The 57,671-nt window shown below is 50.5% G+C and carries 57 protein-coding genes and 1 pseudogene (2 of these 58 running past the window's edge); 24 read left to right on the top strand and 34 right to left on the bottom strand.

Annotated features, from left to right (window positions below; translation table 11 throughout):
- Window positions 1-235, bottom strand: partial view of a dTMP kinase gene (locus tag FEK43_RS01030; RefSeq protein ID WP_135407868.1) — the 5' portion only. Its footprint begins 479 nt before the window's first position; 235 of the gene's 714 nt are visible here — the first part of the coding sequence; it begins with the start codon at window positions 233-235; the stop codon falls past the left edge of the window.
- 173 nt (window positions 236-408) lie between these two features.
- On the opposite strand from FEK43_RS01030, the gene FEK43_RS01035 reads away from it, so the two are divergent.
- Window positions 409-1,101 carry a dTMP kinase gene (locus FEK43_RS01035; protein ID WP_130208019.1) on the top strand — a complete coding sequence of 231 codons (693 nt, stop codon included), beginning with the start codon at window positions 409-411 and terminating at the stop codon, window positions 1,099-1,101.
- 47 nt (window positions 1,102-1,148) lie between these two features.
- Here FEK43_RS01035 and pitB read toward each other — a convergent pair whose 3' ends face one another.
- Both pitB and gss read right to left on the bottom strand, forming a co-directional pair.
- Window positions 1,149-2,648, bottom strand: coding sequence for an inorganic phosphate transporter PitB (gene pitB / locus FEK43_RS01040; protein ID WP_130208021.1), 1,500 nt, complete (start codon window positions 2,646-2,648; stop codon window positions 1,149-1,151).
- A gap of 302 nt (window positions 2,649-2,950) precedes the next feature.
- Window positions 2,951-4,810 (bottom strand): bifunctional glutathionylspermidine amidase/synthase, encoded by a 1,860-nt coding sequence (gss, locus tag FEK43_RS01045; protein ID WP_130208023.1) that lies wholly within the window; start codon window positions 4,808-4,810, stop codon window positions 2,951-2,953.
- 204 nt (window positions 4,811-5,014) lie between these two features.
- Here gss and yghU point away from each other — a divergent pair, with 204 nt between their 5' ends.
- Window positions 5,015-5,881, top strand: a complete 867-nt coding sequence (yghU, locus tag FEK43_RS01050) for a glutathione-dependent disulfide-bond oxidoreductase (RefSeq protein ID WP_126665286.1) — start codon at window positions 5,015-5,017, stop codon at window positions 5,879-5,881.
- 131 nt (window positions 5,882-6,012) lie between these two features.
- Here the strand turns inward: yghU and hybG are convergent, their stop codons facing one another.
- The 10 genes from hybG to yghX all read right to left on the bottom strand — a co-directional run bounded on the left by hybG (window position 6,013) and on the right by yghX (window position 14,040).
- Window positions 6,013-6,261, bottom strand: coding sequence for a hydrogenase maturation factor HybG (hybG, locus tag FEK43_RS01055; protein ID WP_000334896.1), 249 nt, complete (start codon window positions 6,259-6,261; stop codon window positions 6,013-6,015).
- A 12-nt stretch (window positions 6,262-6,273) separates the two neighbouring features.
- Window positions 6,274-6,615, bottom strand: a complete 342-nt coding sequence (gene hypA, locus FEK43_RS01060; protein WP_000544957.1) for a hydrogenase maturation nickel metallochaperone HypA — start codon at window positions 6,613-6,615, stop codon at window positions 6,274-6,276.
- A complete protein-coding gene (hybE, locus tag FEK43_RS01065; RefSeq protein ID WP_000796938.1) occupies window positions 6,608-7,096 on the bottom strand; it encodes a hydrogenase-2 assembly chaperone in 489 nt (162 codons plus the stop codon). The genes hypA and hybE overlap by 8 nt, the downstream gene beginning before the upstream one ends.
- Complete coding sequence (locus tag FEK43_RS01070) at window positions 7,089-7,583, bottom strand: HyaD/HybD family hydrogenase maturation endopeptidase (protein WP_001221941.1); 495 nt, start codon at window positions 7,581-7,583, stop codon at window positions 7,089-7,091. The genes hybE and FEK43_RS01070 overlap by 8 nt, the downstream gene beginning before the upstream one ends.
- Window positions 7,583-9,286, bottom strand: a complete 1,704-nt coding sequence (hybC, locus tag FEK43_RS01075; protein ID WP_000083065.1) for a hydrogenase 2 large subunit — start codon at window positions 9,284-9,286, stop codon at window positions 7,583-7,585. The genes FEK43_RS01070 and hybC overlap by 1 nt, the downstream gene beginning before the upstream one ends.
- Entirely contained in the window at window positions 9,283-10,461 is a 1,179-nt protein-coding gene (hybB, locus tag FEK43_RS01080; protein ID WP_000017694.1) for a Ni/Fe-hydrogenase cytochrome b subunit, read from the bottom strand. The genes hybC and hybB overlap by 4 nt, the downstream gene beginning before the upstream one ends.
- Complete coding sequence (hybA, locus tag FEK43_RS01085) at window positions 10,451-11,437, bottom strand: hydrogenase 2 operon protein HybA (RefSeq protein ID WP_001081870.1); 987 nt, start codon at window positions 11,435-11,437, stop codon at window positions 10,451-10,453. The genes hybB and hybA overlap by 11 nt, the downstream gene beginning before the upstream one ends.
- Before the next feature lie 2 nt (window positions 11,438-11,439).
- Window positions 11,440-12,558, bottom strand: coding sequence for a hydrogenase 2 small subunit (hybO, locus tag FEK43_RS01090; RefSeq protein WP_130208025.1), 1,119 nt, complete (start codon window positions 12,556-12,558; stop codon window positions 11,440-11,442).
- A gap of 188 nt (window positions 12,559-12,746) precedes the next feature.
- Entirely contained in the window at window positions 12,747-13,034 is a 288-nt protein-coding gene (gene yghW, locus FEK43_RS01095) for a DUF2623 family protein YghW (protein WP_001059136.1), read from the bottom strand.
- Window positions 13,035-13,152: 118 nt separating this feature from the next.
- On the bottom strand, window positions 13,153-14,040 hold the full coding sequence (gene yghX, locus FEK43_RS01100; RefSeq protein ID WP_130208029.1) for a YghX family hydrolase: 888 nt from the start codon (window positions 14,038-14,040) through the stop codon (window positions 13,153-13,155).
- Between the two features lie 156 nt (window positions 14,041-14,196).
- On the opposite strand from yghX, the gene gpr reads away from it, so the two are divergent.
- Window positions 14,197-15,237 carry an L-glyceraldehyde 3-phosphate reductase gene (gpr, locus tag FEK43_RS01105; protein ID WP_135407870.1) on the top strand — a complete coding sequence of 347 codons (1,041 nt, stop codon included), beginning with the start codon at window positions 14,197-14,199 and terminating at the stop codon, window positions 15,235-15,237.
- Window positions 15,238-15,276: 39 nt separating this feature from the next.
- Here gpr and FEK43_RS01110 read toward each other — a convergent pair whose 3' ends face one another.
- Window positions 15,277-15,771 (bottom strand): TIGR00645 family protein, encoded by a 495-nt coding sequence (locus FEK43_RS01110; RefSeq protein ID WP_000439331.1) that lies wholly within the window; start codon window positions 15,769-15,771, stop codon window positions 15,277-15,279.
- Between the two features lie 190 nt (window positions 15,772-15,961).
- On the opposite strand from FEK43_RS01110, the gene yghA reads away from it, so the two are divergent.
- Entirely contained in the window at window positions 15,962-16,846 is an 885-nt protein-coding gene (gene yghA / locus FEK43_RS01115) for an NADP(+)-dependent aldehyde reductase (RefSeq protein WP_135407872.1), read from the top strand.
- Between the two features lie 158 nt (window positions 16,847-17,004).
- Here the strand turns inward: yghA and exbD are convergent, their stop codons facing one another.
- Window positions 17,005-17,430: a TonB system transport protein ExbD gene (gene exbD, locus FEK43_RS01120; RefSeq protein ID WP_130208035.1), complete on the bottom strand. Its 426-nt coding sequence runs from the start codon at window positions 17,428-17,430 to the stop codon at window positions 17,005-17,007.
- A 6-nt stretch (window positions 17,431-17,436) separates the two neighbouring features.
- A complete protein-coding gene (exbB, locus tag FEK43_RS01125; RefSeq protein WP_130208037.1) occupies window positions 17,437-18,171 on the bottom strand; it encodes a tol-pal system-associated acyl-CoA thioesterase in 735 nt (244 codons plus the stop codon).
- Window positions 18,172-18,422: 251 nt separating this feature from the next.
- Here exbB and metC point away from each other — a divergent pair, with 251 nt between their 5' ends.
- Window positions 18,423-19,610, top strand: coding sequence for a cystathionine beta-lyase (gene metC / locus FEK43_RS01130; RefSeq protein ID WP_130208039.1), 1,188 nt, complete (start codon window positions 18,423-18,425; stop codon window positions 19,608-19,610).
- Between the two features lie 138 nt (window positions 19,611-19,748).
- Complete coding sequence (gene yghB / locus FEK43_RS01135) at window positions 19,749-20,408, top strand: DedA family general envelope maintenance protein YghB (RefSeq protein WP_064529651.1); 660 nt, start codon at window positions 19,749-19,751, stop codon at window positions 20,406-20,408.
- Window positions 20,409-20,447: 39 nt separating this feature from the next.
- Here the strand turns inward: yghB and yqhC are convergent, their stop codons facing one another.
- A complete protein-coding gene (yqhC, locus tag FEK43_RS01140; protein WP_138158408.1) occupies window positions 20,448-21,347 on the bottom strand; it encodes a DNA-binding transcriptional regulator YqhC in 900 nt (299 codons plus the stop codon).
- 193 nt (window positions 21,348-21,540) lie between these two features.
- Between yqhC and yqhD the strand changes: the two genes are divergently transcribed.
- The 5 genes from yqhD to yqhH all read left to right on the top strand — a co-directional run bounded on the left by yqhD (window position 21,541) and on the right by yqhH (window position 25,364).
- Window positions 21,541-22,704 carry an alcohol dehydrogenase gene (gene yqhD, locus FEK43_RS01145; RefSeq protein ID WP_130208043.1) on the top strand — a complete coding sequence of 388 codons (1,164 nt, stop codon included), beginning with the start codon at window positions 21,541-21,543 and terminating at the stop codon, window positions 22,702-22,704.
- A 103-nt stretch (window positions 22,705-22,807) separates the two neighbouring features.
- Window positions 22,808-23,635 carry a 2,5-didehydrogluconate reductase DkgA gene (gene dkgA, locus FEK43_RS01150; protein WP_130208045.1) on the top strand — a complete coding sequence of 276 codons (828 nt, stop codon included), beginning with the start codon at window positions 22,808-22,810 and terminating at the stop codon, window positions 23,633-23,635.
- Between the two features lie 199 nt (window positions 23,636-23,834).
- Entirely contained in the window at window positions 23,835-24,761 is a 927-nt protein-coding gene (locus FEK43_RS01155) for a YbjP/YqhG family protein (RefSeq protein WP_135407875.1), read from the top strand.
- A 35-nt stretch (window positions 24,762-24,796) separates the two neighbouring features.
- On the top strand, window positions 24,797-25,045 hold the full coding sequence (locus tag FEK43_RS01160; protein ID WP_130210311.1) for an LPP leucine zipper domain-containing protein: 249 nt from the start codon (window positions 24,797-24,799) through the stop codon (window positions 25,043-25,045).
- Window positions 25,046-25,106: 61 nt separating this feature from the next.
- Complete coding sequence (gene yqhH / locus FEK43_RS01165) at window positions 25,107-25,364, top strand: lipoprotein YqhH (RefSeq protein ID WP_130210313.1); 258 nt, start codon at window positions 25,107-25,109, stop codon at window positions 25,362-25,364.
- A gap of 41 nt (window positions 25,365-25,405) precedes the next feature.
- Here the strand turns inward: yqhH and FEK43_RS01170 are convergent, their stop codons facing one another.
- Window positions 25,406-27,625, bottom strand: a complete 2,220-nt coding sequence (locus tag FEK43_RS01170) for a YgiQ family radical SAM protein (RefSeq protein WP_000095187.1) — start codon at window positions 27,623-27,625, stop codon at window positions 25,406-25,408.
- 249 nt (window positions 27,626-27,874) lie between these two features.
- Between FEK43_RS01170 and FEK43_RS01175 the strand changes: the two genes are divergently transcribed.
- The 7 genes from FEK43_RS01175 (at window position 27,875) to FEK43_RS01205 (ending at window position 35,402) form a co-directional block, all read left to right on the top strand.
- Window positions 27,875-28,624, top strand: coding sequence for a FadR/GntR family transcriptional regulator (locus FEK43_RS01175; protein ID WP_130210319.1), 750 nt, complete (start codon window positions 27,875-27,877; stop codon window positions 28,622-28,624).
- 376 nt (window positions 28,625-29,000) lie between these two features.
- Window positions 29,001-30,473, top strand: a complete 1,473-nt coding sequence (locus FEK43_RS01180; RefSeq protein WP_131162519.1) for a mannitol dehydrogenase family protein — start codon at window positions 29,001-29,003, stop codon at window positions 30,471-30,473.
- Window positions 30,470-31,486, top strand: a complete 1,017-nt coding sequence (locus FEK43_RS01185) for a zinc-binding alcohol dehydrogenase family protein (protein ID WP_135407877.1) — start codon at window positions 30,470-30,472, stop codon at window positions 31,484-31,486. The genes FEK43_RS01180 and FEK43_RS01185 overlap by 4 nt, the downstream gene beginning before the upstream one ends.
- 10 nt (window positions 31,487-31,496) lie before the next feature.
- Complete coding sequence (locus FEK43_RS01190) at window positions 31,497-32,507, top strand: Ldh family oxidoreductase (protein WP_135407879.1); 1,011 nt, start codon at window positions 31,497-31,499, stop codon at window positions 32,505-32,507.
- Between the two features lie 72 nt (window positions 32,508-32,579).
- Window positions 32,580-33,563, top strand: coding sequence for a TRAP transporter substrate-binding protein (locus FEK43_RS01195; protein ID WP_130210327.1), 984 nt, complete (start codon window positions 32,580-32,582; stop codon window positions 33,561-33,563).
- 41 nt (window positions 33,564-33,604) lie between these two features.
- The gene (locus FEK43_RS01200; protein WP_130210329.1) at window positions 33,605-34,087 is read left to right on the top strand and encodes a TRAP transporter small permease; all 483 of its coding nucleotides are present in this window, start codon (window positions 33,605-33,607) and stop codon (window positions 34,085-34,087) included.
- Window positions 34,088-34,097: 10 nt separating this feature from the next.
- On the top strand, window positions 34,098-35,402 hold the full coding sequence (locus FEK43_RS01205) for a TRAP transporter large permease subunit (protein WP_130210331.1): 1,305 nt from the start codon (window positions 34,098-34,100) through the stop codon (window positions 35,400-35,402).
- 91 nt (window positions 35,403-35,493) lie between these two features.
- On the opposite strand, the gene ftsP is transcribed toward FEK43_RS01205, so the two are convergent.
- From ftsP to ygiW, 6 genes and pseudogenes are all read right to left on the bottom strand, one after another.
- Window positions 35,494-36,906, bottom strand: a complete 1,413-nt coding sequence (gene ftsP / locus FEK43_RS01210; protein WP_130210333.1) for a cell division protein FtsP — start codon at window positions 36,904-36,906, stop codon at window positions 35,494-35,496.
- A gap of 72 nt (window positions 36,907-36,978) precedes the next feature.
- Complete coding sequence (gene plsC / locus FEK43_RS01215; protein WP_000965725.1) at window positions 36,979-37,716, bottom strand: 1-acylglycerol-3-phosphate O-acyltransferase; 738 nt, start codon at window positions 37,714-37,716, stop codon at window positions 36,979-36,981.
- A 234-nt stretch (window positions 37,717-37,950) separates the two neighbouring features.
- A complete protein-coding gene (parC, locus tag FEK43_RS01220) occupies window positions 37,951-40,200 on the bottom strand; it encodes a DNA topoisomerase IV subunit A (protein WP_130261289.1) in 2,250 nt (749 codons plus the stop codon).
- A gap of 137 nt (window positions 40,201-40,337) precedes the next feature.
- Window positions 40,338-41,312, bottom strand: a pseudogene (locus FEK43_RS01225) (ABC transporter substrate-binding protein); the annotation flags it as partial.
- A gap of 27 nt (window positions 41,313-41,339) precedes the next feature.
- Window positions 41,340-41,822: a GyrI-like domain-containing protein gene (locus tag FEK43_RS01230; protein WP_130210337.1), complete on the bottom strand. Its 483-nt coding sequence runs from the start codon at window positions 41,820-41,822 to the stop codon at window positions 41,340-41,342.
- A 51-nt stretch (window positions 41,823-41,873) separates the two neighbouring features.
- The gene (gene ygiW, locus FEK43_RS01235) at window positions 41,874-42,266 is read right to left on the bottom strand and encodes an OB fold stress tolerance protein YgiW (RefSeq protein ID WP_096251400.1); all 393 of its coding nucleotides are present in this window, start codon (window positions 42,264-42,266) and stop codon (window positions 41,874-41,876) included.
- Window positions 42,267-42,417: 151 nt separating this feature from the next.
- Here ygiW and qseB point away from each other — a divergent pair, with 151 nt between their 5' ends.
- The 4 genes from qseB (at window position 42,418) to FEK43_RS01255 (ending at window position 45,459) form a co-directional block, all read left to right on the top strand.
- Window positions 42,418-43,077, top strand: coding sequence for a quorum sensing response regulator transcription factor QseB (gene qseB, locus FEK43_RS01240; RefSeq protein ID WP_130261290.1), 660 nt, complete (start codon window positions 42,418-42,420; stop codon window positions 43,075-43,077).
- Window positions 43,074-44,423 carry a quorum sensing histidine kinase QseC gene (qseC, locus tag FEK43_RS01245; RefSeq protein WP_135407881.1) on the top strand — a complete coding sequence of 450 codons (1,350 nt, stop codon included), beginning with the start codon at window positions 43,074-43,076 and terminating at the stop codon, window positions 44,421-44,423. The genes qseB and qseC overlap by 4 nt, the downstream gene beginning before the upstream one ends.
- A gap of 109 nt (window positions 44,424-44,532) precedes the next feature.
- Complete coding sequence (mdaB, locus tag FEK43_RS01250; RefSeq protein WP_000065441.1) at window positions 44,533-45,114, top strand: NADPH:quinone oxidoreductase MdaB; 582 nt, start codon at window positions 44,533-44,535, stop codon at window positions 45,112-45,114.
- 30 nt (window positions 45,115-45,144) lie between these two features.
- A complete protein-coding gene (locus tag FEK43_RS01255) occupies window positions 45,145-45,459 on the top strand; it encodes a putative quinol monooxygenase (RefSeq protein ID WP_000633737.1) in 315 nt (104 codons plus the stop codon).
- A gap of 44 nt (window positions 45,460-45,503) precedes the next feature.
- On the opposite strand, the gene FEK43_RS01260 is transcribed toward FEK43_RS01255, so the two are convergent.
- From FEK43_RS01260 to FEK43_RS01280, 5 genes are read right to left on the bottom strand one after another with little or no spacing between them, the layout of a single operon-like run.
- Window positions 45,504-46,391, bottom strand: a complete 888-nt coding sequence (locus tag FEK43_RS01260) for a MurR/RpiR family transcriptional regulator (RefSeq protein ID WP_000614953.1) — start codon at window positions 46,389-46,391, stop codon at window positions 45,504-45,506.
- Entirely contained in the window at window positions 46,388-47,335 is a 948-nt protein-coding gene (locus FEK43_RS01265; RefSeq protein WP_135407883.1) for an iron-siderophore ABC transporter substrate-binding protein, read from the bottom strand. The genes FEK43_RS01260 and FEK43_RS01265 overlap by 4 nt, the downstream gene beginning before the upstream one ends.
- Before the next feature lie 10 nt (window positions 47,336-47,345).
- The gene (locus tag FEK43_RS01270) at window positions 47,346-48,383 is read right to left on the bottom strand and encodes an iron ABC transporter permease (protein WP_135407940.1); all 1,038 of its coding nucleotides are present in this window, start codon (window positions 48,381-48,383) and stop codon (window positions 47,346-47,348) included.
- A gap of 8 nt (window positions 48,384-48,391) precedes the next feature.
- Window positions 48,392-49,375, bottom strand: coding sequence for an iron ABC transporter permease (locus tag FEK43_RS01275; protein ID WP_135407885.1), 984 nt, complete (start codon window positions 49,373-49,375; stop codon window positions 48,392-48,394).
- Window positions 49,372-50,181 (bottom strand): ABC transporter ATP-binding protein, encoded by an 810-nt coding sequence (locus tag FEK43_RS01280; RefSeq protein WP_135407887.1) that lies wholly within the window; start codon window positions 50,179-50,181, stop codon window positions 49,372-49,374. Before FEK43_RS01280 ends, FEK43_RS01275 begins: the two co-directional genes overlap by 4 nt.
- Window positions 50,182-50,554: 373 nt before the next feature.
- Here FEK43_RS01280 and FEK43_RS01285 point away from each other — a divergent pair, with 373 nt between their 5' ends.
- Window positions 50,555-52,696 (top strand): TonB-dependent siderophore receptor, encoded by a 2,142-nt coding sequence (locus FEK43_RS01285; RefSeq protein WP_135407889.1) that lies wholly within the window; start codon window positions 50,555-50,557, stop codon window positions 52,694-52,696.
- Between the two features lie 63 nt (window positions 52,697-52,759).
- Here the strand turns inward: FEK43_RS01285 and parE are convergent, their stop codons facing one another.
- From parE to nudF, 5 genes are read right to left on the bottom strand one after another with little or no spacing between them, the layout of a single operon-like run.
- Window positions 52,760-54,652: a DNA topoisomerase IV subunit B gene (parE, locus tag FEK43_RS01290; RefSeq protein ID WP_130210353.1), complete on the bottom strand. Its 1,893-nt coding sequence runs from the start codon at window positions 54,650-54,652 to the stop codon at window positions 52,760-52,762.
- A gap of 28 nt (window positions 54,653-54,680) precedes the next feature.
- Window positions 54,681-55,262: an esterase YqiA gene (gene yqiA, locus FEK43_RS01295; RefSeq protein WP_000105733.1), complete on the bottom strand. Its 582-nt coding sequence runs from the start codon at window positions 55,260-55,262 to the stop codon at window positions 54,681-54,683.
- Window positions 55,262-56,089 (bottom strand): 3',5'-cyclic-AMP phosphodiesterase, encoded by an 828-nt coding sequence (gene cpdA, locus FEK43_RS01300; RefSeq protein ID WP_130218206.1) that lies wholly within the window; start codon window positions 56,087-56,089, stop codon window positions 55,262-55,264. Before cpdA ends, yqiA begins: the two co-directional genes overlap by 1 nt.
- Window positions 56,090-56,113: 24 nt before the next feature.
- Complete coding sequence (locus FEK43_RS01305; protein ID WP_000833390.1) at window positions 56,114-56,536, bottom strand: DUF1249 family protein; 423 nt, start codon at window positions 56,534-56,536, stop codon at window positions 56,114-56,116.
- Complete coding sequence (nudF, locus tag FEK43_RS01310; RefSeq protein WP_021564655.1) at window positions 56,537-57,166, bottom strand: ADP-ribose diphosphatase; 630 nt, start codon at window positions 57,164-57,166, stop codon at window positions 56,537-56,539.
- Between the two features lie 204 nt (window positions 57,167-57,370).
- Here nudF and tolC point away from each other — a divergent pair, with 204 nt between their 5' ends.
- Window positions 57,371-57,671: the 5' end (the start) of an outer membrane channel protein TolC gene (gene tolC / locus FEK43_RS01315; RefSeq protein ID WP_130210361.1), read on the top strand. The gene runs 1,181 nt beyond the window's last position; only the first 301 of its 1,482 coding nucleotides appear in the window; its start codon is at window positions 57,371-57,373; its stop codon lies off the right edge, out of view.

Genomic DNA, 57,671 nt, shown 5'->3' on the forward strand with positions numbered 1-57,671 from the left:
CTGCCTTACCCCGCAGATAACGCCCAAAAGGGGCGCCAATTATAGGGAACTGTGAAATCCATTCGCCAATTCGTCCGGAAGACTGCCCAAGATAAATTTGTTCTGTTGGCATTATTGCTGCCAGTTCATTCACCAGGCTTGCCGTGAGGGTCGATTTACCTGAACCATCACATCCCACAATGGCAATAACACGCACTGGCATGGAATTAAATATTGACATATTACGTTGATTCACGAAAAACCCGGCAGCAAATAATGTATTGAATATTACGTGGTCCGTGCTCAGAATATCCGTTCAACCTTATTGTGACAATGGTTAATTGTGACATTGACCTGAATTACGCTTTCATTAAAACATATTAACCAGATAAATATTTGGGATGGATATTTAAATTTAAGGATATATTCATGCAGTCTATAACACCTCCATTAATAGCCGTTATTGGTAGTGATGGTTCAGGCAAGTCAACGGTTTGTGAACATCTCATTACCGTTGTCGAAAAATATGGTGCCGCAGAAAGAGTTCATTTAGGAAAGCAAGCCGGAAATGTCGGTCGTGCAGTGGTAAAACTGCCCTTAATGGGAAAATCGCTTAATAAATCAATTGAACGCAATAAAGTGAAAACAGCGAAAAAATTGCCTGGGCCAGTTCCGGCGCTGGTAATTACAGCGTTTGTCGCCCGCCGCTTACTGCGCTTTCGTCATATGCTTGCCTGTCGTCGTCGCGGGTTAATTGTTTTAACCGACCGTTATCCACAGGACCAGATTCCTGGCGCTTACGATGGTACGGTGTTCCCGCCTAACGTTGAAGGTGGTCGTTTTGTGTCATGGCTGGCAAGTCAGGAACGTAAAGCATTTCACTGGATGGCGAGCCATAAGCCTGATCTGGTCATCAAACTCAATGTCTCCCTGGACGTGGCCTGCGCGCGTAAGCCTGACCACAAACGAGAATCTCTGGCGAAGAAAATTGCCATAACGCCAAAGTTAACCTTTGGAGGCGCGCAACTGGTTGATATCGATGCCAATCAACCGCTGGAACAAGTGCTGGTTGATGCGGAAAAAGCGATAATGGATTTTATGACAGCGCGAGGTTATCGCTAGTCAGAAGTGATAATGCCCGATCGCAGGACCGGGCATTAACAGGAAGGTTAGATAAGCTGCAATGCAATCCAGTACAGACTACCAGACAGAAAAATTGCCGCCGGTAAGGTAAACACCCACGCCATCAGGATACTGGTTACCGTTTTACGCTGTAACCCACCGCCATCTACCACCATCGTCCCCGCCACCGCAGAAGAGAGTACGTGAGTTGTGGAAACAGGCATCCCAATATAACTGGCAAGACCGATAGATACCGCCGCCGTCATCTGCGCCGCCATCCCTTGCGCATAAGTCATGCCGCGCTTACCAATTTTCTCACCGATGGTCATCGCTACACGGCGCCAGCCAATCATGGTGCCAATACCGAGTGCTAAAGCCACCGCCATGATTATCCACACTGGAGCATATTCAATGGTGCTTAACATATCGCTGCGCAGTTTTTTCAGCAGGCTCTGGTCTTCTTTGCTAACGCCTGGCAGTTTCGCCAGCTTCGCAGAGGTATCAGAGATACAAAGCATAATACGGCGCAGCTGACTGCGTTGACTTACGTTTAACGGCTCGTAGCTTTCCATATTGCCCGGCAGCATCGTTTTAACGCGCGCAATCGCATCAAAGGTATTTGCCGGATGACAATGGAACTCCGTCACTTGCGTGCCATCAGTCGATGCCGCAGGCAATGGAGGTTCCATTGCAATCAACTTCTGCGGTAGTTCAGGATGCTGTTGCAGATAGTGTTCGAAATTGATGACGGCATCGCGGGTACGGGTAATTTCATAGCCGGACGCGTTCATATTGACGACGAAACCTGCAGGGGCAATCCCCACCAGTACCAGCATCACCAGGCCGATCCCTTTCTGCCCGTCGTTCGCGCCGTGCGAAAACGCCACGCCCGCAGCGGAAACAATCAGCGCAATACGCGTCCAGAATGGCGGCTTACGTTTGCCTTTTTTCTTTTTGCGATCTTCAGGAATGCGGTGAATACGGTCACGCTTTTTTGTCCCGCTCCAGAAACGGCGCAGCAGGAAAATCAGACCACCCGCAATGACCAGGCCGACGATGGGGGAGACAATTAACGAGGAGAAAATCTTGGTCACTTCACGCAGGTTTAACGCATCCATCACCGACGAGCCGGTCAATAGCGCGTTGGTTAAGCCGATGCCGATAATCGCGCCAATCAATGTGTGCGAACTGGAGGCCGGTAAACCAAAGAACCACGTTCCCAGGTTCCAGATAATCGCCGCCAGCAGCATGGAAAAGACCATCGCCAGACCGTGGGTTGACCCCATATTCAGCAACAAATCAGTTGGCAACATATGGACGATGGCATAGGCGACGCTAAGTCCGCCAAGCAATACGCCAAAAAAGTTAAAAAATGCCGCCATTACCACGGCAAGCTGTGGCTGCATGGCACGAGTATAAATAACGGTTGCCACCGCATTCGCCGTGTCATGAAAACCATTGATTGCTTCGTAGAACAACACAAATGCCAGAGCAAGTAATAACAAAAGCCCCGTGTATATATCAAGGCCAACAAATAAATTTAGCATATATTAGATTACGCCATTTTGAATTTACGAACGGACGCATTATCAGTGACTTTAACGGCGCGGGCAAAGTGAAATATCATCTTTTAACGATAAAAAGAGTGTTATTTCTTTAGTATCAGATAATAAGTTGCCATTCAAAGTTTTAAGAAATAATTAATGTCGAATCATTTCAATCATTAATACATTCATATTGTGAATTTATTAACTTAATGTATTTCAATATTCAATATTTTGAGCATTCCATGAACGATTTTCCGTGCTGACTATTTTTGATAATCAGCACGGGTTTGCGAAAAAGTCTATTACTCTTTCAGCACAATTAACGGCTCAATATCACTCTCTTTTTTGATGACCAGAGATTCATCGCCGCGCAAACACGTCCCACCGTAGTTGCCGCCCACGGTGAAAGTACATACCTGAATGTATTTACCGTCCACTTTTGGCAGACACCACAGTTGCTGGTAGATATTTTTCTGCTCGGCAAATTTACCGCTGGTTTGGTCGAGCACCTCTTCATGATGGCTGACCAGGTCGATATTGCTACCACAGCGACCGGCAATCGGTTTCACGGCGTAACCGGTTTTCACCAGTTCATCATTAACAGTGAAATCGGTATCCAGCAGATAACGATGATGCGGGAACAGCGACCAGAGAATTGGCAGAATCGCTTTGTTGCCAGGGATCACCGTCCAAAGCGGTTCAAAAACCAGCACTTCCGGGCGTAGCAGAACGTCAATCAGGCGCACTTCATTTTGCGGATGACCAGTGCGAATCGGGACCGCAGCAAATTCACGGTCGCTGACTTCGCGAATCTGATCAAACGCCGTTTCCCACGCCCAGGTCTTCCATACGCAGTTAACCAGTCGCCCTTCCCCATCAATCAGTTGTCCGGCAGCATCCCAGCCCAGTTCATCTAGCCCGCGCAAGATACGCGTTTCAAAGCCCGCCTGTTGCAGCGCCTGCTCCATAAACTGAGCGTGATAGTTCTCTTCAATATCTTTGTCCTGCATGATATGGACAAACGGACGCGCGCGACTGTGTTTCCACGCGCCAGCCAGTTCGGTAATCAGACCTTCCGCCGGATTGAAGCCGTTGCCTTTATAGCCCTGCTCCGCCCAACGTTCGAGGATCAAGCCCGCTTCAGTATGACAGGAGGCGGAGTCGGCGTTGTATTCATAGACCTTCAGGCCACGCTCATCCATACAAAAATCCATACGACCGGTGATCATATGGTGGCGACGACGCTGCCAGGAGAGGCGCAAACGCGGCCAGAGGATTTTCGGAATATCGAACAGCGCCAGCAGGTTGTCATCTTTCAGCACTTTATCGGTGGCGTGAAGATACATCAGATGCAGCTCGTTGGTGGCTTTAACCAGCTCCTGTTCGGCGCTCTCCGTAATGGTGTAGTAATGATACGGATCCTGATTGATCACCTGACCGTTCGCCTGCACGTAGGCGTTTTGCAGCGGATCTTTTTCATCCAGCCATTTACCGTCAAACTGGCCTTTGTCTTCCAGGCGCGCTCCGCTGATCTTCAACAAATCGCCTGCAATTTCCGGCTGTGGCAAGCTGTATTCGGTATCTTCCGTCTGAATCATCCAGCCCAGAATAGTGGTGTCATCAAAGGTGTCTTTGAGGGTATAGCAGCCGTTTTCTACCACCATCTCCAGCTCGCGCGTCCACTGTTGCCCTTGCGGCAACGGGGAATGAATCACGTTCTGTTCGGCAATACGGACTTTGTTGCCATGTAATTGCGTAATGATGGCGACATGGCCGGTATCTTTAAATTCACCGCCTTTATCCCAGATAAGAAGCGCGCCCGCGACCGGCGCACGCGGCGAACCGTTAGGAAATGCCTGCAATGGCAGAATGTTGTCATTAACCACTTCACGCAAGAAGCGCAGCGAGAAAATCTCCCACGCCATGCCCACGTCAGTGAAGACCACACCGTAGTTCAGAAAGAGAAAACGGCGAGCAAACTCAACGCATTGCCATTTGTGGCCCATATATTCGTCGTCGATATAGCTACGGAATACGGCGTCATCTTCGTATTCCTGCGGATCGAGAGAACTGTAATCTGAAGAGTAGATTGCTACACCACCGGGGGCGTAGCCCAATAACGTCCCGAACGGGGCATCCTGGCTGGTCGTTCCTTTGCTCATCACTTTACCTTTAACAATACAACCTAAGCAGTTGGCGTAATTGTTGTGCTCTGATTACCTGCTCAGCGACATTAACCGGACAGAGGTTAGACTTATCATACACCTCAACGCAGCGGCTGGCGCAAAGGGTTAAAAAATTCACATTCTGTACAGCAAGTGACCTGCTACACTGCTTCAACACTACCACTCAGAAGGCAACTCACTATGGCAGACAATACTTATCAGCCCGCGAAAGTCTGGACGTGGGATAAATCCGCTGGCGGCGCGTTCGCCAATATCAATCGCCCGGTTTCTGGTCCGACACATGAAAAAACGCTGCCCGTTGGCAAACACCCATTGCAACTCTATTCGCTGGGAACGCCGAACGGTCAGAAAGTAACGATTATGCTTGAGGAGCTGCTGGCGCTGGGCGTCACCGGCGCAGAGTACGACGCGTGGCTGATTCGCATTGGCGATGGCGATCAATTCTCCAGCGGTTTTGTCGAAGTGAACCCGAACTCGAAAATTCCCGCTCTGCGCGATCATACGCATAACCCGCCAATCCGCGTGTTTGAGTCAGGATCGATTCTGCTTTATCTGGCCGAGAAATTTGGCTACTTCCTGCCGCAGGATCTGGCAAAGCGTACCGAAACGATGAACTGGCTGTTCTGGTTACAGGGCGCTGCGCCGTTCCTCGGCGGTGGTTTTGGTCACTTTTATCATTACGCGCCAGTGAAAATTGAGTACGCCATTAACCGCTTTACCATGGAAGCCAAGCGTCTTCTCGACGTGCTGGATAAGCAGCTGGCGCAGCACAAGTTTGTTGCGGGAGACGAGTACACCATTGCGGATATGGCGATTTGGCCGTGGTTTGGCAACGTGGTGTTAGGTGGCGTGTATGATGCCGCAGAGTTTCTTGATGCGGGCAGTTATAAGCATGTGCAACGCTGGGCGAAAGAAGTGGGCGAACGTCCGGCAGTGAAACGTGGGCGTATTGTTAACCGCACCAACGGGCCGCTGAACGAGCAGTTGCATGAGCGCCATGACGCCAGTGATTTCGAGACAAATACGGAAGATAAGCGTCAGGGGTAATGGTTGGTGCATATCGCAGCAAGCCATGTAGGCCGGACAAGGCGTTCACGCCGCATCCGGCAATCAAGCACAATGCCTGATGCGACGCTCGCGCGTCTTATCAGGCCTACGAAAGCATCCGGTTTTAATCATCACGCGCTGGTAATGTCGTAATCCATTTGGCGCAGTGCGTCTAATGTGGCTTTGGCTTCGTCTTCGTCGATGATGCTCATGGCAAATCCGACGTGCACCAGTACCCACTGGCCCAGCAGATCGGCAGGGTTACCTTCGCAAATCAGGGCGATATTCACGTCGCGCTTGATACCACATACTTCAACCTGCGCAAGCTGGTGAATATCTTCACCGACAGCCAGCACCTGGCCTGGAACGCCAATACACATTGTTAACTCCGGTTATTCAACTTCAATACTTTTGACGATCAGCGAATCGCCGGTATCGACACGCAACCGCTCGCCGTGACAGAGCGGACACTGCGCATCGTGCTGATGAATCTCCACCACCTGGCTGCAATCCCAGCACCAAGCCTGGGCGGGTTTATAGACGATATGTAAATCGCACCCTTGCGCCACCGTTCCCTGGCAGACAATTTCAAAACTAAAACGGACGGCGCTCTCCTCAACGCAGGAGAGCGCGCCAATTTCCAGCCACACGGCGGTGACGCGCTTAACATCGTGCTGCTCCGCCTGCCGTTGGATAATCTCAACGGCGCTCTGGCAAAGCGACAACTCATGCATTTTCGCCACTCCTGCGACCAAACAGCAGGGCGCGACGCCCTGCATGTGGTACATCCGGATTAGTGACTGGCAGCGAAAGGATCATTCGCGCGCAGTCATCCGTCAGGCGTTGGCCCTCTTCAATCGACATGCTGTGCGAAAGCGGCGACATCAGCGAGCAGGAGAGGTATTGCGACACACCGTCCAGTTCGCCAACGGTAAAGGTCATAGTGCCATACGGCAGTTGCAGACCGATTTTTTCACTCACTTTGCGCAGCGGCCAAAGTTGATCCGGGCCGGGGAAGATAACTGCACTCAGCATCCACGGGGTGATCACACACCCCGTCCACTGACCTTCGAACAGCGTAAAGTCGGAAACATACACCGGCATTGAAGGATGCAGAAAAGAGAGATCGTGCATCGAACGCCGGGCAATTTCTTCAAATGCTGCCTGTACTTGCGCCTTCGGGGAGGTCTGGAAACCTGCTATCTCTTCAGCCATGAGTTGCCTCCCGTGGGATAGCTTCCACGCCTGATTCGCGCAGCGCAGCCAGAACCTGCTCAAGCGCAGGTTCAATCATTGCTTCAACCGTCGGCGTTAAGCCGATGTGCGGCTCCAGTGATTCCGGGATCACGCCGACCAGGGTCAGCTTTTTCGGAAACTCACCGGTGAAGCGCAGGGCCGACAAGACGTCGGCCAGGCCAAGCTGATGCGGAGAGATTTTGTTGGTAAACAACGCCGGAACTTCTTCATCCCGCAGGATCATCATCGTTCCCGGCGCGTTCTTTTTCGAGACAATGGCATCGGCGATAATCAGATGATCGCGATTTGCCATGTCGCCAAGCAGCTCCATTCCCGCCGTGCCGCCATCGAGGATCTCAACATAATCCGGCAGAATGTATCGTTGCTCTAACGCTTCAACAATCCGCACACCGATGGCTTCATCGGTCAGCAAAATATTGCCGACCCCTAAGACTAAAATACGCATTACAGAACCTTCACTGAAACCACTTCGTTGCCGTCGGCATCCACTACGTGTACCGCACAGGCCATGCACGGGTCGAAGGAGTGAATGGTACGCACCACTTCCAGCGGTTTATTCGGATCGGCAACCGGCGTGCCCACCAGCGACTGCTCGTAAGGACCGACGTCATCATTGAAGTTACGCGGACCGGAGTTCCAGGTTGATGGAACAACCGCCTGGTAGTTGCTGATGATACCGTCTTTGATCACCATCCAGTGAGAGAGCATACCGCGCGGTGCTTCAAGGAAGCCAACGCCTTTGAACTCGCCCGTTGCCGGAATGTTCGGCTTCACAAAGGTGGTGTGATCTCCTTTGCCGATATTGGTGATCAGTGCACTGTACTGGTTTTGCAGGATATCCTGCAATTCGCAGCAGTGAACGGTACGACCAATAATACGGCCCAGCGTGGAGTGCAGCTGCGCCACTTCCAGCGTGTTGCCAGTCAGTTTCTGATAAATCGCAACGATTTCATTCAGTTTGTTCTGGGTAGACTCGCGACCTGCCGCCAGTTTCACCAGCATGTTAGCCAGCGGCCCCACTTCTACCGTTTTGCCGTAGAAAGTCGGCGATTTCACCCAGGAGTATTTACCGTCGTCAGACCAACCGTCGTAAGCCGGAATGGTGGTGCCTTCCCACGGTGCCTGCGGCGCTTCGTCTTTATACCAGGAGTGCTTCGCGCTTTCCTGAATCCCTTTGATCAGGTATTCATCGGAATGAGAAGTGATCGGACGATACGAGGACAGATCCGCATTCTCAATGTAGCCGCCCGGGAACAGGAAGCTGCCGTTTTTGCTGTCGGTCGGGAATTCCGGCACGCTCAGGTAGTTCACCGCACCTTTACCGCGCGTCAGCCATTCCGGGTAGAACGCGGCGATAACGGCGGTATCAACCTTGTAAACCTGCTCAACAAAGTCGCTCAGCTTGTCGATGAAAGACTTGATGTACATCAGGCGCTCAAGGTTCAGCACACCCAGACCGTCGAGGTTGATCGGGTTCGCGACCCCACCTACCGCCAGGTTCTGAATGTGCGGCGTTTTACCGCCCAGCAGCGCCACGACGCGGTTAGCGTCACGCTGGCATTCCAACGCTTGCAGGTAGTGCGCTACCGCAATCAGGTTCACTTCCGGCGGCAGTTTCATCGCCGGGTGACCCCAGTAGCCATTGGCGAAAATACCCAGCTGACCGCTGGCAACCAGATCTTTGATCTTGTTCTGAACTTTGGTGAACTCTTCCGGGCTGTTCAGATGCCAGGTCGAAACGCCTTTCAGCATTTCGGAGGCTTTGGTTGGATCAGCTTGCAGTGCAGAAGTGATGTCCACCCAGTCCAGCGCCGAAAGCTGATAGAAATGAACGATATGGTCATGCGTGGTGTGCGCAGCCAGAATGATGTTACGGATGTATTGCGCGTTAACCGGAACGTCGATATTCAGCGCACTCTCTGCCGCACGAACGGAAGACAGTGCGTGAGTAGTAGTACATACGCCACAGATACGTTGCACAATCATCCATGCATCGCGCGGATCGCGGTTTTTCACGATCTCTTCCATGCCGCGCCACATGGTACCGGAAGCCCATGCTTTCGAAACGACGCCATTTTCGATTTCGCAATCGATGCGTAAATGCCCTTCAATTCGGGTTACCGGATCAATAGTAATTCTCTGGCTCATGCTTTGCTCGCCTCATGACGATTATGATCGTTTTGTTTTAAAGGAGGAAGTATCGGCAGTAGACGAATGAGTACGATGTAAGCGCAAATCTCAATAGCCACAAAACCAATAGAAATCAACAGTTCTTCCCAGGTCGGGAAGTAGGCGTAACCGCCGCCCGGGTTGAATGCCACCAGCGAATAGGTCAGACGCCAGGTTGCACAACCTAACAGCGCGCTCAGTGCTGACAGGAACAACATGCGGGAATCATTACGCAGCTTCGCCACACGCAGAACCACCAGCGGGAAGAGCATCAGCAGGACTTCAATCCAGAACATCACGGAGTAGAAGTCACCGGCAAACGCTAACGACAGCTTGTCGCGATAGATAAGCTCGCCAAAGCGCAGCACGATGAAAATCGCCAGCAGTACGCTGATGGTATTCGTCAGCTTGACGAACAGGCTCTTTTCATCTGGACCATTGCCACGCAGACCCGCCTGCACCAACGAACCTTCAAAGATGACAATCGAGAAGCCCATGATGAACGCCGTCAGCAGCGAGAACAGCGGCAACATTTCATAGCTCTGCCACAGCGGATGCACTTTGTAGCCCGCCGAGATCATCAGCGACCCCATTGAAGACTGGTGCATGGTCGGCAACAGCGCGCCAAGTGCAATGATGAAGAACATCACCTTGTTCAGACGCTTGAGAGAAACCTTCCAGCCCAGACGTTCAAACAGTGCCGGAGCAAACTCCAGTGCCATCACGCCGATGTAGATGGTCATACAGACCGCCGTCTCGAACAGTACCGAGTTCACGTTAAAGTGACCCGGAATGTAGAAGTACGGCAGGTTCCAGTAACGACCAACGTCGATGGTGATCGACAAGCCGCCCAGTGAATAACCGAACAGACTTGCCAACAGCGCCGGACGCACCAGCGGATGGTATTGCCCACGGTTAAAGACGTATACCGCCCACGCCAGCGCCCAGCCACCACAGGCAAAGCCGGTGCCGATCAACAGGTCAAACGCGATCCACACGCCCCACGGGAAGCCGCCGTTCAGGTCGGAGACAGAGCCCAGACCGAACACCAGACGCTTCACAATCAGGAGCATACAGATGACGATTAACGGTCCAAAAATCATGACCGGTTTACTGATGATTTTGCCGCCCAGCGGTTGTGGATCATGACTCATGATCGTCTCCTCCGTCGTGATGGTCGTTTTTGGTGTTGCGACGAACCAGCACGGTTAAGCCCGCCAGCACAGCCAGTGGTAGCATCATGCCTTTATACAGGGTGTGTTGAATATTTTCGGAACGCGCACCGGTAGAAAGATCGTCCAGTTTCGGCAGGTCGAGATTTTCATAAGGAACGCCCGTCAGTACCAGAACCTGAGTACCGCCGCCCTCTTTCTCGCCGTACAGATGCGGATAATATTTCGGCACCGTATGCAGGTAAGTGTCGCCAGATTTCAGCGTCTGACGCGGATAGTGGTATTCGCTGCCAGGCTTCAGCGCCAGACGTTTTTTCGCCTCCGCCATCAGCTCTTCACGCGTACCAAAAATCACCGCCCCCGCCGGGCATACTTCTACGCAGCCAGGCAGACCGCCTTTATCGAGACGTTCCACACCTTTCTGGTTGCACAGCTCACATTTATGCAGCGCACCAAACGGGTTGTTGTAGTCGTACTTCGGCACGTTGTACGGACAGGCAACCATGCAGTAACGGCAGCCGGTGCACACATCTTTGTCGTAATGGACAATGCCGGTTTTCGGATCTTTTTTCAGTGCAGAAACCGGACACACGGAGACACAGTTCGGATCGACGCAATGCATACACTGTTTCTTAATGTACGCGTAGCCGTTCTCTTCCTGGTCTTTGTTGACGCCCGTGCCGCTGGTCCACACCTGAATGATGTTATTGGTATACGGCGACAGTTTGTCGTTGTTCGACCAGGTCTGTTCCCCTTGCGGGTTACGTTCAGGGAAGTTGATATCCTGACACTTGGTGACGCAAGCCTGACAGCCTACGCACAAGGTCGAGTCGTACAACATACCCAGCGATCCCGGAATTGGCGGGCGGTTTTCAGCAGCCGCATGACTGACAGACGGCAGTGCGCCCGTCAGCAATGCCCCGCAGGAGGCTGCTTTAATAAAATTACGTCTGTTCACGGTTATTCTCCCCGTGAGTCAGCGTTATCTTTCTTTTGCTGACGACCCAGTTCACGCACCGCCATCACGCTGACACCGGCAACCAGCCCAACCACACCGCCGAGCAAACCGATAGCGCCCGCAGAGACGTTGCCGCCTTCTTTAGCGTTGACATCCGGTTTTTGTGAACGCGGCGTCTGGTTTTCGACGTTGGCAAGCTGATGGATGCCTTTATGGAAGCCGACACCTTCTTCGTTACAGCCATAGCATGGGTGACCAATTGCCACCGGCCACACGCCGCCAACGTCGCAGAATTGCAGCGTTGAGCAGTTGCCGTAAGTTTCTGGCCCTTTACAGCCGAGGTGGTACAGGCACCAGCCTTCGCGGTGGCCTTCATCGCCGAACTCTTTGGCAAAACGACCAGCATCGAAGTGCGGACGACGTTCGCAATGTTCGTGAATCAGACGACCATAAGCGAAGGTCGGGCGGTTTTTGTTATCCAGCTTCGGCGGTTTACCGTAAGTGATGATGTGCGCAACGGTCGCGAGGAAGTTGTGCGGGTTCGGCGGGCAGCCTGGAATGTTAATAACGGTTTTGCCTGGCAGAACTTCTTGCAGGCTGACCGCGCCAGTCGGGTTAACCCCGGCAGCGGCGACGCCGCCCCACGCGGAGCAGGAACCGATAGCGATAATGGCTGCTGCGCCTTCTGCCGCTTTGCGGATGTGGTCCACAATCGGCTCACCGGCAACCATGCAATAAATACCGTTATCTTTTAATGGGATGGAACCATCCACAACCAACACATACTGCCCTTTGTATTTCTCGAGCGCGTTGTGTTTGTTCTCTTCAACCTGATGGCCGAAGGCGGCAGAAAGCACTTCGTGATACTCCAGAGAGATAGTCTCCAGCACGAGGTTTTCTACCGTTGGATGCGTCGCACGAAGCAGAGATTCCGTACAACCGGTGCATTCCTGCGCGCCAATCCAGATAACCGGCGGGCGCTGCGGGTTAGTGACCGATTCGGCCATCTCTGCGGCGGCTTTGCTACTTAACCCCATGGTGGCGGCTAATGCTGCACAAAGCTTCATGAAATCACGACGATTAATGCCGTGAGAATGGATGAGGGTGTTATCTCCAGTCATTTATAGTTATTCCGTTGCGAAGACCTGGCATATATTTTGCCTCAACCGCAAAATCAATAATGCGATCGATGCGCCATTTACCACACATTTATTATGGTTATCATTACAATGATACTGCGGCGGGGCGCTAAAACGAAGGGAATAAGCATTAGTGTAATTAATTAAAGCAAGATAATACGTATGTTTGATCAATTTTCGAGGCGATAACCCGCCATAAAAAAGCGCAACGTAGAACAGGAATTATTCTCACGAAAGAAATCCATTACCATCTCTTTATCCAGCCCATAACGGCGCGTCAGAATACCCGCTTCCCAGGCGCTGAGCTGGCGATCGCCGGTCTTTTCATACATCCGGTGCGAGTAGCCTAATACAAAACCACGTTTATAATCGGCGCAAAATTTAGTCACATTAACTGCACTGTCGGCATGCGTTGCTTTTAATCCCGCCATTAAGCCTTTACCGAAATGGTTATTCATCGTTTACCTCAAACGTTATATATCAGTATATATAGCGATATTTTAGGCAAACTCCGACTTTTACGCACGCTATTTTTTCCTGCACATGTAGGACGTTATCCTTTAAGGGATAAACACTTCAGGAAAGATATTTATCGAACCATGTCAGCGTCCTTTGCCAGGCAAGATCGGCGGCTGATTTGTCATAACGTGGCGTGGAATCATTATGGAATCCATGGTTAACCCCCGGATAAATATACGCTTCATAGACTTTGTTATTAGCCTTCAACGCCGCCTCGTAAGCGGGCCAGCCCTCATTGATTCGGGTGTCCAGTTCAGCATAGTGGAGCAGTAAAGGCGCTTCGATCTTTGCCACATCGGCAGTAGGTGCCTGGCGACCATAAAACGGCACCGCGCAGGCCAGTTCCGGATACGCCACGGCAGCCGCGTTCGAGACACCACCGCCATAGCAAAATCCGGTTATGCCAACTTTGCCCGAGGCTTGGGGATAGCGTTGCATAAACTCAATTGCGGCAAAGAAATCATTCATCAGTTTGGTTGGATCAACCTGCTGTTGCAGTTCGCGGCCTTTATCATCATTTCCCGGGTAACCACCAACGGAACTTAAACCGTCGGGTGCCAGAGCGATGTATCCCGCTTTAGCCACCCGCCGTGCTACATCTTCGATATACGGATTCAGCCCACGATTTTCATGTACGACCACCACAGCGGGTGTTTTGTCGCCCATCTTCGCAGGTTTCACCAGATAACCACGAACCTCGCCGTGACCATTTGGCGAAGGATATGTGATGTACTCAGCGACAATCTCCGGGTCGGTAAACTCCACCTGGGTCGCCCACGCGTAATTTGGCTTGAGCAAATCAAACAACGCTAACGCCGTCATCCCGCCCACCGCGTACTTCGCTGCCAGGTTGAGGAACTCACGTTTCGATATTTTCCCGTGAGCGTAATAGTCGTAGTAATCCAGCAACTCTTGCGGAAAATCTTTGGCGGTCAAACGCGGCATCGTTTTACTCCTCAACTGTTGTTTTTTTAAGCAAAGCATAAGCGTGTGTTTTTGCCCAGTTTTTCGTCACTCTGTGAGCGATGCTACGGGATACGTCCAGGTAAATCGCTAGACTAGAAACATTGTTTCGAAATTGAATGGTGGAAAGGAGATGTCATGGTCTGGTTAGCGAATCCCGAACGTTACGGGCAGATGCAGTACCGGTATTGCGGAAAAAGCGGTTTACGCCTGCCCGCGTTATCGCTCGGTTTATGGCACAATTTCGGTCACGTTAACGCGCTGGAATCACAGCGCGCGATCCTGCGTAAAGCGTTTGATTTAGGCATTACGCACTTTGATTTAGCCAACAATTACGGGCCGCCTCCAGGAAGTGCAGAAGAGAACTTTGGTCGCCTGCTGCGGGAGGATTTTGCCGCTTATCGCGATGAACTGATTATCTCTACCAAAGCCGGATACGATATGTGGCCCGGCCCGTACGGCTCTGGCGGCTCACGTAAATACCTGCTCGCCAGCCTCGACCAAAGCCTGAAGCGTATGGGGCTTGAGTATGTCGATATCTTTTACTCTCATCGCGTCGATGAAAATACGCCAATGGAAGAAACCGCCTCTGCGCTTGCCCATGCGGTGCAAAGTGGTAAGGCGCTGTATGTTGGGATCTCTTCATACTCGCCAGAGCGGACGCAAAAAATGGTCGAGTTGCTGCGCGAATGGAAAATTCCGCTGTTAATTCATCAGCCTTCATACAATTTACTGAACCGCTGGGTGGATAAAAGTGGCCTGCTGGATACCCTGCAAAATAACGGCGTGGGCTGCATTGCCTTCACTCCACTGGCCCAGGGATTGCTGACCGGAAAATATCTCAACGGCATTCCTGAAGATTCACGGATGCATCGCGAAGGTCATAAAGTGCGCGGCCTGACACCGAAAATGCTCACCGACGCTAACCTCAACAGCCTGCGGTTATTGAATGAAATGGCGCAGCAGCGCGGTCAGTCGATGGCGCAAATGGCGTTAAGCTGGTTGCTGAAAGATGAGCGAGTGACGTCGGTATTGATTGGTGCCAGTCGTCCAGAGCAACTGGAGGAGAACGTGCAGGCATTGAATAATCTGGCGTTTAGTGCCGAAGAACTGGCGCAGATTGACCAGAATATCGCCGATGGCGAGCTAAACCTGTGGCAAGCATCTTCCGATAAATAACAAGTTAATACCGGGCGCGAGAACCGCGCCCGAATCAGATCAGTGATTATGACGAGTCAGTCGGTCAAGATAGCCCATCACAAATGCAGAAAGCACAAACGTCAGATGGATAATGACGTACCACATCAGTTTATTATCCGGGACATTTTTCGCATCCATAAAGACGCGCAGTAAGTGAATGGAAGAGATTGCCACAATCGACGCTGCCACTTTGTTTTTTAGCGACGTTGCGTCCATTTTCCCCAGCCAGTTCAGTTTCTCTTTGTTCTCGGAGATATCCAGCTGCGAGACGAAATTCTCATAACCGGAAAACATCACCATCACCAGCAAACCGCCAACCAGCGTCATATCCACCAGCGACAGCAACACGAGGATCAAATCTGATTCTGCCATTGAGAAGATATTCGGCAGGACGTGAATAATCTCCTGAAAGAACTTCAGCGCCAGGGCAACCAGCGCCAGCGAAAGGCCAAAGTACACGGGGGCAAGCAGCCAGCGAGAAGCATACATTGCATTTTCAAGAAAACGTTCCATACATTCCTGTCGTGTAGTTAAAACGGGCAACAGTATATCGCAATTGAGTTAACAGCACGCAACAGCAAATCAACATATACGTTAACCCGTTATCGCATAAATCCGAGGTTTAGGGATCTTCCTGGTTCCCTGATTACCGTGGCGCGTGCGTCTACCCTTAAAGGACGTTGAACCTGAAGGGAGAAAAGCGATGTCTCATTTAAAAGACCCGACCACACAGTATTACACTGGTGAATATCCCAAACAGAAACAACCAGCGCCCGGCATTCAGACGAAGATGACGCCCGTGCCAGATTGCGGCGAGAAAACCTATGTCGGTAGCGGTCGCCTGAAAGATCGTAAAGCACTGGTGACAGGGGGCGATTCCGGAATCGGTCGCGCTGCCGCCATCGCTTACGCGCGTGAAGGCGCTGACGTGGCGATCAGTTATCTTCCCGTGGAAGAAGAAGATGCTCAGGATGTGAAAAAGATCATTGAAGAATGCGGACGCAAAGCCATTCTGCTGCCGGGCGATTTAAGCGATGAGAAATTTGCCCGTTCGCTGGTTCACGACGCGCATAAGGCATTAGGCGGGCTGGATATTATGGCGCTGGTCGCCGGGAAACAGGTTGCCATTCCTGATATTGCAGACCTCACCAGCGAACAGTTTCAAAAGACCTTTACCATTAACGTTTTCGCGCTGTTCTGGCTAACCCAGGAAGCAATTCCCCTGCTACCGAAAGGCGCCAGTATCATCACCACTTCGTCAATCCAGGCCTACCAGCCAAGCCCGCATTTGCTGGACTATGCGGCTACGAAGGCGGCGATTCTGAACTACAGCCGTGGCCTGGCAAAACAAGTCGCGGAGAAAGGTATTCGGGTGAATATTGTCGCGCCAGGCCCTATCTGGACAGCACTGCAAATTTCCGGCGGACAGACGCAGGATAAGATCCCGCAGTTTGGTCAGAAAACACCGATGAAACGTGCGGGGCAACCGGCGGAGCTGGCCCCTGTATATGTTTATCTGGCAAGTCAGGAGTCGAGCTATGTCACCGCAGAAGTGCACGGCGTGTGTGGCGGCGAACATTTAGGCTAAAAAATACCCGGTTGTGTGATAGCAACCGGGCATCATTGTGCTTTTAACCTTGCCGGATGCGGCGTAAACGCCTTATCTGGCCTACCAGCTAGTGCAAATTCAACACGTTGCGATAGATTTTGTAGGCCAGATAAGCGTAGCGCATCAGGCAATTCTCTTTACTTCGCTTTGGCAGTTTCTTCGCCGACCAGACCAATCTTCAGGTAACCTGCCTGATGCAGCTTATCCATTACCTTCATCAACATCTCGTAGTCGACGGTCTTATCTGCACGGAAGAAGATGGTAGTATCTTTCTTACCTTCGGTTAACGCATTCAGCGCCGTAACCATCGTTTCATCGGTGACCGGATCGTTACCGATAAACATTGAGTTGTCCGCCTTCACCGACAGATAAACCGGTTTTTCCGGGCGCGGCTGCGGCGTGCTGGTAGAAGCAGGCAAGTTCACCTTCACATCTACCGTCGCTAACGGTGCCGCCACCATAAAGATAATCAGCAGAACCAACATCACGTCGATAAACGGCGTCACGTTGATATCATGCATTTCGCCGTTATCGTCGAGGTTTTCGTTAAGATGCATTGCCATCGGACATTATCCTGCGCGTAATTTTTGTGCAACACGAACCGGATGCGCAGCGGCGCTGGCTTCCAGATCCAGGTCACGGCTTTGCAGCAACAATACCTGCGCTGCGACATCGCCAAGCATCGCTTTAAAGCCGCCAATCTGGCGTGCAAATACGTTATAGATAACGACCGCCGGAATCGCTGCCACCAGACCGATTGCCGTTGCCAGCAACGCTTCTGCAATACCCGGTGCAACCACTGCCAGGTTGGTAGTTTGCGTTTGCGCGATACCAATAAAGCTGTTCATGATGCCCCAGACCGTACCAAACAGACCAACGAACGGCGAAATTGCGCCGATGGTAGCAAGATAACCGTTCCCGCGGCCCATTTGACGACCTACTGCGGCGACCCGACGCTCAAGGCGGAAACTGGTACGCTCTTTAATACCTTCGTTATCGTCGCTGCCTTCTGACAGTTCCAGCTCGTTCTGCGCTTCATTGAGCAAATGCAGGCTTAAGCTTTTGCTACCAAAATCAGCGGCGATATCGCTGGCCTGGTTTAAAGAGCGTGCTTCAGCCAGCAGTTGCTGCTCGCGCTTCAGGCGACGCTTCTGGTTGAAGAACTCTACGCTCTTACTGAAAAAGATTGCCCAGGTGACTACGGAGGCCAGAATCAGCCCAATCATCACGCACTTAACGACAATATCGGCGTGCTGATACATACCCCAGACGGAAAGGTCCGTCTGCATTAAATTATTACCCACTGTGTATCTCCAGGACGCAAGTCACAAAATCTGCGCACAATAATATCAAAACGACGTCGAATTGATAGTCGTTCTCATTACTATTTGCATACTGCCGTACCTTTGCTTTCTTTTCTTTGCGTTTACGCAGTAAAAAAGTCACCAGTACACCTTTTGCGAAATTTTTCTGCTTTATGCCAATTCTTCAGGATGCGCATGACCTCATTCGTGCTAGTTTAGACATCCAGACGTATAAAAACAGGAATCCCAACATGGCAGACAAACAACTTGATACTCAACTGGTCAATGCAGGACGTAGCAAAAAATACACTCTCGGCGCGGTAAATAGCGTGATTCAGCGCGCCTCTTCGCTGGTCTTTGACAGTGTGGAAGCCAAAAAACATGCGACGCGCAATCGCGCCAATGGCGAGTTGTTCTATGGACGGCGCGGAACGTTAACCCATTTCTCCTTACAAGAAGCGATGTGCGAACTGGAAGGTGGCGCAGGTTGCGCGCTGTTTCCTTGCGGGGCGGCAGCGGTTGCCAATTCCATTCTTGCTTTTGTTGAACAGGGCGATCATGTGTTGATGACCAATACCGCCTACGAGCCGAGCCAGGATTTCTGTAGCAAAATCCTCAGCAAGTTGGGCGTAACGACATCATGGTTTGATCCGCTGATTGGTGCCGATATCGTTAAACATCTGCAGCCAAACACTAAAATCGTGTTTCTGGAATCGCCAGGCTCCATCACCATGGAAGTCCACGACGTTCCGGCGATTGTTGCCGCCGTACGCAGTGTGGTGCCGGACGCCATCATTATGATCGATAACACCTGGGCTGCCGGAGTGCTGTTCAAAGCTCTTGATTTTGGTATTGATGTTTCTATTCAGGCCGCCACCAAATATCTGGTAGGGCATTCGGATGCGATGATTGGCACTGCTGTGTGCAATGCCCGTTGCTGGGAGCAACTGCGGGAAAATGCCTATCTGATGGGGCAGATGGTCGACGCCGATACCGCCTATATGACCAGTCGTGGCCTGCGTACACTGGGCGTGCGTCTGCGCCAACATCATGAAAGCAGCCTGAAAGTGGCAGAATGGCTGGCCGCACATCCGCAGGTTGAGCGAGTTAACCACCCTGCTCTGCCAGGCAGTAAAGGCCATGAGTTCTGGAAACGAGACTTTACAGGTAGCAGCGGACTATTTTCCTTTGTACTGAAGAAAAAACTTAATGATGAAGAACTGGCGAACTATCTGGATAACTTCAGGTTATTCAGCATGGCCTTCTCATGGGGCGGGTATGAATCCTTGATCCTCGCGAACCAGCCAGAACATCTCGCCGCCATCCGCCCACAAGGTAAGATCGATTTTAGCGGCACCTTGATTCGCCTGCATATTGGTCTGGAAAACGTCGACGATCTGATTGCCGATCTGGACGCCGGCTTCGCGCGAATTGTGTAACGTTGCCAATTTGGACAATTTTGCAGACATTTAATTGTGAATAGTCTTAAATTGTTGCGTCCGGGATCAAGGCGTCCCGGACGATTCAGGAGTACAATAGTCAAATTAAGGCTTAAACGCTGTTCCACAGGAAAGTCCATGGCTGTTATTCAAGATATTATCGCTGCGCTCTGGCAACATGACTTTGCCGCGCTGGCGGACCCTCACATTGTTAGCGTTGTTTACTTTGTCATGTTTGCCACGCTGTTTTTAGAAAACGGCCTGCTGCCCGCCTCATTTTTGCCTGGCGACAGCTTGTTGATTCTGGCTGGCGCATTGATTGCCCAGGGGGTTATGGATTTTCTGCCAACAATCACGATTCTGACTGCCGCAGCCAGCCTGGGTTGTTGGTTGAGTTACATTCAGGGGCGCTGGCTGGGTAATACCAAAACGGTGAAAGGCTGGCTGGCGCAGCTTCCGGCCAAATATCACCAGCGTGCCACCTGTATGTTTGACCGCCACGGTCTGCTGGCGCTGCTTGCTGGACGTTTTCTCGCCTTTGTCCGCACGCTGCTGCCAACCATGGCGGGGATTTCCGGACTGCCAAACCGCCGCTTCCAGTTTTTCAACTGGTTAAGCGGGTTGTTATGGGTCAGCGTGGTAACCAGTTTCGGCTATGCCTTAAGCATGATCCCGTTTGTAAAACGCCATGAAGATCAGGTGATGACGTTCCTGATGATCCTGCCGATTGCCTTGCTAACCGCTGGCTTGCTAGGCACGCTGTTCGTGGTGATTAAAAAAAAGTACTCTAGTGCCTGACGATTTCCTCCGTTCCCGGTGGCCATGCCGGGAACGCATTTAACTCCCCTGCATCGCCCGCATTCTGGCGGCATCTTCTCCCGGCGTCACACCGAAATAACGTTTAAACTCACGGCTAAATTGCGACGCGCTTTCATAGCCGACGCGCATCGCCGCCGCGCTGGCCTTCATGCCGTCGTGGATTATCATCATTCGCGCCTTATGCAGACGGTAATTCTTCAGATACTGCAACGGCGAGGTACTGGTGACAGACTTAAAATTATGGTGGAACGCCGAAACGCTCATATTGGCTTCTGCTGCCAGTTGCTCAACGCTCAGGTTTTCGGTGTATTTATTCTCAATTCGTTTCAGTACGCGGCTAATCAGGCTGAAATGCGTCTGGCGACTGACCAGTGCCAGTAACGCGCCGCCGCAAGGCCCCGTCAGCACATAGTAAAGAATTTCGCGGATAATCTGTTTACCGAGAATGCGCGCATCCAGCGGTCGTTCCATCACATCCAGTAACCGCTCCGCCGCGCATAAAATCTCTTCGGACAATGTAGCGGAATTTATACCGCTGGCAGCCATCGACGGCTGGAAATGTTCATCTTCGCCAATGTCCATCAACAGCTCTTGTAACTGCAAAATATCGACATTGAGACGCACCCCCGCCAGCGGCACCTCTGGCGTGGCATAGGTTTCGCACTCAAACGGCAACGGCACCGTCAGCAGCAGGTATTCATTGGCGTCATAGCGAAACACGCGTTCATTGATATAACCGATTTTATGCCCGGAAAAGAGAATTATGATGCCAGGTTCATACATCACTGGCGTACGCGCACCGGGGTTCTCACCATACAATAAGCGCACATCAGGCAACATATCTGACAAACTATTTTCTTTATCTTTCAGTCTATTAATTTTATCCGTCAGTAGGCGGCATATCTCTTCACGTTTCATATCGCGTAATTTCTTAGGAATAATGCGGCAATTTGATTGTGCGCAATTTTGTACCATTTCTCCAGTACCCTGGAGAAATAGGCAAGACATTGGCAGAAATGAGCATTGAGAGCCACGACGCAGGCGACCACAATGAAAAACATCAGGCAGACCGATCTCTGCCCTCATATTGACCCAGCAAAGGGAGCAAGTAATGAACAACTTTAATCTGCACACCCCAACCCGCATTCTGTTTGGTAAAGGCGCAATCGCTGGTTTACGCGAGCAAATTCCTCATGGCGCCCGCGTATTGATTACCTACGGCGGTGGTAGTGTGAAAAAAACCGGCGTCCTCGATCAAGTTCTGGATGCATTGAAAGGTATGGACGTGCTGGAGTTTGGCGGTATCGAACCAAACCCGTCTTATGAAACGCTGATGAACGCCGTAAAACTGGTTCGCGAACAGAAAGTGACTTTCCTGTTGGCGGTTGGCGGCGGGTCCGTGCTGGATGGCACCAAATTTATCGCCGCAGCGGCTAACTATCCGGAAAATATTGATCCGTGGCACATTCTGCAAACGGGCGGTAAAGAGATTAAAAGCGCTATCCCGATGGGCTGTGTGCTGACGCTGCCAGCGACCGGTTCTGAATCTAACGCGGGCGCGGTTATCTCCCGTAAAACCACTGGCGACAAACAGGCGTTCCATTCTGCCCATGTTCAGCCGGTATTTGCCGTACTCGATCCGGTTTATACCTACACCCTGCCGCCGCGCCAGGTGGCTAACGGCGTAGTGGACGCCTTTGTGCACACCGTAGAACAGTATGTAACCAAACCGGTTGATGCCAAAATCCAGGATCGCTTCGCAGAAGGTATTTTGCTGACGCTGATCGAAGATGGTCCGAAGGCCCTGAAAGAACCAGAAAACTACGATGTGCGCGCCAACGTTATGTGGGCGGCGACCCAAGCGCTGAACGGTTTAATTGGCGCAGGTGTACCTCAGGACTGGGCAACGCATATGCTGGGCCACGAACTGACCGCTATGCACGGTCTGGATCACGCACAAACTCTGGCTATCGTCCTGCCTGCTCTGTGGAATGAAAAACGCGACACCAAGCGTGCGAAACTGCTGCAATACGCTGAACGCGTCTGGAACATCACCGAAGGTTCCGACGACGAGCGCATTGACGCCGCGATTGCCGCTACCCGTAACTTCTTCGAGCAATTAGGCGTGCCGACGCATCTTTCCGACTACGGTCTGGACGGCAGCTCTATCCCGGCATTGCTGAAAAAACTGGAAGAACACGGCATGACCCAACTGGGCGAAAATCATGACATTACGCTGGAAGTCAGCCGCCGCATCTACGAAGCCGCCCGTTAAGCTTTTTACGCCTCAAACTTTCGTTTTCGGGCATTTCGTCCAGACTTAAGTTCACAACATCTCACCGGAGCCTGCTCCGGTGAGTTCATATAAGGAGGAACGTATGGCTAATCCAACCGTTATTAAGCTACAGGACGGCAATGTCATGCCCCAGCTGGGACTGGGCGTCTGGCAAGCAAGTAATGAGGAAGTTATCACCGCTATTCAAAAAGCGTTAGAAGTGGGTTATCGTTCGATTGATACCGCCGCAGCCTACAAGAACGAAGAAGGTGTCGGTAAAGCCCTGAAAAATTCCGCACTTAACAGAGAAGATCTGTTCATCACCACTAAACTGTGGAACGACAACCACAAGCGCCCCCGCGAAGCCCTACTCAACAGTCTGAAAAAACTCCAGCTTGATTATATCGACCTCTACTTAATGCACTGGCCCGTTCCCGCAATCGACCATTATGTCGAAGCATGGAAAGGAATGATTGAGCTGCAAAAAGAGGGATTAATCAAAAGTATCGGCGTCTGCAATTTCCAGATCCACCATCTTCAGCGCCTGATTGATGAAACTGGCGTGGCGCCTGTTATTAACCAGATAGAACTTCACCCGCTGATGCAGCAACGTCAGTTGCATGCCTGGAACGCCACACACAAAATCCAGACCGAATCCTGGAGCCCATTAGCCCAGGGCGGGAAAGGCGTATTCGATCAGAAAATCATTCGCGATCTGGCAGATAAGTATGGCAAAACCCCGGCACAGATTGTTATCCGCTGGCATCTGGATAGCGGACTGGTCGTAATCCCGAAATCAGTCACCCCTTCACGAATTGCTGAAAACTTCGATGTCTGGGATTTCCGTCTCGACAAAGACGAACTTGGTGACATTGCAAAACTCGACCAGGGTAAACGCCTCGGCCCCGATCCCGACCAGTTCAGCGGCTAACGCACAAATTCTCCCGGTAGCGGTAATGTTCCGCTACCGGACTTTTCAGAAATCATTTATTCCCCTAGCCTCCCGCCCGTTGTTACTCTCCCCTGTTCAGGAACACCAGATATAAGGACATCATCATGCGGAGCTGGAAGCTCTTAAAGGAACAACTCATCTACACCAGGGATAAACGCAATGGAGAGGTGAAAAACAGATGAAAATAATGGTTCTGTTTTTGGCAGCCTTTTTAAGTTTTACCCTCCAGGCGCAATCCCCCTCGCTAACCGCTGAACAAACAGTCAGGCAGATTTATCAACACTATACCGGTGGGGCTAGTGTTCCTTATTTCGCTGATAACAGTGAGCAAGCAATAACATCAACGCGAATGCAAAAGGCACTAACCTTGAATGACAATCTCACACTGCCGGGTAATATTGGCTGGCTGGATTACGATCCGGTTTGCGATTGTCAGGATTACGGCGATCTGGTGTTAGAAAGTGTCGCGGTTACTCAAACGGATGCCGATCACGTAGATGCCCTTGTGCGCTTTCGTCCCTATAAAGACGATAAAGAAAAGACCACGCAAACACTGAAAATGGTGGCAGAAAATGGTCGTTGGGTGATTGATGATATTGTCAGCAATCATGGCAGCGTCTGGCAGTCAGTTAACGGTGAGAATGAAAAAATATTGGCGCTACTGGCATCGCTGCAAAAAGAGCAACCTGAAGCCTTTGTCGCCGAGTTGTTTGACCATATCACTCATTATAGCTGGCCCTGGACGTGGGTTGTTTCCAACACCTATCGCCAGGCTGTTAATGCCTTCTATAAAACTACCTTCAAGACTGACAGTAACTCCGATGAAGATATGCAATTAGAGCGGCAATTTATCTACGACAACCCAATCTGTTTTGGCGAAGAGTCGTTATTTTCACGCGTTGATGAAATTCGTGTGCTGGAGAAAACTGCCGACTCCGCTCGTATTTATGTTCGTTTTGCATTGACCAATGGCAACAGCGAAGAGCAAGAATTTGTTTTACAGCGGCGTGAAGGTAAGTGGGAAATTGCCGATTTTATCCGCCCAGGCGGCGGAAGTTTACTTAAACAGATTGAAGCGAAGACTGCCGCCAGATTACAGCGGTGAGCGGAATAATTAATACCAGATAAAGGAAACTGGAAATGAATAATCAACTGTTACTCTTTTTTCTAATGTTCATACTCACAGGCTGCGTCAGTAATGAAAAAATCAGTCATGTAGAAAATGATATTCATCTGATAAATATAAAAGTCGATCAACTCCAACAGGATATCAACGCTTTACGTCAGGAAATTCAGGTAGCGAAAGAAGCGGCAGAAAAAGTTAACACACGGCTGGATGATGCCGGAAGATGGCCAGACGGAATTTGGGCGCACCCGCCACGGTGGTAATACTCCACTAAACATCAATCAACCATTAATCATAACAATAAAAAACAGGGAGAAATAAATAATGAAAAAGACTTTCAGCGTGGGAACACTAATTCTGGTAACTGGCTTATTAAATGGGTGCGTCAATGAGCAAAAGGTCAATCAACTGGCGAGCAATGTGCAAACATTAAATGCCAAAATCACCCGACTTGAGCAGGATATGAAAGCATTACGCCCACAAATCTATGCGGCAAAATCTGAAGCTAACAGAGCCAATACGCGTCTTGATGCGCAGGACTATTTCGATTGCCTGCGCTGCTTGCGTATGTATGCGGAATGATAAAAAAATCCCCGGCAGCGTGTCAGTTGCCGGGGATTGTTTTAACGTCCGACCGCTGCTTTAGGGCGTTTCTTCGCGCCAGCATTCACCGGACGAGATTGCGTAGACGACGCTTTTTTTGCCGTAGCAGGCGTCTGACGCTGGGTCGCCATCGGCGTATGTTTGGTCAACGCCGGACGGGTATTGCGGTTCTGACGGCGAGCTTCGCGCATCTCTTCAATGGTTGGCGCAGGCACTAAGCAATCGCGACGGCTGCCAATCAGATGCTTTTTACCCATTGCTTCCAGCGCCTGACGGATTAACGGCCAGTTTGCCGGATCGTGATAACGCAACAACGCTTTATGCAAACGACGCTGCTTGTCGCCCTTCGGTACGAAGACGTCTTCACTCTTATAACCAATCTTCGCCAGCGGGTTTTTCCCGGTGTAATACATGGTGGTCGAGTTAGCCAGCGGCGATGGGTAGAAGTTCTGTACCTGGTCGAGGCGGAAGCGATGCTTTTTCAGCCACAGCGCCAGGTTCACCATATCTTCATCACGCGTACCCGGGTGCGCGGAGATGAAATAGGGGATCAGATACTGCTCTTTACCTGCCTGTTTGGAATAGGTATCGAACAGCTCTTTAAAGCGGTCATAGCTCCCCATGCCCGGCTTCATCATCTTCGACAACGGCCCTTCTTCGGTATGTTCCGGGGCAATCTTCAGATAACCGCCGACGTGATGGGTCGCCAGCTCTTTGATATAGCGTGGATCTTCTACGGCGATGTCATAACGCACGCCGGAGGCGATCAGGATCTTTTTAATCCCTTTCAGATCGCGCGCACGGCGATAGAGGTTGATCGTTGGTTCGTGATTCGTGTCCATATGCGGACAAATATCCGGATACACGCACGACAAACGGCGACAAGTTTGCTCGGCGCGTGGCGATTTGCAGCGCAACATATACATGTTGGCAGTTGGCCCACCGAGATCGGAAATCACGCCAGTAAAGCCAGGAACGGTGTCGCGGATCGCTTCAATCTCATTAATGATCGAATCTTCCGAACGGCTCTGAATAATGCGCCCTTCATGCTCGGTAATAGAGCAGAAAGAGCAGCCGCCAAAGCAGCCGCGCATAATATTGACCGAGAAACGAATCATTTCGTAAGCCGGAATACGGGCGTTACCATAAGCCGGATGTGGCACGCGCTTATACGGCAGCGCAAAGACGCTGTCCATCTCTTCGGTAGAAAGAGGAATAGCTGGCGGGTTGATCCACACATAGCGGTCGCCATGTTTTTGCATCAATGCCCGGGCGCAGCCTGGGTTAGTTTCGTGGTGCAAAATGCGCGAAGCATGAGCGTACAGAACTTTATCGCCCTTCACTTTCTCGAAAGAAGGCAGCAACACGTAGGTTTTTTCCCACGGTTTCGGGCGCGGTGGCTGCACGGTAACGGCTTTGGCTTCTTGTTTTTTCGGCGCCACCGGTTTGTTATCCGCGCACGGCAGGTCTTCACCATACGGATGCGGGATCGGGTCGATTTTGCCCGGAGTATCGAGACGGGTGGAATCCACGCCGCTCCAGCCTGGCAGCGCCTCTTTCACGATAATCGCGGTATTACGCACATCGCGGATTTCGCTAATCGGCTCGCCCATTGCCAGACGGTGCGCCACTTCCACCAGCGGACGCTCACCGTTACCGAACATCAGCATGTCGGCTTTAGAATCCACCAGCACCGAGCGGCGCACGGTGTCAGACCAATAATCATAATGCGCGGTACGACGCAGACTGGCTTCAATACCGCCGAGGATCACCGGCACATCTTTCCACGCCTCTTTACAACGCTGGGTATAAACCAGTGTGGCGCGATCCGGACGCTTACCTGCGACGTTATCCGGCGTGTAAGCGTCGTCATGACGTAAACGGCGATCGGCAGTGTAACGGTTGATCATCGAGTCCATATTGCCTGCGGTAACGCCGAAAAACAGATTCGGTTTACCCAGACGCATGAAATCGTCTTTGCTGCTCCAGTCCGGCTGGGCGATGATCCCAACGCGAAAGCCCTGCGCTTCCAGCATACGACCGCAAATCGCCATCCCGAAGCTTGGGTGATCGACATACGCGTCGCCAGTAACCAAAATGATGTCGCAGCTATCCCAGCCAAGTTGATCCATCTCTTCACGAGACATCGGCAAAAACGGTGCCGGTCCAAAACAGGCGGCCCAGTACTGCGGCCAGGAGAACAGGTCGCGATCCGGTTGGATCAGGGAGATAGAGCTCATTTTGCTTCCAGAAATGGTAAAAAAATAATCAAAGGCCGGGGATTATACGCTGTATCACGCGCGGAAATGAAGTGATGTTGATAAACGGTGACGAAATACCCTGGTGAAGTTTTCACTGCCGATCGGGGCAAACACATTTAAGGCTAGCGGTATCGTGGCAACTGCCGCTACTATTTATGCCGATCAGCAACGTTCAGGTCATGTTGCACGACGATCGGCTATCCGAGGACACCCACAGTAAGGCAAGGTATGGAACAGGTTATTACAAAGCGCCGCTATTACGATATTGGTCTACAAATTGAAGAGTTGCTGTATTCAGGCGTATTCAAAGCCGGAGAGCGCTTACCTTCAGAACGTGAACTGAGCGAGCGGTTTAATACCAGCCGGACTACCATTCGTGAAGCCATCATTATGCTGGAACTCAAAGGCGTACTGAATGTGAAGCAAGGGTCAGGGATCTTCTTTGTCGATTCCACCGATAAGCTCAATCAGAAATCATTAATGCCTTATTCAGAAATTGGCCCGTTCGAACTGTTGCAGGCACGCCAGGTGATCGAGAGCAATATTACCGGTTTTGCAGCCAGCCAGATCAGCTTTAACGAATTACAAGAATTAAAGAAAATCATTAGCTTGCAGGAAAAGGCGATCGCAGCGGAAAGTGATAAATTTGAAGAGCTGGATCACCGATTTCATAGCCTTATTGCCGAAGCAACGCAAAATCGTGTGCTGATCAAACAAGCCGCCGAATTATGGCGGGCAGTGCGCACAGAAAACCCCCGCTGGAAGAAGCTGAACTACAAGTATTTGCACGAAAAACCTTTGCGTCTGCAATGGCTGGAAGATCACCGGGCTATTGTCCTTGCGCTGCAACAGAAAGATTCAGAGCTTGCCAGAGAAGCGTCCTGGAACCATCTGGAAAACAGCAAAAATGAACTGATCAAAATCTTCAAACAAGACGCTTCCATTAGCGACTTTGATGACTTTTTCTTCGCTCGTTAACCTTCATTTATCCAGAGCTGACGTGAAAAATGACGCTGGCTCTGCATCCCCTCTCATCTGGTACACTCTATCTTGTTAATTGGTCTAATGAATTACCAACAGACTGATGATAAAGCGCGCTTTGCTCGTGCCGAATGCAGCGTGAATACCTAATCTGGCATAACAAATTAAAATTAAATACATTACACAATCATCGCCAGCCTGATCAGCGTAGCGCATCAGGCAGTTTTACGTTTGTCATCCATCTCAAATCACTTCCTCTTGTTCTGTTCCGTACTTTTACCTTTCTCTGCAAGCGTGATGCATCTCTCTGTTTTTGGTCTAATGAATTATGTAAATTGGTCTACACACACCAACTACCAGGAGTAAGCACATAATGTCAGGGAACGAGAGCATCACTGTCGCCCACCATGATCAGGTCACCACCTGGCCTCGAGACGGGTTACAGGCTGATATTGTCCATATTGGTTTTGGCGCTTTTCATCGCGGACACCAGGCTGTCTATACTGATCTTACTAATCAGCTTTCGAACACCCGCTGGGGGATCTTTGAAATCAACCTGTTTGGTGATGCTCAACTGATCGAAAACTTAAATGCGCAAAATGGGCTGTTTTCGGTGGTGGAAACGTCTGCATCGCAATCTACCTCACGCCTTGTACGCTCGGTGACTGGCGGTATCCATACCCCCGTGGACGGTATTGCCGCAGCAATCCAGAAATTGACTGAACCTCAGGTAAAAATCGTTTCATTAACCATCACCGAGAAAGGCTATTGCCTCGATTCGCAAACGCGATCACTTGATCTCACCAATGGATTAATCAAACACGATCTACAAAACCCGGATGCGCCTCAGTCGGCTATTGGCTTGATCGTCTGTGCTTTGCAACAACGTAAAGCAGCCGGACTTGCCGCTTTTAGTGTGCTCTCCTGCGATAACTTGCCTGACAATGGGCATCTGACGCGAAATGCCGTTCTCGGTTTTGCCCGCCAACTGGACCAGTCCCTGGCTCAGTGGATCGAAGAAAATGTCTCATTTCCAGGCACGATGGTAGATCGCATTGTTCCGGCAATGACCGAATCGCAATTCGCCTTACTGGAAACTAAAACCGGTTATGCCGATCCCTGCGGGATCGTCTGCGAATCATTTCGCCAGTGGGTGATCGAAGATAATTTTGTGCATGGGCGACCGGAATGGGATAAAGCAGGCGCGATGTTTGTCAGCAATGTTCAGCCTTATGAAGAGATGAAGTTACGCATGCTAAACGGTAGCCATTCATTTCTGGCTTATAACGGCTCACTGGCAGGCTATGAATTTATCTGGCAATGCATGGAAGACGCTAATTTTCGTTCCATTACCCGCCATCTGATGATCAATGAACAAGCCCGAACACTTAATCCTGATTTAAATATCGACGTCCAGGAATACGCCGACCTGTTAATTGAACGCTTTAGCAACCGTAATGTTGCACATCGTACCGGGCAAATCGCTATGGACGGTTCGCAAAAGCTTCCCCAGCGTGCGCTGACTCCCTGGCTGAAATTGCATCAGCAAAAGCAAAACAATGCTGTTCTGTCACTGCTCGTTGCTGGTTGGTTGCATTATGTCATTGAAGCTGTTGAGAAAAGCCAGTCTGTCGCTGATCCAATGAGTGAACAATTTCATGCGCTAATAAAGGAACAACAAGACGCATGGCAACAGGCGCTCGCATTACTGCACCTTAGCGCCATATTTGGTGAATTAAGCAATCATCAGCCCTTTATAAATGAAATAAAAATTGCCTTTGCAAATATAAAAAACAAGGGCATCAAGGCCACAATCAGCCAATTATTATCGGATGAGCAGAAATGAAAACATTAATTTGTCAGCAGCCTGGCGTTATGGAGTATGTGGAAAAAGATATTCCCGTGCCAGCAGATAACGAAGTGCTATTAAAAATTAAAGCCGTGGGTATCTGTGGTACGGATATTCACGCATTTGCTGGCAGGCAGCCTTTTTTTAGCTACCCACGTGTATTAGGTCATGAAATATGCGCCGAAGCAGTTTCACAAGGCAGTCAGTGTCAAACGGCACAATCAGGCCAGCGCTATTCCGTTATCCCATGCATTCCGTGTGGCGAGTGCGCCGCCTGTCGGGAAGAGAAAACGAACTGCTGTGAACGTGTTTCGCTGTATGGCGTGCATCAGGATGGGGGTTTTAGTGAGTACCTTGCGGTACGTGAAGACAACCTTGTGCCGCTCCCTGACGAGGTCAGCGACAGCGCCGGCGCATTGGTTGAATGCTTCGCCATTGGTGCACATGCCGTTCGTCGGGCTGAGATCAAGGCTGCACAAAACGTACTGGTGATTGGCGCCGGGCCAATCGGTCTGGCAACGGCAGCCATCGCCAGGGCTAAAGGGGCGCAGGTTGTTGTTGCTGATATTGATAGTCAACGTCGCCAGCACGTTGTGGATAATCTTGCTATTAATGCCTTCGATCCCACACAGGAAGGTTTTATTGCCGCGCTTAGTGAAGTGTTTGGCGGCGAACTGGCTTGCGTCGTACTTGATGCTACGGGAAATAAAGCCTCAATGAGTCAGGATGTCAATCTTATTCGTCATGGCGGCAAAATTGTTTTCATCGGTTTGTATATCGGTGAACTCGTTATTGACGATCCGACTTTCCATAAAAAAGAGACAACGTTACTCAGTAGTCGCAATGCCACACGGGAAGATTTTGCGTTAGTTATTGAACTGATGCGCAGCAATAAAATTCACGAAAACTTAATGAAAAACCAGGAATTTAATTTCTTTAATGTTGGCGAAAATTACCAACGTAACGTTGTAGAAAATAAAAATATGGTCAAGGGTGTGATCACTTTTTAAGGGAACAAAGATGACAACTGTTTATGTCGGTGAAGCAAATTTAAAATCACTGGTACACCACAAATTATATACTGCCGGGCTGGATACTAACACCGCACAACAAGTTACGGATGTTTTAGTACATGCCGATATTACCGGTGTGCATTCTCACGGTGTTATGCGTGTCGAACATTATTGCACTCGCCTTGCTGCCGGAGGGTTAAATAAAACCGCGCAATTTAGTATTGAGCAAATATCACCGTCAGTGGCCATTCTCGACTCTGATGACGGGATGGGGCATTCAGCATTAATTAGCGCCACAGAGCACGCCATCAAACTGGCACAGGAAGAAGGTCTTGGGTTTGTTAGCGTTAAAAACGCCTCTCACTGTGGCGCGTTGTCTTATTTTGCAGAGATGGTCACCAACCAAGGATTGATTGCTATCGTAATGACGCAAACCGATACCTGCGTAGCGCCTCATGGCGGTGCCGGGCGCTTTTTGGGAACTAACCCCATCGCCTTTGGCTTTCCGGTGGAAAACAGCCATCCGATGATTGTTGATATGGCGACCAGTGCCACGGCTTTCGGCAAAATACTTCATGCAAAGGAAACCGGAAAACATATTGGTGAAGGACTGGCGATAGATAAAGACGGTAATGGCACCACTGATCCGCATAAAATTGAAAACCTGTTACCTTTCGGTCAGCACAAAGGTTCAGGCATTGCGCTGGCTATAGATGCACTGACTGGCGTGCTGATGAATGCGAATTTTGGTAACCATATTGTTCGCATGTATGGCGATTATGACAAGATGCGTAAGCTGGCAAGTTTGGTTATTGCCATCGATCCGAAAAAGCTCGGCAATCCTGTTTTTGCTGAAACTATGGCGCAAATGGTCACGGAACTTCATGCCGTTAAACCGGTTCCCGGCGTTGAAAAAGTATTAGCACCGAACGATCCACAAATGCACTTTAAAGAAAAATGTCAGCAGGAAGGTATTCCCGTTCCGGCAGGGATTTTCCATTATCTGACAGAGAATTAATAATCTCTTTTTATTCTAACGATAGAAAAGCGCTGTATTTATCGTTTCTGTTATATTAACCAGGAGCAGGATATGAAAGCACTTCGTCCTCTGACGGCATCGCTTATGCTGTTGACCAGTTGTTTATTAATTTCCAATACCACACTGGCAAAAACAACATTAAAACTCAGTCATAATCAGGATAAAAGCCATGCTGTCCATAAAGCATTAAGCTATTTAGCTGATAAAACCAAAGAATATTCTAATGGTGAACTAGTTATTCGTATTTACCCAAATGCGACATTGGGTAACGAGCGCGAATCACTGGAACTAATGAACTCTGGCGCATTGCAGATGGTGAAAGTGAATGCTGCGTCACTGGAATCTTTCGCCCCGGATTACAGTCTTTTCAGTCTGCCTTTCTTATTCCGCGACCGTGAGCATTATTATCGCGTTCTGCAAAGCGATTTAGGTAAACAAATACTCAAGTCATCAGAAAGCAAAGGTTTTGTGGGTATTACGTATTATGACGGCGGTGCGAGAAGTTTTTATTCCAATAAACCGATTACAAAACCTGAAGATTTAGCAGGAATGAAAATTAGGGTTCAACAAAGCCCCAGCGCCATTGCAATGATGAAAGCACTTGGCGGTGTCGCCACACCGATGGCTCAGGGAGAACTTTACACTGCGCTCCAGCAAGGTGTTGTTGATGGCGGAGAGAACAATACCGTTGTCTATTCTGATATGCGTCACGCCGAGGTGGCAAAAGTCTATTCACGTGATGAGCACACCATGGTGCCTGATGTGTTAATTATCAGCACCAATGTGTTGAATAAACTTGGCGACAAAGAGCGTACGGCATTATTAAAGGCAGCCGATGAATCAATGATGCAAATGAAAGATGTCATCTGGCCTGCCGCTGAAAAAGAAGCCTACGACAAAATGAAAGAGATGAACGCAACAGTGGTTGATGTTGATAAATCCGCTTTCAAAGAACGCGTAAAACCGCTATACGATGAATTTAAAGCAAAAGATGCACAATCGGCCAAAAACCTTGAGCAAGTAGAAAGTATGTAACCCTAATGGGCAGGTAATCCCTGCCCTTTCATGGAAGACTTATGCGCACACTCACTCATATTCTTAATAAGATCCTTGCCGGATGCTGCTGTATTATTCTCGCCATTATGGTGTTCTGCGTAACATGGCAAGTTATTGCTCGTTTTATTTTTAACGCTCCCAGCACCGTGCTTGATGAATTTACCCAGATTTTATTTATGTGGATGATTTTACTTGGCGGTGTATATACCGCTGGGTTAAAAAAACATCTGGCGATTGATTTGTTGGCTCAGAAACTTCCTGCGGCATCTGTTCTGACGCTTGACAGTTTTATCCAAATTATTATTACCGTTTTTGCAGTTATTTTTATGATCTATGGAGGAAACATTGTTGTTGAAAAAGCACAACATGTTGGACAAATTTCTCCTGTATTAAAATGGCCGATGGATAAGGTCTATTGGGTTATGCCTGCCAGTGGGCTTATTCTGGTCTGGTATTCAGTGATGAATATTATTGACAACTATCGTAAACGGAATTCTCATTAACGAGGGAAGTATGGACTTTGAATATATCTACCCCGTCTTAATTTTATTTGGCAGTTTTGCCGTCATGCTGGCAATAGGTGTGCCAATTACTTTTGCTATTGGCCTTTCTTCACTGTTATCTATTATTACTGCCTTACCTCCCGATGCCGCCATTTCTGTGATTTCGCAAAAAATGACAGTGGGACTGGATGGCTTTACGTTATTAGCCATTCCCTTTTTCGTGTTAGCCGGAAACATTATGAATACCGGAGGCATCGCCCGACGGCTGGTTAACCTGGCGCAAGCATTAGTTGGACGTCTGCCTGGCTCACTGGCTCATTGTAATATCCTTGCAAACACGCTGTTTGGTGCTATTTCAGGTTCTGCTGTTGCGTCAGCCGCCGCGGTAGGTGGGATTATGTCACCACTGCAGGAAAAAGAGGGCTATGATCCGGCGTTCTCTGCGGCAGTGAATATTGCCTCTGCCCCCATTGGTCTGATGATCCCACCGAGCAATGTGTTGATTGTTTATTCCCTCGCCAGTGGAGGCACTTCTGTTGCAGCGTTGTTCTTAGCTGGATACTTGCCAGGCATTCTCACCGCTGCTGCTTTAATGTTTGTGGCGGCTCTTTATGCACGACGTAACCATTATCCAGTGGCAGAACGCATCAATTTTCGTCAGTTTTTGCAAATATTCCGTGAATCAATACCCAGCCTGATGCTTATTTTTATCATTATTGGCGGTATTATCGCGGGGGTATTTACGCCCACAGAAGCATCGGCAATAGCAGTAATTTATAGTTTATCCCTGGCGATGATTTACCGGGAAATCACCCTTAAGAAGCTCAATGATATTCTGTTAGATTCGGTGGTAACCAGTTCAATTGTTCTGTTACTGGTAGGCTGTTCGATGGGGATGTCATGGGCCATGACGAATGCTGATGTGCCTGAGTTAATCAACGAATTGATTACCAGCGTTTCGGATAACAAATGGGTCATTCTTCTTATCATTAATATCATTCTGTTGATCGTTGGCACCTTTATGGATATCACACCAGCGATCCTGATATTTACACCTATTTTTCTGCCGATCGCCCAACATCTGGGGATAGATCCGATTCACTTCGGCATTATTATGGTTTTCAACTTAACCATCGGTCTTTGCACACCTCCTGTCGGTACCATTCTGTTTGTTGGTTGCAGTATTGGCAAGGTCAGTATCGACAAGGTAATAAAACCATTGCTGCCGATGTTTCTGGCATTGTTTGTGGTGATGGCAATGATTTGTTATTTCCCGCAGCTCAGTCTGATGCTGCCTGGGTTATTTTCAACCTGACAAACAGACGGGCCTGAATGATTCAGGCCCGTCTGTTTACGTCTTTACTCACTGTGAGGACTGCATATCGCCAGGAGATTTAATTGGTCCATTACGGTATCGGATTGACCAACAGCTGCCCTATCGAGCCGCGATCGGCCATTTCCAGCGTCTGGCTATTAAAGTAGAACGGGAAGTGCGCCCAGGAAGGCTGACCGAAATAGACAAGCAGCTCCACTTGTCCGTCGACCCAAACGGTATCTTTCCAGCCTCTGTCTTCCGGGAACGGCATTGCGCCGTTAACGTTGCGGATCTGGAACATCACGCCTTCAATATGGAACGCTTGCGGTTCATCTGCTCGTACGGTCCAGCGCTCCCATGTTCCTTGCTGCGCGGTGACATCAATACGGTTGACGTCCCACAGCTTTCCATTGATACCCGGGTCATCACTCAGACTGATATCACGGCTGCGAATCGGCGAACCGGCCATGATTTCGGTTGGCAGCAGGCGCATCGGAAGACTGTCTGTGACCAGCGGCAGAAGACCGGTTGGGCGCAGCGTTAGCACCAGCGTGGAAACCAGAATGCTGGATGGCTCAAAGAAGCCACGAATACGATCAACAATGCTCGCCGCTTCGCCACAGGTGATAGACACTTCATCACCGTTGCTCATATCCACCAGAATCTCGCGGCGCTCGCCCGGTGCCAGCGAAAGTTGCTTCACCGACACTGGCGCAGGCAGGAATCCCTGATCGCCAGAAATCACATGTAACGGGCGACCATCGCTCATCTGTAGTTGATAGCGACGAGAGTTCGACGCGTTCAGCAGTCGCAAGCGCACCCAACCACGCGAGACTTCAACGTACGGGCTTTGCACACCGTTGACCAATAACGTATCGCCAACAAAGCCGCCGCTTCCTGGCTCGCTGTATTCCGGCGTGCCAAAGTTATCCAGCCTTTTATCCTGGATAATGACTGGAAAATCATCCACGCCATAATGGTTAGGGATTGGCAGCGACTTGCTGACTTCATCTTCCACCAGCCACATTCCGGCAAGGCCGTTATAGACCTGCTGTGCCGTGCGGTTGGGGGTATTGGCGTGATACCACAAGGTCGCTGCGTTCTGGCGAATGGGGAGTACGGGCGCCCAGTCAGCGTTTGGCGACATCATGCGTGCCGGACCGCCCATCAGTGGGCCTGGCACCTGTAGCCCGGCCACCGTCATTGAGACATTTTCTGTCAGTCGGTTGCTGTAAATCAGCTTAACATCATCGCCCTTCCAGACGCGGATAGTCGGCCCAAGATAGCGACCATTGATACCCCAAACCGACGCGCGCGTTCCTGGCGTAAATGACCAGTGCGCACGCTGTACGGTCATAAACAGCGGTTGCCCACGGCGAGATTCAAGCAGCGGCGGAACGGGCAATGGTTGCTGTTGACCGGCTGCGCTGGCCTTCAGGGGGACTGCACCTGCACAGAGTGCAATCCCCGATGCCTGAATGAACTGACGCCGACTGAGTGACATATTTGCTCCATGTAAAACTGGCTAAAGTAATACCGTGCAGGAAAGTGTTCCCGCAAAAAACAGATTGCCGACTTAAACTTTTCCGGCGGCTTCGCGCTCTGCGACTTCTTTATCGAGCTCGGCGATTTTTTGTTCCATTATCGAACGACAATGGGCAGCCAGCTCGCGAACCTGATCTTTACCATATTGACTGACATCAATTGGCGGCAGCATTTCTACGATCACTAAACCATTATTCAGTCGGTTAAGATTAATCTTATTCGAAGTCGTGGAAACACACACGGGAATAATCGGAACGCCTGCGGCAATCGCAGCATGAAATGCCCCTGTTTTAAACGGCAGCAGACCGCGACCACGGCTGCGCGTTCCTTCCGGAAACATCCAGATGGAGATACGGCGTTTTTTGAAATGATTCACCACTTCGGCGATCGTGCCGTGCGCTTTAGTGCGATTGTTTCTGTCGATCAATAAGTTACCGGTTAACCAGTACAACTGCCCAAAGAAGGGGATCCATAGCAAACTCTTTTTACCCACAGTGACTGTCGGCGGCTGCACGATGTTTGATGCCGTCACCATGTCATAGTTGTTCTGGTGGTTAGCGATATAGATAGCATTGCCGTAGCTTTCAGCATCAGCAGGTTTGCGACATTCGACCTTCAGGCCGTACAGCGGCGCAAGACGACCAAACATATGCCCGAAGGTAGCCACATGCTTCGGATTACGCGGGCTGAAAAGGCAGTAAATAGAGCCGAATACACAGACTAAGATGCTGTAAATAACGGTAATAATAAGACGAAAGATATATAGCATAACACCCTCTGAAGATCTGAGAGACTGGCATTGTACGTCACCTGAAATCAGGTTAGGGCATTGTTAAAAGCCGCTCTCTGGAAAAACGTATTGTTAATCGCAACGCATGAATAAACAACGGTTTCAAGGGAATTTTTATTGTTTATACAGACTAAATGCGGCACCGGATGACGACTTCAACGTTTCATCCGGTTCACCTTTTTAACAGGAGAAGGTACGGCCCTCTCTTGCATTTTACTCTTCGCTGTCAGCACGCCGTGGGGAGTCAATCTCGACGCGGTCGATACGCTGTAAACCACGCATCAAGGTGCCGCGACGGCCACGCTCACCGGTCACTTTCAGCAACTCTTCCGGGCGCAGTTTAATTTTGCGTTTCCCGACATGAATCGTCAGCGTACTTTGTGGAGGCAGGACATACAGATGTGCAAGACCATCCTCGCCACGAGCGGCTTCTGCCGACGGGATGTTAATGATCTTGTTGCCTTTACCCTTCGACAGTTGCGGGAGCTCACTGACCGGGAACATCAGCATACGTCCAGCCAGAGTGATCGCCAGCAACATATCGGAAGGATCCTGAATCACCACTGGCGGCATAACATGCGCGTTTTCTGGCAGAGTAATCAGTGCCTTACCTGCACGGTTACGCGCCACCAGATCGTTAAAGGTACAGACGAATCCGTAACCTGCATCGGAAGCCATCAACAGTTTCTGATCGTCGCTTTCCATTAGCATGTGATCAACGGTAGCACCTGGCGGCAACGTCAGTTTACCGGTGAGCGGTTCGCCCTGACCACGCGCTGAGGGCAGCGTAATGGGGTCGATGGCGTAGCTGCGTCCGGTAGAGTCAACAAACACCACAGGCTGGTTACTCTTGCCTTTCACCGCAGCTTTGAAACTATCACCTGCTTTGTAGTTCAGACCTGGGGCGTCGATATCATGGCCTTTGGCACTACGCACCCAGCCCATCTGCGACAACACAATGGTAACCGGCTCAGACGGCAACATGTCGTGCTCGCTCATCGCTTTCGCTTCTTCGCGTTCCTGCAGCGGCGAACGGCGATCGTCACCATACGCTTGTGCGTCGGCCTGTAGCTCTTTTTTCAGCAGGTTATTCATTTTGCGCTCGGAAGCCAGAATGCCTTGCAACTGATCGCGCTCTTTTTCCAGCTCGTTCTGCTCACCGCGAATCTTCATCTCTTCCAGTTTGGCGAGGTGGCGCAGTTTCAGTTCGAGAATCGCTTCCGCCTGAGTTTCCGTAATGCCGAAGCGCGACATCAGCGCCGGTTTCGGTTCATCTTCATTACGAATGATCTCAATCACTTCGTCGATGTTGAGAAATGCCACCAGCAAACCTTCGAGGATATGCAGGCGCTTGAGGACTTTCTCCAGACGATAGTTCAGACGGCGGCGTACGGTATCACGACGGAACACCAGCCATTCGGAGAGGATTTCCCGCAGATTTTTCACCGCAGGACGCCCATCCAGACCGATCATATTGAGGTTAATACGATAGCTCTTTTCCAGATCGGTGGTGGCGAAGAGGTGATTCATCACCTGCTCCATATCCACGCGGTTGGAACGCGGCACGATCACCAGACGGGTCGGGTTCTCGTGGTCAGATTCATCGCGCAGATCGTCAACCATCGGCAGCTTCTTGTTGCGCATTTGCGCAGCAATCTGTTCCAGTACGCGCGCGCCAGAAACCTGATGCGGTAGTGCGCTGATAACCACCGCGCCATCTTCTTTCTTCCACACCGCGCGCATACGCACAGAACCGCGACCGTTTTCGTAGATTTTGCGGATCTCCGCTCGGGAGGTAATGATTTCCGCTTCGGTCGGGTAGTCCGGTCCCTGCACGATATCCAGTAACTGGTCGAGCGTGGTATTGGGCTGCTCAATTAAGGCGATTGCCGCCTGCGCGACTTCACGCAGGTTGTGCGGCGGAATATCCGTCGCCATGCCGACGGCAATGCCAGTGGTGCCGTTAAGTAAAATATTCGGCAAGCGGGCAGGGAGCATTTTCGGCTCTTGCAACGTGCCGTCGAAGTTTGGCACCCAATCCGCCGTTCCTTGCCCCAGTTCACTTAATAAAAGCTCGGAATATTTCGACAGGCGGGATTCGGTGTAACGCATTGCTGCGAACGATTTCGGATCGTCCGGCGCCCCCCAGTTCCCCTGCCCGTCCACCAGCGGATAACGGTAAGAGAATGGCTGCGCCATCAGCACCATCGCTTCATAGCAGGCGCTGTCGCCATGCGGATGGTATTTACCCAGTACGTCACCGACAGTACGAGCCGACTTTTTAAATTTGGCGGTAGCATTCAGGCCCAGTTCTGACATCGCATACACAATGCGGCGTTGAACGGGTTTCAGACCATCACCAATAAACGGCAACGCACGGTCCATGATCACGTACATGGAGTAGTTTAAGTAGGCGTTCTCCGTAAACTCATGCAGCGCAAGGCGCTCTGCCATATCGCTCATTAATTCTGATTCCTCAACTTATTCGCCAGCCTTCAAAGGGGCAATATTGCTGGAGATACTACATTATCTGCCGCGTCGAGTCACAGGAGATCAGCGTCATTAGCGCCGCCGGACGTGCTCCGGCGGCGATAAAGGCATCAATGTGCCTTGATATACAACTCTTTGCTGTAAACATAATCCTGAGGATTATGCAGCGGGAAACCGCCAACGTAGGGTTTAAGCAGTTTGATCAGCGGTTGATAGTAGATGGGAATCAGCGGTGCCTGTTGGTTGATAATAGCCTCGGCCTGTTGATACAGCACGTTACGTTTCCCCGCATCAGTGGTTTGCGCCGCCTGATTCAATAACGCGTCATACTGCGTGTTTTTCCAGTGACCGACGTTCTCTTCACTATCGCTTTTAAGCGTGTTCAGGAAGGTGGAAGCATCATTATACGTCGCATCCCACGACTGCCGCGACAACATGAAATCACCGCTACGCCGGGCATCAAGATACGTTTTCCACTCCATCGTGCGCAGCGTCACCTGTGCGCCAAGCCATTTTTTCCATTCGGAAGACAAGGCTATCGCCGTTTTCTCATGCAGATCGTATTTGTTGTAGAACAGTTCAAAGCGTAGCGGGTGAGAGGCGTCGTATCCCGCCTGTTTCAGCAAGGCTTTTGCCATCGCGACGCGCTCACTCATTGGCTGTTGCAGTTCATCGAACGTCGTCGCACTAAAACCTTCTACCTCTGGCGGCGTCAGCGTGGTTGCAGGGGTTCGCAGCCCGAGTACCTTTTGCGCGATTAACGGCCTGTCGACCGTCAGATATAGCGCCCGCCGGACACGAACATCGTCAAACGGCGGTTTCTGCGTGTTGAAATTGTAATATTCGCTGTTCAGACGCGGGATAATCTGCAGCTCGCCAGGCCGTGATTTTTCAATAGCGGGAATTTGCTGCGCCAGAACCCAGGTAAGATCGACCTCTCCCGCGCGATAGCGGTTATAGCCAGTGACCGAATTATCCAGGGCCAGATACTCGACCTGCTGCAAAACGGTATGCTCTGCATCGCGGTACTTAGAATTTTTGCGAGCAGTAATCTTTTCGTTAACGACCCACTTATCAAGCACAAAGACACATTTGGCTCACAAGATTCCCCATCACACCAACGGCACATAAACATCCGTTTCCAGTCGCTGCTCTGTCATCCCTTCGGCAAGATTGGTGTAGTGAAACAGGAGCGGTGCTTTACGCATTTTCTCACCACTTTCAGGAAGCCAGCGGCGAATGATGGCCCAGATGGTATGAGATATGTTATCCGGATCGCCAACATGGCGGGCAACGGCATAGCGCCCCGAAGTAAGTTCACCATTACTCACGCCATAACGATTCTCCGGAATCGGTTCGTTAACACTGCCGCAGATATCAAAGCGAAACGCATCTGGTGCGGTGGTGGCAGGATCGTCCCAGGCGACACCAAAGGTCTGGCTTTGATTAACAGGGGAAAGCCCCGTCTCTTTGCGCCACATGATAAATTTCGCCACGCTGTAGTTGAGCAACTCAGGACTACCGCGATGCGGCAAAATCGCCACATGGGTGGATGGAAAATCGATAACACTTACTTTCAAGGTCTGGTTTTTCATTTTGCCTCCCTGCGAAATTATTCCCGGGAACGCGTCCCGGGAGCGGTAAAATTACGGGTTTACTTTGCGGATCTGTTTAACGTCAATTTCAACAGAGTTCCAGTCTTTATCCACTTCGCCCTGAATCTCAACCGTATCTTTCGGCGTTACCGTCACACCGTTCCAGCGTTTATGGTCGATATCTACATTGATGGTGCCGCTGGCATCTTTGAACAGGTACAGATCGTCAGAGATGCGCTCAACGATATTGCCACGCAGAGTTACCCAGGTGTCGTCACGCAGAGATTTCGCGTTTTCTACGTTAGTTACGCTGCCGTTCGGCCCCTGGAATCCTCCGGTCTGACTTTGTGTTGCCGATGGGCCAGAAAAACCACCCTGCTCTGCTGCCATTACCGGTGCACTGCACAGGGCCATTACTGCAATTGCTGCTGCGAATTTTTTCATGTTTGTTACTCCCTTTAATGTCTGTTTCCGAGCATTAAACAAGATAGTCCTTAACAACTTCTTAAGGAAAAAAAAGAAAATTTAGGGCTGTACAGAGCACGTTACAACACGGTTTACTTGCAACAAATACAGTTATCGCAGGGATGAAAAGATGCGAATTTTACTGATAGAAGATGACATGCTGATTGGCGATGGCATCAAAACAGGTCTGAGTAAGATGGGTTTTAGCGTCGACTGGTTTACGGAAGGTCGTCAGGGAAAAGAAGCGCTCTATAGCGCACCTTACGACGCGGTAATTCTGGATTTAACCTTACCGGGAATGGATGGCCGCGATATTTTGCGCGAATGGCGAGAAAAAGGTCAACGTGAGCCGGTACTGATCCTGACCGCGCGCGACGCACTGGCGGAGCGCGTAGAAGGTTTGCGCCTGGGGGCCGACGATTATCTGTGCAAACCTTTTGCGCTGATAGAAGTCGCCGCCCGACTGGAAGCCCTGATGCGTCGAAGCAACGGGCAAGTCAGCAATGAGTTACACCACGGCAACGTAATGCTTGACCCCGGCAAACGTATCGCCACCCTGGCAGGTGAACCCTTAACGTTAAAACCAAAAGAATTTGCCCTGCTGGAACTCCTGATGCGCAACGCCGGTCGGGTACTGCCGCGCAAACTGATTGAAGAAAAACTGTATACCTGGGACGAAGAGGTCACCAGCAATGCCGTCGAAGTGCATGTGCATCATCTGCGGCGCAAACTCGGCAGTGACTTTATTCGTACCGTTCACGGTATAGGCTACACATTAGGTGAGAAATGAAATTTACCCAACGCCTTAGTCTGCGAGTCAGGCTGACGCTGATCTTTTTGATTCTGGCCTCGGTGACCTGGCTGCTTTCCAGTTTTGTCGCCTGGAAGCAAACAACGGATAACGTCGACGAGTTGTTCGATACCCAGTTAATGCTGTTTGCCAAACGGTTAAGTACGCTCGATCTCAACGAAATCAACGCGGCAGATCGTATGGCAAGAGCGCCGAAGAAATTCAAACACGGTCATGTAGATGATGATGCGCTAACCTTTGCCATCTTTACCCACGATGGAAAAATGGTGCTCAACGATGGCGACAACGGGGAGGATATTCCCTATCACTATCAACGTGAAGGATTTACTAACGGTCAACTGGTAGATGAAGATGATCCCTGGCGTTTTGTCTGGATGACGTCGTCTGATGGTAAATACCGCATTGTTGTAGGTCAGGAATGGGAATACCGTGAAGACATGGCGCTGGCGATTGTCGCCGGGCAATTGATCCCGTGGCTCGTTGCGTTACCCATTATGTTAATCATCATGATGGTACTGCTGGGTCGTGAACTCTCGCCGCTGAACAAACTGGCGCTTGCGCTACGTTTGCGCGATCCCGACTCAGAAAAACCACTTAACACCGCAGGTGTACCCAGCGAAGTGCGTCCACTGGTCGAGTCGCTGAATCAACTGTTCGATCGTACACATGCGATGATGATCCGTGAGCGGCGCTTTACCTCTGATGCAGCTCACGAACTGCGCAGCCCATTAACGGCGCTGAAAGTGCAAACCGAAGTCGCACAGCTTTCCGATGATGATCCACAGGCACGGAAAAAAGCACTAATGCAATTACATTCGGGGATCGATCGCGCTACCCGCTTGGTTGATCAGTTGCTCACCCTGTCGCGGCTCGACTCACTGGATAACCTTCAGGACGTCGCGGAGATCCCGCTTGAAGACCTCCTGCAATCGTCAGTGATGGATATTTACCACACGGCGCAGCAGGCAAAAATTGACGTGCGGCTGACGCTCAATGCCCACGGCATCAAACGCACCGGGCAACCGCTATTGCTAAGTCTACTGGTCCGAAATCTGCTGGATAACGCAGTACGTTACAGTCCACAGGGCAGCGTGGTGGACGTCACTCTGAATGCAGATAATTTCACCGTAAGAGACAACGGCCCCGGTGTGACACCAGAGGCACTGGCGCGAATTGGTGAACGTTTCTACCGCCCCCCTGGACAAACCGCTACCGGCAGCGGGCTTGGGCTGTCGATTGTCCAGCGAATCGCCAAATTGCATGGCATGAATGTTGTGTTTGGGAATGCGGAACAAGGTGGATTTGAGGCGAAGGTGAGCTGGTAGTGGTGATATTTTTGCAAAATTCGCAAAAGACTTTGCACATTTTGCTAATTTCACCGCACCGCTCTGTGACGTACTATAGTCGGCAAACGTCTCACCTTGAGGATAAAAAATGAGCAACATCCTGATTATCAACGGCGCGAAAAAATTCGCCCACTCCAATGGTCAACTGAACGACACCCTGACCGAAGTCGCGGATGGCACGCTGCGCGACCTCGGGCATGATGTCCGCATCGTTCGCGCCGAGAGCGACTACGATGTCAAAGCCGAAGTACAAAACTTTCTCTGGGCTGATGTGGTGATCTGGCAGATGCCAGGCTGGTGGATGGGCGCACCGTGGACGGTGAAGAAATATATCGATGATGTGTTCACCGAAGGTCACGGCACGCTGTATGCCAGCGATGGTCGTACCCGCAAAGATCCGTCGAAAAAATACGGTTCTGGCGGCCTGGTACAGGGCAAAAAATATATGCTTTCCCTGACCTGGAACGCACCAATGGAAGCCTTCACCGAAAAAGACCAATTCTTCCACGGCGTTGGCGTTGACGGCGTGTATCTGCCGTTCCATAAAGCAAACCAATTCCTGGGTATGGAACCGCTGCCGACATTTATCGCTAATGATGTGATAAAAATGCCTGATGTTCCCCGCTATACTGAAGAATATCGCAAGCATCTTGTAGAGATTTTTGGTTAACTAGGGCTCTGGCTTTAGAAGGAGTTAACCATGATTACAGTAATCGCAGAAATCCGTACTCGTCCTGGTCAACATCACCGTCAGGCGGTATTGGATCAATTTGCTAAAATCGTTCCAACCGTACTGAAGGAAGAAGGTTGCCACGGCTATGCGCCGATGGTGGATTGCGCTGCTGGCGTGAGTTTCCAGTCTATGGCGCCGGACTCTATCGTGATGATTGAGCAGTGGGAAAGTATCGCGCATCTTGAAGCGCACTTGCAGACCCCGCACATGAAAGCGTACAGCGAGGCCGTAAAAGGCGATGTGCTGGAGATGAATATCCGCATCCTGCAACCGGGGATTTAACATTCCTGAAAAGAGGCCGGTGTTGCTACCGGCCTCAGGTCAGATTAGCCATTCTTTCTTCCCGTTTTCAAACCCCGATGGAAATCGTTAATTCGCTTAATGGTTTTAACCGCACGCTGCGGCATCGCGGAAGCCACCGACCAGACAATCATTTCCAGGCACAACAATACCGTACCATGTAGTGGCGTTTTCCCCTTTTCATCCCCGCGCGGAACATGAATCACGATACTGGCGTCTTTGCTAAAACGTGAATCCAGCGCGTTTGTCAGCAAAATAACAGGGATCCCCAGCCGTCTCGCTTCACGCAGCGTTGTCAGCCCTTCCCGGTGCGCAGATTTTTGCGCCATCATGATCAGAACATCACCTCGCTGAAGCGCGATCAATTGCTCGGCAAGGCCAATACCCGTACGGTTTAGCGCCGTGGCAGGCAAGCCTATGCGGTTGAATAGTCGTGCGGTATAGTCCGCCAGAATACCCGAAGCGCCAATGCCAAAAATTGCGACTTGCCGTGCCTGCACCAACAACGCTACCGCTTGCGCAAGCGCGTGGCGGTTTTCAGGCTCTGACAGGACATTACAGGTATACAAATGCCCTTCAAGAACAAAGTCGATTGCGGTGTTAACATCGCTCGTCAAGTTACTCACCGTCGTAGACATCTTTTCGCTGGAACTAAGGGCTGGACCAAGCCACTGTTCCAGAGTGCGTTTCAAATCGCGCAGCCCGGCAAATCCCAGGGCCTGGATAGCCCGAATCACTGTGGCATCGGAAGTATTCAACGTGGCCGCAATTTCCATCGCCGTTTGCTCGAGTACCACTTCACGATGCTCATTAATGTAGCTGGCGACGGCTCTTAACCCAGGCGTTAACTGACTCGCGCGAGTGCGAAAACGCTCACCATAAATATCAACCCGCGTTTTGTCTTTCTGAATCATTTGGCCTCCGGTAGAGGTCGTCCCGCAATTTGTGATTGTATCTGCGCAGCCATCAGCCCCAGAGATGCAAAGGAGTTAGAAATCGCCTCTTCACGAGAAATCAACACATAGCGTCCTGAACGACAGGCCGTCAGAAACTGACACCACCCCGGCATGACTTTTTCCATTGCTGCCAGCTCATCCTGAGGTTTACCACCGGTGTCACCGCGCCAGGTTGCAAAAACAAAATCGGCATCCAGTTCAGGCAAACGCTCCGCGCTCACATCCATTCGCCCACCTTCAGGAATGCTCTCAATCAGCGGCGGAAAGCGAAAACCAGCATCGCGTAATACCCGCCCCAGCGAATGATAGCTATGCATCACATTAATTTTTCCCTGATTTGCCTGAATCACCGATACCGTTATTTTTTGGCTGTCCAGCGTCGCCTTCAGCGCATTGATTTGTGCCTGATAGCGGCGTTCAAGTATCGCCAGCTGCGCCTGTGTTCCTGTAAGTTCTGCCAGCTTGCGGTAGATTTCTGGCGCGCCCCCTTTGAGATGATCAATGCTCACCGTGGGCGCAATTTTTTCCAGTTGTTCAATAGGCGTATTACGGGTCGGTTCTGTGATGATCAGGTCAGGCTTTGCCGCCACAATCGCTTCAATATCAATGTCGGCTGTTCCAATGAAGGCGATCAATGAATTATCGAAGTCGACACCTGTCAGTAATGCGCCTGATCGAATGAAATGGCTACCGTCAGGCCGAGTTCGCCCGTGGCTGGCGACAGGAGGTACACCAAGCTCAATCAGAGGAATAGTGATATCAAGATCGTGTAAAGAGACAATTCTCTTTGGATGTGCGGGCACTGTGACTTTGCGCCCTAAATCATCGGTAAACACCTGAACAGGTTCTGTCGCGCGGGCAAAAAATGACAACAGTATCAGCAGAGAAAAAAATAAACGCATATAACTCCCGTTAAAAACTGTTCCTGCGCTGCCAGAGCAGTAGCAAAAAGAATGGTCCACCAATCAATGAAATAATGATTCCGGCAGGCAGTTGCAAAGGCAAAAAAGCCAAACGACCAATGCTATCCGCCAGGATGACTAACAACGCCCCCGATACGGCGCTCCCCAGCAGTAATGTCGTCTGCCCGCCACGTAGAATAAAACGTGATGTATGGGGTGCTATCAATCCGACAAAACCGATGTTACCAACACACGAAACGCAGACGGCTGTCAGGATTATTGGTGCGGCTACACGTAACAACGCCAGACGAGAACTATTCACCCCTAACCCAGTTGCAACCTGATGACCAAGCAGAGCGATATCCGCCGTCCTGGCGGTGAACAGCAATAAAAGAGCGGCTGGCAACATCCAACAGGCTGAAATACCGACTAACATCCAGTTAGCTGCATGCAGGCTTCCCGATAACCACATCAATGCAGTTTGTACATCTCGAACATCTGCAGTGGTCATAAATACACCGATACCGGCGGCGAAAAACCAGGAAACACCAATGCCAATCAGAACAAATCGCGGGCGGGAAATATCGCGCGCACAAAAAATCACGATTAAAGCCACCAACAAGCCACCAGCAAGACCAGCCACTGGACGCCAGAACATTCCCAGCATGGGAAACTGGAAAATCAGCCACAGCACCGCCACGCTACATCCTTCTTTGACGCCGATTAAACCGGGATCGGCAAGGCCGTTACGCGCAATGGATTGCATTGCGGCCCCCGCCATACCTAACATGGCCCCGCATAGCAATGCCATGATGACTCTCGGTAAGCGAATATCCTGCACAATATAACGTGCGTCTGTGCTTACGTTTTCTGTAGCAAACAACGCTCGCCCTACTTCCGATGCCGGGACGGAGAAAGAGCCATGCATCAGACCGAATATCAGTATTCCAACTGCAAACAGAAACAGCCCACCAAGCAACACCAGATTTTTAGGGCGTACCAGCGTCGAAAACTTACCAACACGTAGTGGGCGTAGCCCGACGTTCATTATCCGACTCATTTGAACATCCTCGTCGCCATAATGACAAAAACGGGCGCACCAACTAACGCCGTCATGACACCGGTCGCTAACTCATGGGGCGTGAAAAGCGTCCGGGCAATAATATCTGCCAGTAATAGCAGTAAGGCACCGACACAGGCTGAAAGAGGGAGCAGAACGCGCAGATCCGCTGATACCAGACGCCGGACAATCTGCGGTACCAACAGGCCGACAAAACCAATGGGGCCAGCAATCGATACGGCTGCGCCACAGAGCAACGCGATCGCAAGCAGGGTGAATGTTCGCGTGCGTAGTACCGAGACGCCCAGACCTTGCGCCATGCGATCGCCCAGAGCCAGCATATTAAGAGAGGGCGCGAGGTAAAGGGCTAATACAAATCCCCCCAGAGAAAACCAGCCGGACGTACCCAACGTCGCCCAATCCTGCCCCGCTAAATCACCCGCTAACCATGTCCGCATTGCCAGCAGCGTTTGCTCGTCAAGAATCAGGATTGCCGCCGTTATTGAGGACACGAACGCCGATAGCGCCACGCCGCATAAAGTAACTTTCATTGGCGTTAACCCTGAACGCCCTGCGGAGGAAAGCAGCAATATCAACAGGAACAATAACGCGCCTCCCGCAGATGCCAGCAGTGGACGTCCAACAGGAAAGGCCAGTCCAAGCGCGCTGGCGGCAACGACAGCGAGGGCGGCTCCGGCATTTAAGCCTAAAATATGTGGCTCTCCCAATGGGTTACGAATGACAGCCTGCAACAAAGCACCAGCAACACCAAGAGAAGCACCGGTGAGCAATGCTGCAGCTAAACGCGGCAAACGCAGTCTTACAATTACGTTGTGATCGAAGTTTTGCGGTTCAAAATGAAGAAATGCCTGCAACACCGTTTGTGGTGCAATAAATCGGGCACCAATCCCTGGATATACCACGCATCCCACCAACAGTAAGGCGAGGAAAAAAACAGTAACCAGCCCCGTGCGCATCATACTTTTTCTACACCACGAAACGGCATGAAGAACGGTTTCCCCGTCAGAGGATTTATTGATGCGTGAACATCAACGTCAAAAACCGCTTTTACCAACTCAGGCGTGCAATGTTCCCCCTCATTTAACACACGCACCACTTTCCCCTGGCGTAAAAATATCAACGTATCACCATAATTCACGGCAAAATTCAGATCATGCAACACCACGACGACAGTACGCCCGTGATGACGCGTTAAATCATGTAATAACTCAAGAATTTCAACCTGATAACGTAAATCAAGCCAGGTTGTGGGTTCATCCAGCAGGATATAAGGCGTCTTTTGCGCCAACACCATCGCAATCCAGCAACGCTGGCGCTGCCCACCAGAGAGTTTTTCAACAGGTAAATGTGCAAACTCCTGCGTACCGGTTAATTTCAGAGCCTCTTCTACCGCCAGCTCATCGGCGTCGCTCCATTGACGTATGAAATTTTGCCAGGGAAAACGCCCACGCGACACCAGTTCATAAACGGTTAAGCCCTCCGGCAATAATGGCGACTGCGGCAAGATCCCAAGTCTGCGGGATAACGTTTTCGTTGGTTGCTCGTGAATCGCTTTACCATCCAGCAATATCGCGCCGCCCATGGGTTGCAAGATACGTGCAATAGTGCTGAGCAACGTCGACTTTCCACAGCCGTTTGCCCCAACCAGAACGGTCATTTTTTCTGTGGGAACGGAGAAAGAAACACCATCAACAATGATTTTCTTGTGATACCCGGCAGAAACATTGTCGAGGATCAGCCCCTGCCCTTTTGCGTTATGTGCCACGTGTACGCCAACTTAATCAAAGACAAACAAAAATAAAACTCATTCTCCTTTGAGAGTTTGACGCCACAAAATGTAGTAGTCAAGAAGTTAAAAGCCATACAAAAACAAGGTAAATAACAGGTGAAATATTTTTAAAAATAAAAATAAAATCATTAAATATTAACAGGTTAATATCAATTTAATTGCATTAACCTCTCATAAAAACACATGTAGCAATTTTTTGTTATTTCTCATTTACTACTACATCACCGCATGATTGAATGATTCTCAATTACATATCCGATGGCGAAATAACAAACGGATAGTGCTTAGTGAGCAACAAGAAACAATTTTCACTCGCGACAATCCGTGAGTTTTTGGGATAACAGACTAAATGGCTAAGTTCACACCTTCATTCTCAGGAATCAAAGGTCGGGCGCTCTTTTCACTGCTCTTTGCAGCACCGATGATTCATGCAACCGACACTGTAACGACCAAAGATGGCGAAACAATCACTGTTACAGCGGATGCAAATACCGCAACTGAGGCGACCGATGGTTATCAACCCCTGAGCACCTCCACGGCGACATTAACCGATATGCCGATGCTGGATATCCCGCAGGTGGTCAATACGGTTAGCGATCAGGTTCTGGAAAATCAGAATGCGACGACGCTGGATGAGGCGCTTTATAACGTCAGTAACGTGGTACAGACCAATACATTAGGCGGAACTCAGGACGCCTTTGTACGTCGTGGGTTTGGTGCTAACCGGGATGGCTCCATCATGACCAATGGTCTGCGAACCGTACTTCCTCGTAGCTTCAACGCTGCAACTGAACGTGTGGAAGTGCTAAAAGGTCCGGCCTCCACGCTGTATGGCATTCTCGATCCTGGCGGACTGATTAACGTCGTGACAAAGCGCCCGGAAAAAACATTCCATGGTACTGTCTCAGCCACTTCCTCCAGTTTTGGCGGAGGCACTGGGCAACTGGATATCACAGGCCCCATTGAAGGTACTCAGCTGGCATATCGCCTGACGGGGGAAGTGCAAGATGAAGATTACTGGCGGAATTTCGGTAAAGAGCGCAGCACATTTATTGCCCCATCACTCACCTGGTTTGGTGATAATGCAACAGTAACCATGCTCTATTCACATCGGGATTATAAAACGCCGTTCGATCGTGGAACGATTTTCGACCTTACGACGAAACAGCCCGTCAACGTTGATCGAAAAATACGTTTCGACGAACCGTTTAATATTACAGATGGTCAGTCCGATCTGGCGCAACTCAACGCAGAATATCATCTCAATAGCCAGTGGACAGCGCGCTTTGATTACAGCTACAGCCAAGATAAATACAGCGATAATCAGGCTCGTGTTACCGCGTATGATGCAACGACAGGAACGCTGACACGGCGTGTTGATGCAACTCAGGGATCTACCCAGCGTATGCATGCTACTCGTGCGGATCTGCAAGGGAATGTTGATATTGCTGGGTTCTATAATGAGATTCTGGGTGGGGTGTCATATGAATATTATGATCTTCTGCGCACAGATATGATTCGCTGTAAAAACGCTAAAGATTTCAATATCTACAACCCTGTTTATGGCAATACCAGCAAATGCACAACTGTCTCGGCGTCGGACAGCGATCAGACGATCAAACAGGAGAGCTACTCAGCTTATGCACAGGATGCACTCTATCTGACAGATAACTGGATTGCCGTCGCCGGGATCCGCTATCAGTATTACACGCAATATGCGGGTAAAGGCCGTCCTTTTAATGTCAATACTGACAGCCGCGATGAACAATGGACGCCCAAACTGGGGTTAGTCTACAAACTGACGCCATCGGTATCTTTATTTGCGAATTATTCGCAAACATTTATGCCGCAATCGTCAATTGCCAGCTACATCGGCGATCTTCCACCGGAATCATCTAATGCTTACGAAGTCGGGGCAAAATTCGAGCTGTTCGATGGTATAACCGCAGATATTGCGCTGTTTGATATCCATAAACGTAACGTGTTGTATACCGAAAGTATTGGTGATGAAACCATCGCCAAAACGGCAGGCCGCGTTCGTTCAAGAGGGGTAGAAGTCGACCTTGCAGGAGCATTAACAGAAAACATTAATATCATTGCCAGCTACGGCTATACCGATGCTAAGGTTCTGGAAGATCCTGATTATGCAGGAAAACCATTGCCGAATGTTCCTCGTCATACCGGTTCGCTATTCCTGACCTATGACATTCATAACATGCCTGGCAATAACACACTAACGTTTGGCGGTGGCGGACATGGCGTAAGCCGTCGTTCGGCAACCAATGGGGCTGACTATTATCTGCCAGGCTATTTTGTTGCCGATGCCTTCGCCGCATACAAAATGAAATTGCAGTATCCAGTCACTCTGCAATTAAACGTCAAAAACCTGTTTGATAAAACGTATTACACCTCTTCCATCGCCACAAATAATCTGGGTAATCAGATTGGCGATCCGCGTGAAGTACAATTCACAGTGAAAATGGAATTTTGATAAAAAAAGCCCGGTATACGCGTGTATACCGGGCTATGTTTTATTCTCCTGACGGGAAGATCATCAGACCTCAATCTCTGCCATGTCACCTTTCTCTTGCAACCAGTTACGGCGGTCTTCCGAGCGTTTCTTCGCCAGCAGCATGTCCATCATCGCGTCGGTACGCTGATCGTCTTCATCGTCGATGGTCAACTGCACCAGACGGCGAGTGTTCGGGTCGAGCGTGGTTTCACGTAGTTGCAGCGGGTTCATTTCACCCAGACCTTTAAAACGCTGGACATTTGGCTTGCCTTTCTTGCGTTTTAATTGTTCGAGCACGCCCTCTTTCTCTTCTTCCGTCAAGGCGTAATAGACCTCTTTACCAAGGTCAATGCGGTAGAGCGGTGGTAGCGCTACATATACGTGACCATGTTTCACCAGCGTACGGAAGTGTTTTACAAACAAGGCGCAGAGCAACGTGGCAATGTGCAGACCATCGGAATCAGCATCCGCCAGGATACAGATCTTGCCATAACGCAGTTGGCTAAGATCGTCGCTGTCAGGATCGATACCGATCGCTACCGAAATATCGTGTACTTCCTGTGAGGCCAGCACTTCGTCGGAAGAAACTTCCCAGGTGTTAAGGATCTTACCTTTCAGCGGCATGATCGCCTGATATTCACGATCGCGCGCCTGCTTGGCAGATCCGCCTGCAGAGTCCCCTTCCACAAGGAACAGTTCGGTACGGTTAAGATCCTGCGCGGTACAGTCTGCCAGTTTGCCAGGCAGTGCCGGGCCGCTGGTCAACTTTTTACGCACCACTTTTTTGGCCGCACGCATACGGCGCTGTGCGCTGGAAATCGCCATCTCCGCCAGCAGTTCAGCCGCCTGAACGTTCTGGTTCAGCCACAAGGTGAAGGCATCTTTCACCACGCCCGAAACGAATGCCGCACACTGACGCGAAGAGAGACGCTCTTTGGTCTGCCCGGCAAACTGCGGATCCTGCATTTTTACTGACAGCACATAAGCACAGCGATCCCAGATATCTTCCGCCGACAGCTTCACGCCGCGCGGCAGAATGTTGCGGTATTCGCAAAACTCACGCATCGCGTCCAGCAGCCCCTGACGCAGACCGTTAACGTGCGTACCGCCCTGCATCGTTGGGATCAGGTTGACGTAGCTTTCGGTCAGCAGTTCGCCACCTTCAGGAAGCCACAATAGCGCCCAGTCCACCGCTTCGGTATCGCCAGAAAAATTACCGATAAACGGTTTTTCCGGCAGCGTCGGCAGGCCGTTTACCGCTTCCGCCAGGTAATCATTCAGACCGTCCTGGTAGCACCAGCGTTGTTCGGTGTTGTTGATCTCATCTTTAAAAGTGATCTCAACGCCCGGGCACAGTACCGCTTTGGCTTTCAGCACATGTGTAAGACGGGAAACAGAGAAGCGCGGGCTGTCAAAGAAAGTTTCATCCGGCCAGAAGTGCACGCTGGTGCCTGTGTTGCGTTTACCGCAAGTACCAACAACCTGCAAATCCTGCACCTTTTCGCCATTTTCAAAGGCGATGTTATAAATCTGACCATCGCGGCGCACGTTAACTTCTACGCGCTTCGACAGGGCGTTAACCACCGAAATCCCCACGCCGTGCAGACCGCCAGAGAACTGGTAGTTTTTGTTAGAAAATTTACCGCCCGCGTGCAAACGGCAAAGAATCAGTTCTACCGCCGGAACACCTTCTTCCGGGTGAATATCCACCGGCATTCCACGGCCATCGTCAATCACTTCCAGCGACTGGTCAGCATGTAAAATAACGTCCACGCGTTTTGCGTGACCGGCCAGTGCTTCATCCACACTGTTATCAATGACTTCTTGCCCCAAATGGTTAGGGCGAGTGGTATCGGTATACATCCCCGGACGGCGGCGAACCGGCTCAAGCCCGGTGAGTACCTCAATGGCATCAGCGTTATAAGTTTGCGTCATGGTTTAAGTTAGTAATTCGAGTTGATCGTCAGAGATGGTGCAGACCAAGAAAATCGACGATCGGGTTGAAATAATCTTCGAAGCCCGTAAATGCGTGGTTGCCGCCTTCTATAACAGTCTGGCGGCAGGAAGCGTAGTACGCCACCGCCTGGCGGTAATCCAGCACTTCATCTCCCGTCTGTTGCAGCAGCCAGATCAAATCCGGCGCTTCCAGCGGGTCAATCTGCATGACTTTAAGATCGTAAATATGGCGAGACTCTAGCACATATTGCTGCCCGGTGTAGGGGTTCTCGTTCTGACCGAGATAGTCAGTAAGCAGTTCAAACGGGCGCACCGCCGGGTTTACCACCACTGCGGGCAGCATAAAACATTGCGACAACCAGGTGGCGTAATATCCCCCCAGTGACGAACCGACAATACCCAGCGAATCGCCGCCATGTTCCAGGACAATGGATTCCAGCAGTTCTGCCGCATCGGAAGGATACGGCGGTAACTGCGGAATAATCATCTCAACGTCAGGGTGATGTTCCGCCAGCCAGTTTTTCAACAAGCTCGCTTTCGCAGAACGCGGCGAACTATTGAAACCGTGTAAATAAAGAAGCGTCGACATCAGTAACCTTCTGAAGCGGTATCTGGTTGGAAACGGGAGTCTGCCAGGCGGTGTACTTCTGTGGTCAGCGTACCATCGGCATGGAGTTCCAGCGTACGCCAACCGGGCGCGATAGTGTCCAGCGTGAAGTTGGAACAGTGCGGCTTAAACTGCACGCAGGTCGATGGCGTTGCCAGCAGGCGACGACCATTCCAGTCTAGATCCAGTTCCTGATGGATATGGCCGCATAACAGATATTTGACGTGCGGAAACTTCACCAGCACGTTATCCAGTTCACCCGCGTTACGCAGACTGTGTTGGTCAAGCCAGCTACAGCCCGCAGGCAACGGATGATGATGCAGCAAAAGCAAGGTATGGCGCTCTGGCGCATCAGCCAGTTTACGTTCCAGCCACTCGAGTTGAAACTCGCTTAGCTCACCGTGCGGTACGCCAAACACCTGGCTGTCCAGCAACAGGATTTGCCACTGTTCACCGATAAACACGCGTTTCGCTGAAGATATACCCGCGTCCTGTAGCGCGCTGTACATCGCAGGCTGGAAATCATGGTTGCCCGGCAGCCAGACGCAGGGCGCACGAAAACTTGCGATGCCTTCAGCGAAGTGCTGGTAGGCCGCAGCCGTTTGATCCTGCGCTAAATCACCTGTCGCGACAATCAGGTCGAATTCGTGCTGGTGTGGGCGAATCGCCTCCAGCACCGCCTGGTAACTTTCCCAGGTGTTCACCCCTAACAGGGCTTCGTGCTTTTGCGCAAACAGGTGAGTATCGGTAATTTGTAAAATCCTGACTCTGGACTCACCAGCCAGAGGAAGGGTTAACAGGCTTTCCAAATGGTGTCCTTAGGTTTCACGACGCTAATAAACCGGAATCGCCATCGCTCCATGTGCTAAACAGTATCGCAACCAGTCCGCTAAAAACTGATTAATTTGATGCTTTTCGTCGCGTTGATGCAACTTTTTATTAGGATAATCATACCGCGCTTTGAAGCGAAAAATCTGCTGACTTGAACACACTTCAGCCACCATCGCGTCATGATACAGACGCACAGTCATCGACGGAAGGCTCCAGTAACTGATCGCTGGCGCAATCTGTTCAATAGTCACCAGGGTAGTGTATCGGGTCGATTCCACAATCGTTAGCCGATATTGTGCGTTTGCCACCTGATAGCTTACAGTTTCACCGGGTGCGTCATTGCGCGGTAACAAACGGCGCAATTGTGAAAAGTTCATCTCGCACAGGCGCATCATTTCAGGAAAGTCAGGTGTGTAACGCTTCATTTATGCCCACTCATTTTTTAACGCTTGATGATGCAGTTGCAGCCATTGCAAAGCGATGACCGACGCTGCGTTGTCGATTTTCCCCTCTTCTACCCATTGGTATGCCTGTTCCCGACTTACCACATGAACGCGAATATCTTCGTTTTCATCAGCCAGACCGTGAATGCCGCTTGCGGTCGTGGCGTCCACTTCGCCCACCATAATTGACGAACGCTCGCTGGTGCCGCCCGGGCTTGCCAGGAAACTTAACACCGGTTTGGTCCGTTTCACTTTTAGTCCCGCCTCTTCAATCGCTTCGCGACGGGCAACATCTTCCACACTCTCACCTTCTTCAATCATCCCGGCAACCATTTCCAGTAACCAGGGTGTTTCGCTGGTGTCATATGCGGCAATTCGTATCTGCTCAATCAGTACAACTTCATCGCGCACTGGGTCAAAGGGTAGCAAGACTGCGGCGTGACCGCGTTCAAAAATTTCCCGTCGGACCTCATGACTCATTTGCCCGTTGAATAAACGATGACGAAATCTATAAAGATCTAATGAAAAAAAGCCGCGATAAAGTGTTTCTCGTGCAATAATTTCTACATCGTTTTTGCCAAATGTAACGGGCAGGTTGTCTGGCTTAAGCATGGCTAATGTCCTGGCACTAATAGTGAATAAAATGTGAATTTCAGCGACGTTTGACTGCCGTTTGAGCAGTCATGTGTTAAATTGAGGCACATTAACGCCCTATGGCACGTAACGCCAACCTTTTGCGGTAGCGGCTTCTGCTAGAATCCGCAATAATTTTACAGTTTGATCGCGCTAAATACTGCTTCACCACAAGGAATGCAAATGAAGAAATTGCTCCCCATTCTTATCGGCCTGAGCCTTTCTGGGTTCAGTTCGTTGAGCCAGGCCGAGAACCTGATGCAAGTTTATCAGCAAGCACGCCTTAGTAACCCGGAATTGCGTAAGTCTGCCGCCGATCGTGATGCTGCCTTTGAAAAAATTAATGAAGCTCGCAGTCCATTACTGCCACAGCTAGGTTTAGGTGCAGATTACACCTACAGCAACGGCTACCGCGACGCGAACGGCATCAACTCTAACGCAACCAGTGCGTCCCTGCAGTTGACCCAGTCCATTTTCGATATGT

This window comes from Escherichia sp. E2562, assembly GCF_005781075.1.
Lineage (GTDB): Bacteria > Pseudomonadota > Gammaproteobacteria > Enterobacterales > Enterobacteriaceae > Escherichia.

Coding starts and splice junctions, on each gene's coding strand:
- FEK43_RS01035 (WP_130208019.1), top strand. CDS start 409: ATGCAGTCTATAACACCTCCATTAATAGCCGTTATTGGTAGTGATGGT.
- pitB (WP_130208021.1), bottom strand. CDS start 2,648: ATGCTAAATTTATTTGTTGGCCTTGATATATACACGGGGCTTTTGTTA.
- gss (WP_130208023.1), bottom strand. CDS start 4,810: ATGAGCAAAGGAACGACCAGCCAGGATGCCCCGTTCGGGACGTTATTG.
- yghU (WP_126665286.1), top strand. CDS start 5,015: ATGGCAGACAATACTTATCAGCCCGCGAAAGTCTGGACGTGGGATAAA.
- hybG (WP_000334896.1), bottom strand. CDS start 6,261: ATGTGTATTGGCGTTCCAGGCCAGGTGCTGGCTGTCGGTGAAGATATT.
- hypA (WP_000544957.1), bottom strand. CDS start 6,615: ATGCATGAGTTGTCGCTTTGCCAGAGCGCCGTTGAGATTATCCAACGG.
- hybE (WP_000796938.1), bottom strand. CDS start 7,096: ATGGCTGAAGAGATAGCAGGTTTCCAGACCTCCCCGAAGGCGCAAGTA.
- FEK43_RS01070 (WP_001221941.1), bottom strand. CDS start 7,583: ATGCGTATTTTAGTCTTAGGGGTCGGCAATATTTTGCTGACCGATGAA.
- hybC (WP_000083065.1), bottom strand. CDS start 9,286: ATGAGCCAGAGAATTACTATTGATCCGGTAACCCGAATTGAAGGGCAT.
- hybB (WP_000017694.1), bottom strand. CDS start 10,461: ATGAGTCATGATCCACAACCGCTGGGCGGCAAAATCATCAGTAAACCG.
- hybO (WP_130208025.1), bottom strand. CDS start 12,558: ATGACTGGAGATAACACCCTCATCCATTCTCACGGCATTAATCGTCGT.
- yghW (WP_001059136.1), bottom strand. CDS start 13,034: ATGAATAACCATTTCGGTAAAGGCTTAATGGCGGGATTAAAAGCAACG.
- yghX (WP_130208029.1), bottom strand. CDS start 14,040: ATGCCGCGTTTGACCGCCAAAGATTTTCCGCAAGAGTTGCTGGATTAC.
- gpr (WP_135407870.1), top strand. CDS start 14,197: ATGGTCTGGTTAGCGAATCCCGAACGTTACGGGCAGATGCAGTACCGG.
- FEK43_RS01110 (WP_000439331.1), bottom strand. CDS start 15,771: ATGGAACGTTTTCTTGAAAATGCAATGTATGCTTCTCGCTGGCTGCTT.
- yghA (WP_135407872.1), top strand. CDS start 15,962: ATGTCTCATTTAAAAGACCCGACCACACAGTATTACACTGGTGAATAT.
- exbD (WP_130208035.1), bottom strand. CDS start 17,430: ATGGCAATGCATCTTAACGAAAACCTCGACGATAACGGCGAAATGCAT.
- metC (WP_130208039.1), top strand. CDS start 18,423: ATGGCAGACAAACAACTTGATACTCAACTGGTCAATGCAGGACGTAGC.
- yghB (WP_064529651.1), top strand. CDS start 19,749: ATGGCTGTTATTCAAGATATTATCGCTGCGCTCTGGCAACATGACTTT.
- yqhC (WP_138158408.1), bottom strand. CDS start 21,347: ATGAAACGTGAAGAGATATGCCGCCTACTGACGGATAAAATTAATAGA.
- yqhD (WP_130208043.1), top strand. CDS start 21,541: ATGAACAACTTTAATCTGCACACCCCAACCCGCATTCTGTTTGGTAAA.
- dkgA (WP_130208045.1), top strand. CDS start 22,808: ATGGCTAATCCAACCGTTATTAAGCTACAGGACGGCAATGTCATGCCC.
- FEK43_RS01155 (WP_135407875.1), top strand. CDS start 23,835: ATGAAAATAATGGTTCTGTTTTTGGCAGCCTTTTTAAGTTTTACCCTC.
- FEK43_RS01160 (WP_130210311.1), top strand. CDS start 24,797: ATGAATAATCAACTGTTACTCTTTTTTCTAATGTTCATACTCACAGGC.
- yqhH (WP_130210313.1), top strand. CDS start 25,107: ATGAAAAAGACTTTCAGCGTGGGAACACTAATTCTGGTAACTGGCTTA.
- FEK43_RS01170 (WP_000095187.1), bottom strand. CDS start 27,625: ATGAGCTCTATCTCCCTGATCCAACCGGATCGCGACCTGTTCTCCTGG.
- FEK43_RS01175 (WP_130210319.1), top strand. CDS start 27,875: ATGGAACAGGTTATTACAAAGCGCCGCTATTACGATATTGGTCTACAA.
- FEK43_RS01180 (WP_131162519.1), top strand. CDS start 29,001: ATGTCAGGGAACGAGAGCATCACTGTCGCCCACCATGATCAGGTCACC.
- FEK43_RS01185 (WP_135407877.1), top strand. CDS start 30,470: ATGAAAACATTAATTTGTCAGCAGCCTGGCGTTATGGAGTATGTGGAA.
- FEK43_RS01190 (WP_135407879.1), top strand. CDS start 31,497: ATGACAACTGTTTATGTCGGTGAAGCAAATTTAAAATCACTGGTACAC.
- FEK43_RS01195 (WP_130210327.1), top strand. CDS start 32,580: ATGAAAGCACTTCGTCCTCTGACGGCATCGCTTATGCTGTTGACCAGT.
- FEK43_RS01200 (WP_130210329.1), top strand. CDS start 33,605: ATGCGCACACTCACTCATATTCTTAATAAGATCCTTGCCGGATGCTGC.
- FEK43_RS01205 (WP_130210331.1), top strand. CDS start 34,098: ATGGACTTTGAATATATCTACCCCGTCTTAATTTTATTTGGCAGTTTT.
- ftsP (WP_130210333.1), bottom strand. CDS start 36,906: ATGTCACTCAGTCGGCGTCAGTTCATTCAGGCATCGGGGATTGCACTC.
- plsC (WP_000965725.1), bottom strand. CDS start 37,716: ATGCTATATATCTTTCGTCTTATTATTACCGTTATTTACAGCATCTTA.
- parC (WP_130261289.1), bottom strand. CDS start 40,200: ATGAGCGATATGGCAGAGCGCCTTGCGCTGCATGAGTTTACGGAGAAC.
- FEK43_RS01230 (WP_130210337.1), bottom strand. CDS start 41,822: ATGAAAAACCAGACCTTGAAAGTAAGTGTTATCGATTTTCCATCCACC.
- ygiW (WP_096251400.1), bottom strand. CDS start 42,266: ATGAAAAAATTCGCAGCAGCAATTGCAGTAATGGCCCTGTGCAGTGCA.
- qseB (WP_130261290.1), top strand. CDS start 42,418: ATGCGAATTTTACTGATAGAAGATGACATGCTGATTGGCGATGGCATC.
- qseC (WP_135407881.1), top strand. CDS start 43,074: ATGAAATTTACCCAACGCCTTAGTCTGCGAGTCAGGCTGACGCTGATC.
- mdaB (WP_000065441.1), top strand. CDS start 44,533: ATGAGCAACATCCTGATTATCAACGGCGCGAAAAAATTCGCCCACTCC.
- FEK43_RS01255 (WP_000633737.1), top strand. CDS start 45,145: ATGATTACAGTAATCGCAGAAATCCGTACTCGTCCTGGTCAACATCAC.
- FEK43_RS01260 (WP_000614953.1), bottom strand. CDS start 46,391: ATGATTCAGAAAGACAAAACGCGGGTTGATATTTATGGTGAGCGTTTT.
- FEK43_RS01265 (WP_135407883.1), bottom strand. CDS start 47,335: ATGCGTTTATTTTTTTCTCTGCTGATACTGTTGTCATTTTTTGCCCGC.
- FEK43_RS01270 (WP_135407940.1), bottom strand. CDS start 48,383: ATGAACGTCGGGCTACGCCCACTACGTGTTGGTAAGTTTTCGACGCTG.
- FEK43_RS01275 (WP_135407885.1), bottom strand. CDS start 49,375: ATGATGCGCACGGGGCTGGTTACTGTTTTTTTCCTCGCCTTACTGTTG.
- FEK43_RS01285 (WP_135407889.1), top strand. CDS start 50,555: ATGGCTAAGTTCACACCTTCATTCTCAGGAATCAAAGGTCGGGCGCTC.
- parE (WP_130210353.1), bottom strand. CDS start 54,652: ATGACGCAAACTTATAACGCTGATGCCATTGAGGTACTCACCGGGCTT.
- yqiA (WP_000105733.1), bottom strand. CDS start 55,262: ATGTCGACGCTTCTTTATTTACACGGTTTCAATAGTTCGCCGCGTTCT.
- FEK43_RS01305 (WP_000833390.1), bottom strand. CDS start 56,536: ATGAAGCGTTACACACCTGACTTTCCTGAAATGATGCGCCTGTGCGAG.
- nudF (WP_021564655.1), bottom strand. CDS start 57,166: ATGCTTAAGCCAGACAACCTGCCCGTTACATTTGGCAAAAACGATGTA.